Consider the following 57,671-nt stretch of genomic DNA (forward strand, 5'->3'; position numbering starts at 1 on the left):
CTGGGCATGGTGAAGATGGGCAGGGTGGCGTTGGACGGCACGAAGCTTGAGGCCAATGCCTCAAAGCACAAGGCGATGAGCTACGCCCGCTTGGTCGACAAGGAGCAGCACGTCGAGGCGGAGATTGCAGAACTCGAAGCCGCTGCGGCCGCGCTGCTGGCCGACGCGGCCGCCGTCGACGCCGCCGAGGATGAGAAGTTCGGCCGCGGTGGCAAGGACACCGATCTGCCCGGCGAGCTGGACCGGCGGGAGAAGCGCCTGGCGAAGATGCAGGCCGCTCGCGCGCAGATCGAGGCCGAGGCCGCCGAGCGGGCTCGGCGCCACGCCGAGGACAAGGAACGCCGACGCCAGGGGCGGACCGGTGCCGGCGACAATCCCGACGCCGTGCAGGCCGCCGGAGACAAGGCCGCCGAGGTTGCGCGGCCGATGGATAAGGCGCAGGCCAACTTCACCGACCCGGACTCCCGGATCATGAAGAACAGCGACGGGGCCTACATCCAGGCCTACAACGCCCAGGCCGTCGTGGACGGCGCGCACCAGATCATCACCGCCGCCGATGCGACGACGAACCCCTCGGACGTGCTGAACTACACGATGATTCTCGACCAGTCCGCCGCGAACACCGGTATCCATCCCAAGCAGGCGCTGGTCGACGCAGGGTACTGCTCCGAGGCGAACCTCGCGGCCGCGGCCGACCGCAAGGAAGAGCACGGCACCGACACGTTCATGGCCACCGGTCGTCTGACCCACGACGAGCAGGTCAGCGCCGCACCGCGCGGACGCATCCCACAGGACGCCACGGCCCGTGAGCGCATGGCCCGCAAGCTGCGGACCAAACCCGGCCGCGCCGCCTACAGCCGCCGCAAGGCCATCGTCGAACCCGTATTCGGCCAGATTATGACCTGCCAGGATGGCCGTGAACTGCTGCTGCGCGGTGAGAACGGGGCCCGTGGCGAATGGCGACTGCTGGCGGCCTGCCACAACCTCCGCAAGATCTTCCGGCACGCCGGAACCGCCGGGCTGGCCGCCGCCAGAGCCTGACGGCCCGGCCGGAGCCCCCTGAACAACGGCCCACCGAGCCCACCACTGCGGCACCAGGCCCGAACAAACGGCCGCGACCGGCCATCAGCCGATCCACAACCGCTCGTCGGCTGGGCCATTACCGACCCACGCTCCTAGCCGACGGACCGGGGCCGCCGTGGGAGGTCATTGTCAGACCCATGGGGGATGCTGGTGGGTCCGACACCTCTGACCGGGAGATGCTGAGATGCGCAATGACGAACTCGCCGCGGCCCAGGCGTATGTCCGACTGCTGGAGGCCACTCGGGCGGCGCTCACGGAGCCTGACGAAGTTCCCGTGTATGTGCCCTTGCTCGCCTCGCCGATCGCGGAGGCGGATGTCGCACTTGAGCGTGCGGGGCTCTGCGGCAATGAGTCCCGGTTCTTCGATCTCGTGCGCTCGCTCCAGCCGAGCATGTCCGGCAGCGGTCGCTGACCGGAACTGCTGAACGGCACCGTATGGTCGCGGTGCACTTCATCGCCGGGCGGACCGATCCGGGCAGGTCCGCTCGGCCGTCGATCAGTCGACCGTCGATCCGCGAGCGACGATTCGCGAGCCGGCGCATCTGCGGGCTTGCCGTCGTCGTGCGGGCGCTCTTCACCTCGTCGCTCGGATGCGCCACCATGCTCGGAACGAGTCGGCGGACCAGGCGCTCCCGGGCCCGCCCCGAGCACGCGTGATGCCCGTCGGCCCGCACCGCATCGCCCGTCCCACGGCCACACCTCCTCTCGCCCTCTCGGGCGTACTCGCACCCAGCATGGTGAATTGATTCAAGCAGTCGAGAGAACACAGCCAGTCGCTTGACTAGTAGCTTCTGACAAACCTAGCGTACGGTCGGATGAAACGATTCATAACCGTCCCGACGACCACCGGTCGCTGGATGACTCCGCTTGTGAGGTGTTCATGTCTGACGTGTCGGCCGTCAAGGCAACTCTGAAGTCCCAGGTGATCGAGACACCGTCGTGGGGGTACGGGAACTCGGGAACTCGGTTCAGGGTGTTCGCGCAGCCGGGGGTGCCGCGCGACCCGTTCGAGAAGCTGGAGGACGCGGCACAGGTGAACGCGTTCACGGGTGTGGCACCGAAGGTGTCCTTGCACATCCCGTGGGACAAGGTCGAGGACTGCTCCGCGCTCACCCGGCATGCCGCGGATCTCGGGCTGCGGATCGGCGCGATCAACTCCAATGTCTTCCAGGACGACGACTTCAAACTCGGTTCGGTCACCCACTCCGACCCGAAGGTGCGCCGCAAGGCAACCGACCATCTGCTGGAGTGCGTCGGCATCATGGATGAGACCGGGTCCCCCGATCTCAAGCTCTGGTTCTCCGACGGCACGAACTATCCCGGGCAGGACGACATCGTGGCGCGTCAGGACCGACTCGCCGAGGCACTGGCGGAGGTGTACGGGCGCCTGGGTGACGACCAGCGGATGCTGCTGGAGTACAAGCTGTTCGAGCCCGCCTTCTACACGACGGATGTGCCGGACTGGGGCACGGCGTACGCACACTGCCTCAACCTCGGTCCGAAGGCCCAGGTGGTCGTGGACACCGGGCACCACGCGCCGGGCACCAACATCGAGTTCATCGTGGCGTTCCTGCTGCGGTCCGGGAAGCTCGGCGCGTTCGACTTCAACTCCCGGTTCTACGCGGACGACGATCTGATGGTCGGGGCCGCCGACCCGTTCCAGCTGTTCCGGATCATGCACGAGGTGGTCAAGAACGGCGGTCTGAAGCCCGAGACGAACGTCAACTTCATGCTCGACCAGTGCCACAACATCGAGGCGAAGATCCCTGCGGTGATCCGGTCGGTCGCCAATGTGCAGGAAGCGACCGCCAAGGCGTTGCTGATCGACATGGACGCGCTGGGCACCGCGCAGCGGTCCGGCGATGTGCTCGCCGCGAACGGTGTCCTGATGGACGCGTACAACACCGATGTCCGTCCACTGCTCGCCGAGGTGCGTGAGGAACTCGGCCTGGCCGGGGATCCGTTCGCCGCATATCTGGCCTCGGGCAATCAGGAGCGGATCGCCGCCGCCCGGGTCGGCGGCGAGCAGGCCGGCTGGGGCGCCTGAGCCCCGGACTCCCTCCCCCGTACACCCGTCCCACCGTTTCAGCCCGATTCCACCCCCTGCCCCGACCCGACCCCGAAGGAATCTCATGACGTCCGCGACGCACGCCGAAGTCGCCGCCCTCCTGGAGCGCGCCCACCGGATCGGCTCCGACGCCCGCAACACCAACTACGCAGGTGGCAACACATCGGTGAAGGCCACCGGCACCGACCCGGTCACCGGCGGCGAGACCGAGCTGCTGTGGGTCAAGGGTTCCGGCGGTGATCTCGGCACCCTGACCGAGGCCGGCCTCGCCGTGCTGCGCCTGGACCGGGTGCGCGCGCTGAAGAACGTGTACCCGGGGGTGGAGCGCGAAGACGAGATGGTGCCGGCGTTCGACTACTGCCTGCACGGCAAGGGGGGCGCTGCCCCGTCCATCGACACGGCGATGCACGCACTGGTCGAGGCCGCGCACGTCGACCATCTGCACCCGGACTCGGGAATCGCGCTGGCGTGCTCCGCCGACGGGGAGAAGCTCACGGCGGAGTGTTTCGGGGACAAGGTGGCGTGGGTGGGCTGGCGCAGGCCCGGTTTCCAGCTCGGTCTGGACATCGCCGCGGTCAAGGAGGCCAACCCGCAGGCCGTCGGTGTGATCCTCGGCGGCCATGGCATCACGGCGTGGGGCGAGACGTCCGAGGAGTGCGAGCACAACGCCCTCTGGATGATCCGTACGGCCGGGACGTTCCTTCAGGAGCGGGGGAAGGCGGAGCCGTTCGGCCCCGTGTGGGCGGGCCGCGAGGCCCTCGCCGAGGAGCAGCGCCTGGAGCGCGCCGCCGCGCTCGCCCCGCTGATCCGCGGTCTGGCTTCCACCGACCGTCCGCAGGTGGGCCACTTCACCGGCACGGAGCCCGTGCTGGACTTCCTCTCCCGCGCCGAACACCCGCGGCTCGCTTCGCTCGGCACCTCGTGCCCGGACCACTTCCTTCGTACGAAGGTCAGCCCGCTGGTCCTCGACCTGCCCGCGGACGCCCCGCTGGACGAGGTCCTGGCGCGCCTGAAGCAGCTGCACGGGGAGTACCGGGAGGCGTATCGCGCGTACTACGAGCGTCACGCCGCCCCCGACTCCCCCGCGATGCGTGGCGCGGATCCGGCGATCGTGCTGGTGCCCGGGGTCGGCATGTTCTCCTTCGGCAAGGACAAGCAGACCGCCCGGGTCGCCGGGGAGTTCTACCTCAATGCCATCAATGTGATGCGTGGCGCCGAGGCCGTCTCCTCGTACGCGCCCATCGAGGAGTCCGAGAAGTTCCGGATCGAGTACTGGGAGCTGGAGGAGGCAAAGCTGCGCCGGATGCCGAAGCCCAGGCCGCTGGCCACCCGGGTGGCGCTGGTCACGGGTGCCGGGTCCGGTATCGGCAAAGCCATCGCGCACCGGCTGGTCGCGGAGGGGGCGTCTGTCGTCGTCGCGGACCTCGACGCGGAGAGCGCCGCCTCGGTGGCGCAGGATCTGGGCGGGCCCGACAAGGCTGTCGCGGTGACGGTCGATGTGACCAGTGAGGAGCAGATCGCCGAGGCGTTCAAGGCCGCCGTGCTGGCTTTCGGCGGTGTGGATCTCGTCGTGAACAATGCCGGGATCTCGATCTCGAAGCCGTTGCTCGAAACCACCGCCCGGGACTGGGATCTCCAGCACGACATCATGGCGCGCGGCTCGTTCCTGGTGTCGCGCGAGGCCGCACGGGTGATGAGGGCGCAGAACCTCGGCGGTGACATCGTCTACATCGTGTCGAAGAACGCGGTGTTCGCCGGCCCGAACAACATCGCCTACTCGGCGACCAAGGCCGATCAGGCTCACCAGGTGCGGCTGTTGGCGGCCGAATTGGGCGAGCACGGAATCCGGGTCAACGGCATCAATCCCGACGGGGTGGTGCGTGGTTCGGGGATCTTCGCGGCCGGCTGGGGTGCTCAGCGTGCGGCGACGTACGGCATCGAGGAGGAGGAGCTCGGCAAGTTCTACGCGCAGCGGACCCTGCTCAAGCGCGAGGTGCTTCCGGAACATGTCGCGAACGCCGTCTTCGCGCTGACGGGCGGGGAGCTGACGCACACGACCGGTGTTCACATTCCCGTGGACGCCGGTGTGGCCGCGGCGTTCCTTCGATGACCGGCGTCCCTGAGATGAGCCGCGTCCCTATGATGAGCCGCATCCCCGCGATGGCCCTCGTTGTCCCGATGGCTCTCGTTCCAGCGATGAACCGCGTGCCCGCGACGAACCGGATGAGATGTCCATGTCTGTGACGTCACGAAGCGAGGCGGTCTTCGCGGCCGTGGACCTCGGTGCCACCAGCGGTCGGGTGATCACCGGCCGGGCCGGGCCGGGGAAGCTGGTGCTTGCCGAGGCGTACCGCTTCCCCAATACCCCGGTCCGGCTGCCGGACGGATTGCGGTGGGACCTACTCGCCCTGTACCAGGGGATGCTGGACGGGCTGCGGACGGCCGCGCGCAACGGCCCGATCGCCTCGATCGGCATCGACACGTGGGCGGTCGACTACGGCCTTCTCGATGCCGACGGCGCGCTGCTCGGGCTGCCGTTCCACTACCGCGACGGTCGCAACGGACAGGCGGCCGAGGAGGTGCTGGCTGAATGCGGGGCGCAGGAGCTGTACGCGGTCGGCGGGTTGCAGCATCTGCCGTTCAATACGGTGTTCCAGCTCGCCGCACATCGTGCGAGTGCCCAGTGGGGCGCGGCACGAACGATGCTGTTGATCCCCGATCTGCTGGTGCACTGGCTGACCGGCACGGTGGGTGCGGAGATCACCAACGCTTCGACGACCGGTCTCTTCGACGCGTCTGCCGGTACCTGGTCCGATGCGCTGATCGGCCGGCTGGATCTGGAGCGTTCCTGGTTCCCGCCGTTGCGGGAGCCGGGCGACCCGGCGGGGACGCTGTTGCCGCATGTCGCCGAGTACACCGGTCTTCCGGCCGGTACTCCCGTGACGACCGTCGCCTCGCACGACACGGCGTCGGCGGTCGCCGCGGTTCCCGCGACCGAGCCCGGATTCGCGTATGTGTCCTGCGGTACCTGGTCGTTGGCAGGTCTGGAACTGGCGGCTCCGGTACTGACGGAGGAGTCCCGGGCGGCGAACTTCACCAATGAACGCGGGGTGGACGGGACCGTCCGCTATCTGCGCAACATCATGGGCATGTGGCTGCTGGAGGAGTGCCGCCGTGCCTGGGACCGGGAGGGTACGGCACCGGGTCTCGCGGAACTGCTCGCCGAGGCGGCCCGGGCCCGGCCGTTCGCCGCGGTGATCGACCCCGACGACGAGACGTTCCTCGCACCGGGTGACATGCCGTCGCACATCGACGCCCACCTCGTACGGACCGGACAGGCACCGCCCGGGAGTCCCGGCGGGTACGTGCGGTGTGTGCTGGAGAGTCTGGCGCTGGCGCATCGCAGAACGCTGCGGCAGGCCGCCGGGCTGGCGGGGCGGGAGCCGGCCCGGATCCATCTCGTCGGCGGCGGTTCGCGCAACGAGCTGTTGTGCCAGTGGACCGCCGATGCCACCGGGCTGCCCGTGACGGCCGGTCCCGCCGAGGCGACCGCGCTCGGCAACATCCTGTTGCAGGCACGCTCCCATGGCCTCGTGGGCGATCTCATGGACATGCGGCGACTCGTCGCGCAGACCCAGGAGTTGCGCCACTACACCCCGCAGGGAGATCGGCGTGCCTGGGACCGGGCTGCCGCGAGGCTGCGGCCGGCCTGAGTCCCGGGCACTTCGACACGCAGGCCGGGCCCCGTCCGGCGGATGCCCGGGCCCCGATGGATGACGAAGGAAGGAAGCTCATGACTGATGTCTCTCCCGTCGTGCTCGACGGCGCGCTCGCCCGCACTGCACGTCACCGTACCCGCGTCGGTCTGGTCTCCGGTGGACTCGGTGCGTACTGGCCGCAGTTCCCCGGTCTCCTCGACCAGCTGCGGGAATCGGCGCGTCACGTGACCGGGCGGTTCGAGGAGATGGGCTGCGAGGTCGTCGACGCCGGCTTCATCTCCGACCCGCAGGAGGCCGCCGAGGCGGCGGAACAGCTGCGCAGGGCCGACTGCGACATCGTCGTGACGTTCCTGACGACGTACCTCACGGCCTCGATGGTCCTGCCGATCGCCCAGCGCACCCACACCCCGGTGCTGGTCATCGACCTCCAGCCGACCGAGGCGATGGACCACCCGAACACCGACACGGGCCAGTGGCTGGCGTACTGCGGACAGTGCCCACTGCCGGAGGTCGCCAATGTGTTCCGGCGCAGCGGCATCCCCTTCCGCTCCGTCTCCGGCCATCTGCACGACGGGAACGCCTGGAACCGGATCCGCAGATGGATCTCCGCCGCGCGGGTGCGGGGTGCAATGCGGCACGGCCGGCACGGGTTGATGGGCCACCTCTATCCCGGCATGCTCGACGTCTCCACCGACATGACGCTGGTCTCCACCCAGTTCGGCGGACATGTCGAAGTCCTCGAATTCGACGACCTGCGGGTCCGGGTCGCCGCCGTGACGGACGAGGAGGCCGCCGAACGCGTCGCGCTCACGCGCAGGGTCTTCACCCTCGACGATTCCGTCGACGAGGGCGATCTTGCCTGGGCCGCCCGGGTGTCGGTCGGACTGGACCGGCTCGTCGAGGACTTCGAGCTCGACAGCCTCGCCTACTACCACCGCGGTCTGGAGGGTGAGATCCATGAGCGGCTCGGCGCAGGCATGATCCTCGGCGCTTCGCTGCTGACCGCCCGGGGCATCCCGATGGCCGGGGAGTACGAGCTGCGCACCAGCCTCGCGATGCTGATCGCCGACACCATCGGCGCCGGCGGCTCCTTCACCGAGCTCCAGGCCCTCAACTTCCGCGACCGGGTCGTCGAGATGGGGCACGACGGTCCCGCCCACCTCGCGATCAGCGCCAAGGATCCGCTGTTGCGCGGGCTGGGTGTGTACCACGGCAAACGCGGCTGGGGCGTCAGCATCGAATTCGACGTCAGGCACGGTCCGGTCACCACGTTCGGCGTCGGCCAGGAGGCGGACGGGACATTCACGTTCATCGCCTCCGAGGGCGAAGTCGTCCCGGGACCTCTGCTGGAGATCGGCAACACCACCTCCCGCGTCGACTTCGGCTTCGACCCCGGTGAGTGGACCGACGCCTGGTCCGCGACCGGCATCGGCCACCACTGGACTCTCTGCACCGGCCACCGCGCCAAGGACTTCAAGGCCGCAGCCGATCTTCTCGGCATCCCGTTCCGCACCGTGACCGGCCCCAATGACCTCTGAGAGGCCCCCGGCCTCGATCTGCCCAATTCCGCCCCGTATGCACCAGTCCGCCGTTATGCCTTAGTCCGTCGTTCGGAACGCGGGAACCAGGCCGAGCTCGCGGTCGCCCAGCGGCGCGAAGAAAAGCGCCACGTCGGCCTCGGTGACCTCGGCCAGGTCCGCCGGGTTCCACCGCGGGTTGCGGTCCTTGTCGATGATCTGGGCACGCACGCCTTCCACCAGGTCGGGCCTGGTGAAGGCGGTGGACGAAGTCCTGTACTCCTGGTCGAGCACCTCCTCCAGGCTGCCGAGCCCGCGGGCCCTGCGCAGCGCGGCGAGGGTCACCTTGAGCGCGGTGGGCGACTTGGCCAGGATGGTTTCGGCGGCCTGCTTGGCGGCGGGGACACCGCTGCTTCCGAGCCGGTCGAGGATCTCCTCGACGGAGTCGGGCCGGTAGCAGAAATCGATCCACTCGCGGTGCTCCGCCAGTGCACCGCCCGGCGCGGGTGAGGCGTGCCGCCGTACGGTCCCCTCGACCTCGGCTGCCGTACCGCAGGCAGCCAGGGCCGTGGTGAGTCCGGGAAGGCGGTGGGACGGTACGAAGTGGTCGGCGAGCCCGCACAGCAGTGCGTCAGCTGCGCCGACCGCGTCCGCGGTGAGTGCCAGATGGGTGCCGAGCTCACCGGGTGCGGCGCTGAGCAGGTGCGTACCGCCCACATCGGGGACGAAGCCGATTCCCGTCTCGGGCATGGCGACACGCGAGCGTTCGGTGACAATACGGACGTCACCGTGGGCCGAGACACCGACGCCGCCGCCCATGACGATGCCGTCCATGACCGCGACGTACGGCTTGGGGAACCGGGCGATACGGGCGTTGAGCCGGTACTCGTCACGCCAGAAGTCCATCGATGTGCCGCCGCCCGAGCGGGCGTCCTCATGGATCGAACGGATGTCGCCGCCCGCGCAGAGACCGCGCTCCCCCGCGCCGGTGATCAGGACCGCGGTGATGGCGTCATCGAGCTCGGCTTCGCCGAGTGCTTCGTCCATGCGCAGCACCATGGCGTGATTCAACGCGTTGAGGGCACGCGGGCGGTTGAGCGTGATGTGCCGGATGCGTCCCTCGGTGTGCAGCAGAACGGGATCGTCGTGATTCATCTATGCGCTCCGGTCAGCCCCTGTGCCGTATCGCCCGCCGATCGCGGACGATCTTCCGCTGCCATTCTGCGGGGCGGGTCCTGGGCTGGGGCAGCAGGGGTCCGGGGGCGAGATCGGGCATTCCACGCCTCCCGCATCCGCTCCGACGCCGACCACGGAGCAGTCGTGACGCGAGCGCAGAAGGGCGAGAGCGCAGAAGGGCGTGGCTCCCCGCGAGCGGGGAGCCACCTCGACCAATGACCCCGGCACACTCCCGTGCCGGGGTCATTGGTCTACGTCAGTGCTGTGCGGTGCGACGCTTGCGCACGGACCACATGATGCCGCCACCGGCCAGCAGGACGGCCACAGCCGCTCCACCGATGATCGGGGTGGCGGACGAGGAACCCGTCTCGGCCAGGTCCGACGAGCTGGGGCTCGGGAAGGCCGCTGCCGGGGCGGACTCCGACGGTGCCTCGCTGGGGGTGGCGCTCTCGACGGGCGCCTCCGAGGAGGGCGCCTGCGACGGCGTGGTCTCGGACGGTGCGGGTGACGGGGTGGTGCCCTCGCACACGGGCGCCTGCTTGGTCTCGTCGCGCGAGAAGTTGTCACCGTCGCCGGCCTTGACGACGAGATGAACCGTCAGTTCCTTGTCGTGCTCGGGCAGCTCTAGCTTCTTGTGGAACTCCTTGCCGAAGGTCTGGACGGGCAGGAGGTCCTTGCCGTCGACAGTGACAGTCACTTTGTTGGTGACGTTGCTGTTGTAGGCGGTCAGGTCAAGGCTCACGTCAGTACAGGTCACGGCCCAGGTGGGAGTGTGAGCTGCGGCCGGGCCGGCGGTGAGGACCGTGCCGGTGAGGCCGACCACCGCGGCAGCCGCGAGTGTCCCCGCAGCACGCAACGATCTCCTGGGTACGGTCATGAATTCTTCCCCCCGCATATGTTTCATCGCCCAATTGGCGGTGGGGCGCACCGTACTGCCCGTGACAACTACGTGCACAACCGCCCCAGGAAGCACCTGAAGTCACAACTGACCCCACATCTCCACTGGTTGGGACATGACGGACACGGCACAAAGACAGCGGAGCGATTCCTTGGCCGAATTCCCTTCCGAAACGCAGCCCGTCGAGGCGGTCAGGTCGGATACTCGGCCGATTTCCAGAGACGGCAGATGCGTCAGAGACGGCAGTACATGATGTGCAGTCCGACGAAGCCCTGTTTCGGATGGTTGAACCCCTCGGGCAGCGTTCCGAGGACTTCGAAACCGAGCGAGCGGTAGAGCCGGACAGCGTGGATGTTCGTCTCCACCACGGCGTTGAACTGCATGGCCCGGAACCCCGATGCGCGAGCCCAGTCCAGTGTGTACGCACACAGGGCCCGGCCCACACCCTGCCCGGAACGCTCGGGGTCGACCATGTAGCTGGCGCCGGCGATGTGTGCGCCGTTGCCCATGTGGTTGTTGGTCATCTTCGCCGTGCCGAGGACCGCCCCGTCCTCGTCGACCGCGACGACCGTGCGGTTCGGCGACTTGAGAAGCCACCAGGAGCGGGCCTCGTGCTCATCGAGGTCGAGCGGATAGGTGAACGTCTCGCCCGCGGCGACGATTTCGTGGAAGAACGGCCAGATGTCGGCCCAGTCCCCGGCTGTGGCTTCCCTGATCAGCATGCGGGCCAGGATGCCGGTGCCGCTCTCCCCGCGCCAGGAGTTTTCAGCAAGGACGCCGGGATGGGCGCCGCCGCAGCCCGAGCCGGGCGAGCAGCCCGAGTGGGGCTTCCGGCACTGCTGACGGCGGAGGTCCAGGATCGGGAGCCGGATCACGTACCTGAGCGCAATCGCGTACAGGAACAACCGAGGGTACGGGCTCGGGCGCCGGCGCGAGTTCGGAGACCGAACCGGCCGAAGAGGGTTCGGAGACCGAAGCGGCTTCTCCCTCAGTAACGAGCCCTTCCTGAACTCGGAGTCCTGGCTCAACACGGAGTTCAGGCTCAACACGGAGTTCAGGCTCAACACCGGGTTCACGCTCACCACGGAGTTCGGGCCCGGCACCGCATTCGGCCCCAGTGCCGGGATCGGCTTCCGGTCCGTGCTCCCTCTCGATCTCAGGTACGGGATCGCGCCCGGGGCCGGGACGAGGGCGCCACTCGTCGCCCGGACGCGGAGCCGGACGGGCCTCCTGCGCATTGTCCAGCTCCATGATCAGGCCGACGCGCCGCCACAACATCTCGTCCGGTTCGTCGGCCTGCATCAGGCGCGCCATGGTCTCCCGCGCGGCGGGCGACGCCGTTGACCCGTAGACCGGTTCGGAGCCGATCCTGGCGAGGTAGGCACGCTCGTACGGATCGTCGACCACCTCCGCCAACTGCACCGGGTCCAGTGCGCCCGCGAGCACGGCCGCGCGGGCCCAGGGGTCCTCCGTGCGGCTCAGCAGCCGTTCGATCCGGAGTGAGCGCCACTCACGCGCGCGGTGGTCGGCGCCTCCGTCAAGTCGGCTACGCACCCAGGCCGGGCTCTTCCCCACCAGGAGGTGAGGTTCCCGGGCGGCGAACCCTGCGAGCTCCTCGGCGAGATAGAGCCAGACCACCGCCCGGTACCGGTTGAGGTAGAACGTGATCGGCGGGAGGCAACCCGCGCGGGCCAGCTTGGTGAAACGGTCGGGGCTGATCCCGAGCAGTCGCGCCCCTTCCGCCGTCCCAACCGTACGCACCCGCTCCCGCAGCGCCTCCGGGAACCCGTCCTGCGCCCGCAGCCGGTCGACCTCCTCCCTGCGGACCCTCGCCCTTCCACCACCACCACCTTGCCGCACCAGCACCCGGACCAGACCCACATGCGCGGCAATCGCGAACTCGCCACGCTTCAGCTGGAGTTCCTGGGCTGCCGTGCCCACGGCCATCGTGCTCTCGGTATCCGTACACAGAGATTCGGTGACAGTCATGATGCTCTCCCCCGCGAGACTCAATTACTCTCTGTGAGCACGCTAACCCGGGAGAGACACCGTTCGTCCGGCCTGTGGATAACTCCGGCGAGCGGTCAGGGCTGGTTGGCGCCGTCACTCCCCGCCTGCCGCGCGGCGACACCGAGGTGCTCCCCGACCCTGTTCACGAGCAACGTCATCTCGTACGCGACCTGGCCGACGTCGGCCTCGGCCTCACTCAGCACACACAGACAACTGCCCTCACCCGCGGCCGTCACGAAGAGCAGCGCCTCGTCGAATTCCACCATGGTCTGCCGGGCCTTGCCGGCCCGGAAGTGGCGTCCCGATCCACGGGCGAGGCTGTGCAGCCCGGACGAGACCGCGGCGAGATGCTCCGCGTCCTCGCGCGCCAACCCCGTACTCGCTCCGGTCACCAGCCCGTCGTTCGACAGCACCAACGCGTGCCGTATGTGCTCGACCCTGCCCGTGAGATCGTCAAGGAGCCAGTCAAGTCCCCTGTCCAGCGCCATATCCCCGCTCCTCCCCGCTCATACGTTCCCCGTGCCCCACGTTTCGCGTAAGCCTTGCGTACGGGAAACGTACGGGCAAGCGGTCCTCCGTCATGTGGCTGGGTCCTGGCCCTGTGCCGCGCGAGGAAAGAGTGCCAGGAGAGTCAGCTCACCGAGTCGAGGAGCCGGGCCGCGTGCATCCGCCCGGCGTACTCGACCATGCGGATCAGGACTTCCTTGCCGGAGTCCCGGTCGCGCGCATCGCACGGGACGACGGGTGTACCGGGGTCGAGATCGAGGGCCCGGGACACTTCGCGTTCGCCGTATGCGCGGGCGCCCGCGAAGCAGTTGACCGCGACGACGAAGGGGATGCGTCGATGCTCGAAGTAGTCGACGGCCGGGAAGCAGTCCTCCAGACGACGGGTGTCGGCGAGGACCACGGCCCCGAGGGCTCCCTGGGACAGTTCGTCCCACAGGAACCAGAAACGGTCCTGCCCTGGTGTGCCGAACAAGTAGAGCGAGAGGCCGGACCGGATGGTGATGCGTCCGAAGTCCATGGCGACGGTGGTCGTGGTTTTCTGATCGACCCCGTCGGTGTCGTCGACCGACTGTCCCGCCTCGCTGAGGAGTTCCTCGGTCCGCAGTGGCCGGATTTCGCTGACCGCGCCGACCAGCGTCGTCTTCCCGACTCCGAAGCCTCCGGCGACCAATATCTTGAGTGCGAGAGCCTCGGTCTCCACGGCCTCCCCGGCCGTCGCCCCGTGAGTGTTGTCAGCGTGCTCGGAAAGCATCGATCACTTCTCTCACCAGTGAGTCCCAAGACGCCGAATGCGCAGGTCAGAGCTGTCTTGAAGGGCTCGGATTCCGTGAACCGTCAGCATGATTACGTCGACAGTGACTACGGCGACAGCATGGCAAACGAGCACCTGCCCCGGGGGACGGGATCGCTTTTTTAGCCATGTGATCGTTTCCCGCTCACTCCGTGACCGGATGAGTCCACAACCGGATGAGTCCAGCCACCGATGCGTCTCTCCGAGCGCGCCTGTGGTTCCCGCGTTCCCGGTCGTGAGTGCGCGGGCCCGCGCACAAGGGCCGCGCGTTCCCGGAGGTATGGGCCCGCGACCCCCAACCGCCCGGCGCCTACACTGGGCACTTCGGGTGCGGGAAGCAGCCCACGCGGACAGGGAGAGCAAGAGTGTCGACAGTTACCGGCGGCGGTTTCGAGGATCCGCCCGCGGAGGTACTGGTGGAGGCGGCTGCCGCCTTCGGCTTGCTGGCGACGCCTGCGCGGCTGCACATCGTGTGGGCCCTGTCCCAGGGCGAGAGCGATGTCACCAGCCTCGCGGACCGGGTGGGCGGCACCCTTCCCTCGGTGAGCCAGCATCTGACAAAGCTGAAACTGGCCGGCCTCGTACGGTCACGGCGCGAGGGCCGCCGGCAGGTGTACCTGGTCGACGACCCCGATGTGGTGACGGTGGTACGGCTGATGGTCGGCCAGCTCGCCGAACGCGGCGGACACACGCCCGAGCAGCCCGCACGCCTCCGTGGGCTCGGTGCCTGAGAGCAGTGCCGCCGCAGGTCCCGGCAGCACCGAGTCCGATCGCTCGTCCGCCGTCGTCGTGCCGATAGCGGGCGCGGCGGCCGCCCGGAGCGCCTCCGCCGATGTCGCGCCACCCACGTCGCCGAGCGCCGCACCGACCTCCTTGCAGGTGCTCCGTTCGCTGGACAGCGGGCCACGGGGGCTGCTGGAGGGGCAGGCGGAGGAACGGCTGGCGCGGTTCGGCGAGAACATCCTGCCGTCCTGGCGTCCGGTCTCCTGGCCCCGCCGTTTCCTTGGCAGCCTGCGGGATCCGTTCACCTCGGTGCTCCTCTGTCTGGGCCTGGTCTCGGCAGCGGTGGCCTCGTGGGGCACCGCGTCGGTGACGCTGGTGCTCGTGGTCGTCAGCTGTCTGCTGCGTTCCGCGGAGGAGCATCGGGCCGACCGTTCGACGGCTGCCCTGCGGGAGCTGGTGGCGACCACCGCGACTGTGCTGCGCCGGACCGGCCCGGATGACGCGCCACAGACACGTGAGCTGCCGGTCGGGGAGCTGGTGCCGGGCGACGTGATCAGGCTCGGCCCGGGGGATCTCGTACCCGCCGATGTGCGGCTGCTGCGCGCGAGCGGCCTGACCGTGCATCAGTCGGCCCTCACCGGTGAGTCGGCGCCGGTCTCCAAACAACCCGTCGATACGCCGGACCGATACCTCACGGCCGGCGCCGGGCCCGCCCACGGGTCCGGGCTGTTCGGGCGACCCGAGCTGTGTTTCCAGGGCAGCAGCGTGGCCGCCGGCAGCGGTACGGCGGTGGTGACGGCCACGGGTGCCGACACCCGGTTCGCCGCCGCGTACGACGGTTCCGCTCGCCGCCGCGGCACGAGCGCCTTCGACCGTTCGGTGCAGGGGATCTCCTGGACGCTGATCCGGTTCATGCTGCTCACCCCGCCGCTGGTGCTGATGGCCAACGCGGCACTGCGTGGCCGCGGTCTGGAGACACTGCCGTTCGCCGTCGCGGTGGCCGTCGGTCTGACTCCGGAGATGCTGCCGGTGATCGTCACGACGGCGCTGGCCAGGGGCGCCTCGCTGCTCGCCCGGAACCGTGGGGTGATCGTCAAGCGGCTGCCCGCACTGCACGATCTCGGGGCGATCGATGTGCTGTGTCTGGACAAGACCGGAACCCTCACCCAGGACCGGCCGGTCGTCGAACGGTCACTGAACGGAGCGGACCGGTCCGATCCCGAGGTGCTGCACTGGGCCGGGGTCAACGCCCTGTGGACGCTGCAGCTCGCTGATCTGCCCGCCCCCGACGCACTCGACGAGGCGGTTCTGGACGCGGCCGAGGACCAGGAGGAGGCACTGTCCGCGTACGACGGCGTGGCCGCGCTGCCCTTCGATCCGGTGCGGCGCCTCGCCACCGCGGTCGTCCGCAGTCCCGGCAGGCTCGGTACGCACACCCTCGTGACGAAGGGGGCGGTGGAAGCGGTGCTCGACCGGTGCGCCCTGGACGATGCCGCACGGGACCGGCTGAAGGCCCTGGCCGCGCGTGAGGCCGGGAAGGGTCTGCGGCTGCTCGCGGTGGCTCGTACCGAGCGGCCCGCCCGGCTCGGTCCGTACACGACGGCCGACGAACAGGGGCTGGCCTTCCTCGGCTTCGTCACTCTGCGGGACGCACTCACCCCGAGCGCCGCAGAAGCGCTGGACGTGCTGGGGCACCGGGGCATCGCCGTGAAGGTCCTCAGCGGCGACGATCCGGGGACCGTCGCCCGCGCCTGCCGGGATCTGGGCCTCGACCCGGGCGAGGTCGTCTCCGCGGAACGGGTCGATGCGCTGTCGGACGGCCAGCTCGCGCAGGCCGCCGACCGGGCCACGGTCTTCGCCCGCTGCACGCCCGAGCACAAGGCCCGGATCGTCTCCGCGCTGCGCGGCTTCGGGCACACCACCGGATTCCTCGGCGACGGCGTCAACGATCTGCCCGCGATGCACGCGGCCGATGTCGGCATCTGCCCGCGCAACGCGGTCGATGTGGCGCGGGAGACCGCCGATGTGGTGCTCGCCGAAAAGGATCTCGTGGCCATCGACCACGCGATCACGGCGGGCCGGCGCTGCAGCGGGAACATCGCCACCTATCTGCGCATCACGCTCTCCTCGAACCTCGGCAACGTCATCGCGATGCTCGCCGCAGGGCTGATGCTGCCGTTCCTGCCGATGCTTCCGGCACAGGTCCTGGTGCAGAACCTGTGCTTCGACGTGGCACAGCTCGCCTTCGCGTTCGACCGGCCCGCACCCTCGGTACTGCGGCGGCCCACGGTGCTGCGTCCGCGCGACTTCCTCCGCTTCATCACAGGTTTCGGTCTGCTGAACGCCACCGCCGACCTGGCGACGTTCGCCGTGCTGGCCTTCGCGTTGCACGGCTCGGCGACATCGGGCGGGCAGGAGGCCTTCCACTCCGGATGGTTCACCGAGAACCTGCTCACCCAGGCTCTGGTGATGCTGCTGCTGCGTACCGGCCGTCGCACCGCCGAGGATCGCAGTGGTGGTCCGCTGCGCGCGGCCGCGTCGGGTCTTGCCGTGGTCGGACTGCTGCTGCCGCTCACCCCGCTCGGCCCGTTGCTCGGCATGAGCGCACTGCCGCCGCTCTATTACCTGTTGCTCGCAACGGTCCTGGCCCTGTACGCATACGGGCTGTGGGCCGCCCGTGCCCGCTACGAACGGAAGTGGAGGTACTCATGACCCCTCACGCGTCGACCACCCGGCCTCCGGCTCCGGTCCGGGCATCGACGGCGGGCACATGGTGCGTGCTCGCCGCGCCACGCTCGACGACGTGCCCGCGCTGGTGCGGTTGAGGGGGCTGATGCTGGCCGACATGGAGATGGGGACGGGCGGTTCGGAGCGGCCTCGGCGCAGTGGTTCACCGAGCGGCTGCATCATCCCGCCACGTTCGCCGCGTTCCTGGTCGACGATCCCGAGCTCGCCACCGTCGCCAGTGCGGTCGGGACGTGCGATGCGCACGTCCCCGGTCCGGCGAATCCGAGCAGACTGCACGGACATGTCTCCAACGTCAGCACCGATCCCCGCCGGCGCCCCGCCGGGAGGGGAAGGCGCACCCCGCCACCCACGATTGCACAGTTGCGCAATGCCACAATCATAGTTGTGCGAGTGGGCCGTCGGAGCTGCCCTCAGCCGGTCTGAAGCACGACCCGTGGACGCGGCGCGAGAAAACCGGCCAAAACCCCGAAAAGGAGGGCGGGACGCACATGTTGCGCAACGGCCTCGAACCCTGGCACCTGTTGATCGTGGCGATCATGGTGATCGTGCCGTTCGACTCGAAAAGGCTGCCGGACACGGCCCGCGCCCTGGGTAGATCCACGCGGAACCTGAAGAGTGAGACGAAGGCCATGAAGGAGACCGATGCGAGTCCCGGGACCGACTCGTACACATGAGACCCCGGCTCGCCGACGCAGAACACCCTTCGCAGTTTGTTACTTCAGGGATTGCGCAAGCAAGGGAACCACGGGCGCGACCCCGTCGTTGACCGGGGTGACGGCCGAAGAAGCGCTGATCACCGCATCATCGAATCGCTGGACCACTGGATCAATGGAGGAAGTTCATGGGTGTGACCCTGGCCAAGGGTGGCAACGTCTCCTTGTCGAAGGAAGCGCCCGGCCTGACCGCAGTGACGGTCGGCCTGGGCTGGGACGTACGGACGACGACGGGCGCGGATCACGACCTGGACGCGAGTGCGCTGCTGTGCTCGGACGCCGGCAAGGTCCTCTCCGACCTGCACTTCGTCTTCTACAACAACCTGACGAGCCCGGACGGTTCGGTCCAGCACACCGGTGACAACCTGACCGGTGAGGGCGAGGGCGACGACGAGTCCATCAACGTCGATCTGGCGGCTGTCCCGGCGGATGTCGCCAAGATAGTTTTTCCGGTCTCCATCCATGACGCGCAGAGCCGTGGGCAGAGCTTCGGCCAGGTCCGCAACGCGTTCATCCGCGTGGTGAACCGGGCGAACGGCGTCGAGCTGGCCCGCTACGACCTCAGCGAGGACGCCTCGACCGAGACCGCCATGGTCTTCGGCGAGCTGTACCGGCACGGCGCGGAGTGGAAGTTCCGTGCGGTCGGCCAGGGTTACGCCTCGGGCCTGGCCGGTATCGCGTCCGACTACGGCGTCAATGTCTGACCCGGAGGAACCGTACGGACGTTGAGCGCGGTCCCGCTCTCCCTCCCGCTGCCGGGGTGAGGAGAGCGGACCGTGTGCTCCGTGTGCCGAGGGACCGGTCGCATCACAGTCGTGCCCCTACAGGGCCCGCAGGCCGTTGATCACCTCGCGGAGGAGGTGTTCGTCCGGCAGCTGCGCGGGCGGTGCGGGGCGGCTGACCCGCACATAGCCGGCTTCGAGCAGATCGCCGAGGAGTACGCGTACGACTCCGACCGGAAGGTCGGCGTCGGCGGAGAGTTCCGCGACGGACTGGGTTTCCGACCGGCAGAGCGTGAGCATGGCCCGGTGTTCCGGGCCGAGCAGGGATTCCTCGGAGCCGTCCGGCGCGTTGTCGTCGAGGGTGACGAGTGCGATCAGATCGAACCGCACGCCGGCGGGGCCCGGTTCGGTCCGGCCGCCCGTCACTGCGTACGGGCGGACCAGCGGGCCGGCTTCGGCGTCGTACCACTGGCTGCCGGTGCGCGCGTGCGGGCCCCGGGTCAGCGGGGTGCCTCCAGGAACCCCGTCGGTCATGGACACGGCCGTCTCCGCCCGCTCAGCCGACGGTCGGCGAAGGCGCGGCGAACCGCGGCGGGGTGCGCAGATGCTCTCCGACGCGTTTGACGAGCCGGGCCATCTCGTAGGCGACCAGTCCGATGTCGGCGAAGGCCGTGCTGAGTACCGCGAGACAGGATCCGTCGCCCGCCGCGACGACGAACAGGAAGCCCTCATCCATCTCGACCATGGTCTGGCGTACGTTCCCGACGCGGAAATGGCGCCCCGCGCCCTTGGCCAGGCTGTGAAATCCGGAGGCCACGGCGGCGAGATGCTCGGCGTCCTCGCGGCTGAGGGCGCTGGAGGCGCCCACCGCGAGGCCGTCGCCGGAGAGCACGACGGCGTGGCGCACCTCGCCGACCCGTGCCACCAGATCGTCCAGCAGCCAGTCGAGTTCACCCGAGGTGTCGCGTCCCCCGGTCCTCTCGTTCGCAATCATGCGTGGTCTCCTTCGCTGCGTGGACGGGGGCCGGTGGTGCCGGGGGTAGTGGAGCCCGGGCGGGGCTCGGAAGTGCCGGGGATGGTGCCGCCGCCACGCACCCAGCCGTTGCGGTAGGCGGTCATGCGGTCCCGGGCCTGCTCGGGGGTGCGCTCCGGGGGGCCGCCGTTGTCGTTCGGGGCGCCGCGTGGCGGTTCGTCGGGGCGAGGCTCCTCGCGGAGTTGCGGGACGAGGTTGGTCTGGCGCACCCGGCGCGGCAGTGAGCCGTCGTCGGACTGCGCTTCCGTCCGGGCCCCGGTCCCGTGCTCGTCCTCGCTGCCCGGACGCCCGCGCAGCGAGGTGACCGCGGCAGCCGGCTCCGTACGGGATTCGATGGCGGGTACGGGTACCGGCGCGGGAAAGGCGGTGGTCCGCGGGCGCACCGCGCGAGGACCGGATCCGGGTCCGGGTCCGAAGGGCGGGCGGTCCCCGTCGTCCCGGCGCTCGACCGGGGCGTTCTGCGGCGCGGCCGGCTCCTCGGCCGCCGGGAGTGCGCTCTGCAGCAGTGACGTGGGGAGCAGAACCACGGCGGTCGTTCCGCCGTACGCGGAGGTGCGCAGCCGGACCTTGATGTGGTGCCGTACGGCGAGCCGGCTGACGACGAAGAGGCCGAGCCGGTCGCTGTCGAAGAGGTCGAGCGCCTCCGCCTGCTCGATACGCCGGTTCGCCTCGCCGAGGAGTTCGTTGCCCATGCCCAGGCCGCGGTCCTCGATCTCCAGGGCGTAGCCGTTGCCCACGGGCTCGCCGCTGACGCGCACCTTGGTGTGAGGCGGTGAGAACTGTGCGGCGTTCTCGATGAGTTCGGCGAGCAGGTGGGTGAGGTCGGCGACGGCGGTGCCCTTCACCGCGGCGTCGGGCAGGTGCCGTACCTCCACCCTGGCATAGTCCTCGATCTCGGAGACGGCGGCGCGTACGACGTTCGTCAGCGGTACGGGCATCCGCCAGGCCCGTCCCGGCGCCGCACCGGACAGGATGATGAGGCTCTCGGCGTGCCGTCGCATCCGGGTGGTGAGGTGGTCGAGCCGGAAGAGGTCGCTCAGCTCGTCCGGGTCGTCGGCCCGGCGCTCCATGCTGTCGAGGAGGTTGAGCTGACGGTGGACCAGTACCTGGCTGCGGCGGGCGAGGTTGACGAAGACTCCGGAGATGCCGTCGGCGAGTTCGGCCCGTTCAACGGCGGCGCTGAGGGCTGCCCGGTGCACAGTGCCGAGTGCCTCGCCGACCTGGCCGATCTCGTCGTGGCTGGCCGGGCCCTGCGGGGCCTCGGCCGCGATGTCGAGTTCCTCGCCCGCCCGTAGCCGTCGCATGGCGCGGGGCAGTTTGCGTCGGGCGATCTCCAGGGCGCTGTTGCGGAGGCTGACGAGTTCGACGACGAGCGCGCGGCCGATGCGTACGGAGATCACCAGGGACGCGGCGACGGCGGCGCAGCCGAAGAGAACTGCGGCTCCGGACGGGCTGAGCAGTCCGCGGGCCAGCGGGTTCGCCCGGTCGGCGGCGCGTTGTCCGGCGGTGGTGTCGATGGTGCGCAGCTCACTCCGTACACGGGCCGCCGCTCGTTCCCAGTCGGTCACGGGCACCGCCTGCGCCGCCTGGCGTCCGGCGGGTGCGGCAAGCACCTTGTCCTCGGCGGCCTGGAGCTGCCGGTACGCGTCCCCGGTGGTGAACCTCTGCCAGCTGGCCCCCTCGGTGGCGGGGAGATCCGCGCCCGCGGTCTCGGCGAGGGCCCTCCGGGTAGCCACCGCTCCGGTGAACAGGCGCACTTGGCCGCCCTTGAACGTTCCGGTGCGGGCGGCCGTGGCGAGCAGGGTGTCCTCGCGGGCCAGCATCTCGTCGGCGCGGGCGAGTTCGAGCAGGACGCGGGCGTCGGAGCCGAGTGCGTCGTCCTGGATTCCGGTGAGGGTGCCGGAGACGCCGAAGGCCGCGGAGACGGCCGCGGTGTACTGCTCGTACACGGTGCGCTCATCGCCCGCCCCGCTCTTTTCGGTGCGCAGTCGGTGGGTGAGGGCGAGGAACCGGTCGAGTCGGTCGGCGACTGCGGGCGGGAGGTTGCCGGTGTCGGCGATGGTGTGGTCGCTGTCCAGGCGCAGTGCGGCCAGCGCGGTGTCGGTGCGCCTGGCCTGCCGCTCCAGTGCGGCGGCCTGGGCGCTGCTGGGAGCAGCGGTCTGCAGCACGGCCGCCCGGCGCTCGCTCTGGAGTGCCGCGACGGCGGTGGATATCGGGGCCCGGACCTCGCCGTCGACCCGCTGCAACTGGCGTAGGCGCGCCACCTCCTGGGCGGTGGTGACCGTGGCGAAACCCCACAGGACGAGAAGCGAGACGACCGGCACCATCAGCAGCGAGATGATCTTGGCACGCACGGTCCTGGGACGCAGCGTCCACCGCCCGCGCGGCGCGGATGGGTCGTGTGTCAGCAGCAGCTGTGCGTCGTGCTCGGCACTCTCGTCGGCAGGCGGCCCCGCGTGTGCGCGGCGTCCACGCGTCGGCGGGGCGGTGGGCCGGGCGGTGACCGTCGCACCGGTTTCCGGGGTCGTGCGGGGTGGGCGCATGGCCTCCTCGTTCCGGGTGTGGAGCTGGGTGTGTCGCAGGCGCCGGGGGCCGGTGCCGGTCGGCCGGGTGCACAGGCGCCGGCGCGTGGTGGTGTCAGGGCGTAGTGGCGGGCGATGTGTCGCGGTCGCTCGGACCATCGCGTCGTGGCCGGAAGACGGGACCCCGCCCGGTGAATCCGTGTGGTGCGGTCTCGGTGGAGTCCGCTTCTGCCGGTCCTGCGGTGCGTTCGGCGTAGACGTAGGCGGCGCGTTCCCGGGCCGTCGGGGAGAGCGCGACGAACGCCGAGGTCAGGAAGAGGTACGAGCCGAGACCGACGGCCAGGGGGAAGATGAACTGCATGGTCGTGGCCCCGGCAAGGTCCCTGCCCGAGGGGGTGACCTGCACGGAGACCGCCAGCATTCCGGTGTAGTGCATGCTGCTGACCGCCGCGCCCATGACGAGCGAGGCCAGTGCGACGGCCCGGGTGGACTTGATGTTGAGCGCCGCCCAGAGCGCCGCCGTCGCGGCCACGACAGCGATGGCGACGGAGAGCGCGACGCGCAGCGGGTCGTAGTGGATCGTGCCGTGCAGGCGGAGCGCCCCCATTCCCAGGTAGTGCATGCTGGCGACGCCGAGTCCGGTGGCGAACCCGCCGAGCAGCAGTGCCCTGGTCCGGTCGCGGCTGTAGCCGACGGCGAAGACTCCGCCGCCGACCACCACCATGGCGCCGAGCAGGCTGAGGAAGGTCAGCGCCACGTTGTAGCGGATGTCGGTGCCGGTCACGCCGAAACCGAGCATCGCGACGAAGTGCATCGTCCAGATGCCCGAGCCGATGGCGGATGCGGCCGTGATCAGCCAGTTGCGGCGCGAACGGCCGGTGGTGTCGAGTGCCCGCACGGTGCAGCTCAGTCCGAGTGCGGCGCCGATGCATGCCATCGCGTACGACAGCGCAGGTGTCAGCCAGCCGAAGGTGGCGTGGTCCAGGTGTCCCATGGATCGGGGACGCTAGTCGCGATGGCGGCGCGCGCCCGGGGCGCATTTCGAAAGCTGCTGAAATATGACAGAGAGATGTTCCCGAACGATCACAGGGTGCTCGAACATGCACCCCGTTTCCCGATGTTTCGCTCTGTTCCGCCCCATCGGCAACTGCGCGATCATGTCCGTATGGCCGATGACCACACACACGTCCAAGAGTTCTTCACGGCGCGCGCGGCGGACTGGGACACCCGGTTTCCCGACGACGGGCCTGCCTACGCCTCCGCCGTCGGTACAGTCGGGCTGGGCCCCGGTGACGCGGTGCTCGACGCCGGCTGCGGTACGGGCCGGGCACTGCCCGCTCTGCGCGCGGCTGTGGGACCGCGGGGCACGGTCCTGGGCGTGGACCTCACGGCGGCGATGCTGGAGGCGGCGGTACGGGCGGGGCGGGACCGGAGCGGAGCTCTGCTCCTCGCAGATGTCGCCCGCCTTCCCCTGCGGTCGCGGTCGCTCGACGCGGTGTTCGGGGCCGGGCTGATCTCCCATCTGTCCCACCCCGGACCGGACCTGGCGGAATTGGCGCGGGTGGTCCGGCCGGGAGGACTACTGGCCCTCTTCCACCCCATCGGGCGGGCCGCTCTGGCAGCGCGCCACGGCCGTCGGATCACGGTCGACGATCTGCGCGCCGAGCACAACCTCCGTCCACTGCTGGCGCGTTCGGGCTGGCGGCTCGATACGTACACCGATGAGGACGACCGATTCCTCGCCCTCTCCGTACGGACGCACTGAAGGTCGACCGCTCTGCCGTCCTGCTCACTTCCTGACCGATCGGCTACCGGGTCGACTGGTCACTCGACGCCTCGCTCGACTCCTCCTTCGGCCGAGGTGTCGGGGCGCCCGTGGCGCGCAACAGGACAGCCGCGGATGCCCGGGCTGGGGAACGTACCGAGCCCGGCCACCTCGTAGCCGTGCGAGTAGCCCTTGATCTCCGGGTTCTGCCGGGCGTAGTGCGGGGTGGCACGCGGCGGCAGCAGTCGTACGGCCCGTGCCCTCAGCCGCAGAGCACCGTGGGTGACGTTACGGGTCGCGGAGCCCGGGCGTTCGTACCGGAACGCCCGCAGCAGGGAATCGTCGAGAAGCGCGAGGGCCACTTTCCGCGCGACGGGCGCGAAGGGGCGCGGATACCAGGAGCTCATCAGGTCCAGCGTGGCGTCGGAGACGCGGCGTCCCCCTTCGTCCCAGCCGAAATGCTCGGCCTCGTAACTGTCGAGGGTGCGCTCGAAATCCTCATACGTCTCCGGCAGGTCCTTGATGCCCATATGGGCGCCCAGGGTCCGGTAGTAGACGGCGCACGCCCGCAGTTCGTGGTCGGACAGCCGGCGCCAGCCGTAGCTGTCGAGCCACCGCTTCGGGGTGACGACGAAGGTGCACAGCACATAACGCATGTCGTCGTTGCTGATGTCGTAACTGCGGTGCATCTGATTGATCCGGCGGATGGCCGTGCGCCCCGGGGCACTGTCGAAGCCGTGCTCGACGACCGTGTCGAGGAGGAGTGCGGTGTCGTCGTAGCGTTTCTGCGAACGATCCGTCAGTTCGGCGGTTTCGGCAAGGAGTCGTCCGATGCTCGGGACGGCATAGGTGCGGTACAGCGCCAGTTCGAGAGCGCGGGTGATGTCCCAGGGGAATTCGTAGGTTGCCGTGATCCGATAGATCCGGAGGAAGTCCCGCTCCGGATCGAGGCGGTGAATTTCCCTCAGCCGGTCGTACCGCTTCATCGCGCTGCCCCCTTGCCCCGGTCGGAGGTCCAACTCTACGTCGGCGGGGAACACCATAGGTTGTACGAGCAAGTGCTGGACGAGCAGGTGATGTTCGACCAGACGTTGTTCGAGCACGTCATGCATTCACAGGTCCTCGGGAGGACGGTCTCCATGATCGGCATATTCGGCAGTCTCCGGAAGGTTGTGTCCCCGGACCGAAAGGGCGAGCGGCCCACAGCCCCTCTCGATCAGAACCGGCGCAAGCAGCACAACCTGTTCGAGGCGGCCGCCACGTATGTCTCGGCATCCGTGGAGGAGGATCAGGCGCGGATCGACGAGGCGAGCGGCTGGGTGTCGCCCGAGGCGCTCTCCTTCGGTATCAGCGAGCTGGCCTGCCGGGCCGTCATCGCGCTGGCCCGCGAGCGCGACGAGTCACCCCAGACAGTGGCCCGTACGCTGCTCGGCCTGCCCACCGACTGAGGAGCGCCGTCCGCCGGGCCGCGGGCCCCCACGTCGTCCCTTGTCAGGGCCTCGACGAGTGGGTTACCGACTGGCTAAGGTGCGCCGACGGACACCATGACGGGCGAGGAGGGTGCCGTGACCGGCACGAACGACGCAGTCGCGGACGACGACGCACTGTATGTGCTGACCGCGGTGCTGCTGACACCGGCACAGTTCCCGAGCGTGCTCGGTGACGACTACCCCGCCGCGTGTGCGGCGCTCGCCCTCGAACCGTACGCCGAAGGGTACGGACTGGTCCTCGGCCAGGACGGCGGTGGTGCGCGGTGGACCGTCGTCGTCGAGGACGTGTCGCTGGTCGCGGTCGCCATCGCGGCCTGGGACTGCGGAATGGAGTACGACCTCTCCCCAGACGACCGTTCGGTGGTCTGCGCTCTGCCCGGCTGGCCGCTCGCGGTGAGGGTCGCCGCTCCGGGGGTGGCCGCCCCGCACGATCCGTTGCCGGACCCGGATGCCGGCGGCGCCGATCCGGCGCCGCTGGCACCTCCCGACACGGAGTCCTGGGGTCCGGCCCAGCGGCGCATGGGCGCGGACGAGATAGCGCACCAGTGGGCGGCCTGGCGCGAGCAGCTCGACGACGAGACGGCCTTCGCCGCTCCGGGCGGCGGCACGGACACGGCCGGGGGCCGGGCCGACGACCGCACCGGCACGTCCGCCGCGCTTGCCGAGAGGGGTGATACCGACACCGACACCGGAAATGAAAGCGACGGCGAGCTCGGGACCGACGCCGACGCCGGGAGTGAAGCCGCGGGCGGGACCGGGGCCGAGGTGGAGTCCGAGGACGGAGTTGTCGGCGAGAGCAACGCCGTAGACGAAGCCGGAGCCGGGCCCGAGATCGAGGCCGGGGTCGAGAACCGACCCCGGCGCGACGGGCCCGGCTCCACCGCCCAGAACCCTGCAGAGGACACGCCTTCCAGGGCGCATCCCGGTGTACGCCGGGCCCTCGCGGAGGCCCATGCCTATGTGGACACCCCGCCGCCCCCGGGCCGCGTCCGGTCCTCCTTCGCCACGGACGACGCCCGGATGCTGCGCGCCGACGGCCCCGGCTGGTCGCTGGTCGCCAGGACCGACGACATCGCGTTCATCCTGCTGGACGAGGAACCGGGCGAGGTGCTTCCGGTCGGGCGCGGCACGGAACTGCCCGGCCTGTTGAAGGCCCTGGACGCCATCGCGGTACGGCCGGCCTGAGCGAGCCCCCGGCGCTCGGCGTGAAGCGGCAGCCGACCGCCGACAGCCGCCCTCCAGCTTGTGCGCCCCGGCCCCACCGCCGCGCGTCGCGCGCTCTCCGGCTACACGCGCTCCAGCGCCCGATGCGGCCCGACGGGCAGCTCGGCCTCGATCGGGTCCCCGGGCCGGACCACACCACCGGCCGTGACGACGCCCATGATCCCGGCCTTGCGCACGATGCGGCCCGCAGCGTCCCGGCCGACGACCTGCTTGAGGAGCCCGTCGCGGAAGTTGTCGATCTGCAGGCACGGATTGCGCAGGCCGGTGACCTCGACGACTGCCTCGTCGCCGAGGTGCAGCAGAGTGCCGACGGGGAGGGCGAGGAGATCGACCCCGTTGGTCGTGACGTTCTCCCCGAGATCGCCGGGAGCGACCTCGAAACCCGCTGCCCGCAATTCACCGAACAGCTCCGCGTGGATGAGATGGACCTGGCGCAGATTCGGGTGGGTGGGATCCTGCGCGACCCGGGACCGGTGCTTGACCGTGACTCCCGCGTGCACGTCTCCCTCCACGCCGAGCCCGGCCAGCAGGGTGATGCTCTTCCGGTTCGGCTTGGTGAACGAATATGCCTCGTTCCTGCTCACCGCGGTCACGGTCCCGCCCACAGCGGACTCCCCCTTGTTGTCGGGCTGTTGTCAGCGGCTTGTCTTCGGCTGGTTGTTCAGCGGCCTATTTCCTTGCGGGTGATCCTGCGGAGCCTGCGTCGCTGACTCGGGTCCAGCAGCAGATAGGCGACCGCCGGAACTCCGATCAGGACCAGCAGCGACAGCCAGAATCCGATGAACGGCATCAGGATGACCGCCGCGACGACTCCCCCGATGGCAATCTTCGCACTGTTCGACATCGTCCACGCCTCCTTCGCGGCCCGGAAGCCGCTCCTGCTGTGAGAACGCCTGTGCGCCCCCATCGGTTCCTGCCGGCCGCGGCGTCCTCACCTCAGGGGTTCGCCGACCTCGTGCATGTGCTGGAGTGCCTGCCGGTAGGACTCGATCAGTCCGGTCTCCGTGTACGGCATGCCGATCGCCTCGCAGTGGGCGCGCACCATGGGCTGTGCCAGGCGCAGATGCGGGCGGGGCATGCTCGGGAAGAGGTGGTGCTCGATCTGGTAGTTGAGCCCGCCGAGGAACCAGTCCGTGAGGATGCCGCCGCGTACGTTGCGCGAGGTGAGGACCTGACGCTGGAGGTGACCCCAGCGGTCGCCGTCGGGGTCGGGCATCTCCATGCCCTTGTGGTTCGGCGCGAACGCCATGCCCAGGTGGAGCCCGAACAACGCGTGGTGCACGAGCGCGAAGACGACGGCCTTCCCCGGGGACAGGACGGTGAGCAGCAGTGCCGCGTACAGACCGAGATGGGCGACCAGGAGCAGTGCCGAGAGGACCCGTTCGCGGGCGGGCTGCTGTCGCAGGTACTGGAAGCCGGAGATCTTGAGCGCGATGCCTTCGAGGAGCAGCATCGGGAAGAACAGCCGCGCCTGGTTACGGGTGAGCCAGCGGGCGAAGCCTTCTCGCTGGGCCGCCTGCTTCTGGGTCCAGACCAGGGCGCCGACGCCGACGTCCGGGTCCTTGTCGATGTGGTTGGGGTTGGCGTGGTGGCGTACGTGCTTGTCGTTCCACCATGCCTCGTTCATGCCGAGCAGCAGATTCGCGTGCACGAGACCGATGGCCCGGCTCGCCTTGCGGTCGCCGGATATCTGCGCGTGTCCGGCGTCGTGTCCGACGAACGCGGTGCGGGACCAGAAGATCGCCAATGGCAGTGCGAGCAGCAGGGTCCACCACGTGTTGCCGAGGAGGAACATGCCGGTGAGCACGGCACCCAGTGCGACCAGGTTGGTGATGATGCCCGCCGCGTACCACCCGGTGCGCCGCTCCAGGAGCCCCTGTCCCTTTACCGCCCGCAGGAGGGGAGCGAAATCGCTCCCCTGGCTCGGGGCGGTTCCGGTACGGCCGGCATTTACATCACGTACAGCACTTCCCGTGTCGTCACGGGTGCCTTCCACGACGGTGGCTACGGCCTGGGGCATGAGGTCTCCGGTCTCTGGAAAGCTGCGCTGACCTGTAGAAACGTACGGTTACGAGGGGTGCGTCAGCCATGGCGCCATCCCCCCGGACTTCCGGGGGCAAGCCCCCTCCCCCGATGGGGGTGCTGGCTACACCCTGAAGCGCGGCAGGCGGTCGGGCAGGGCTGCCGAGTCATCTGAAAGTGGGCTGGATCACGGCGATTCCGCTCACGGGGGCACGCGGTGGTGGAGTACCCTCGGCGCTTCGAACCCCAACTAGTCAAATTTGAGGAATTCGGCATCGCTGTGCACAGGCTTCCTGCGACAACGCTCTCGGAGATCTCCGCACTCTCCGGCTGCTCCGTGGTCTTCCTGCCCGCGGATCCCTTCCGTACCGGCCGTATGGCTTTCTGGTATCCGGACAGTAGCAGTCCCCCCGATACTCCCGGTTCCGTCGAGGAGTTGACCGTCGTCGGCGCCGACGCGCGGGTGTACGTCGTACCGGCGCTGCTGCTCCCGGTCCGCGACGCGCTGCCCGTGCTCACGCGCGCACGGACCTCGGAGCATGCTTCCGGCGCAGCCGCTTTCTGGGGCGCCGCCGCTCTGCTCGCTCTGCAACTCGCAGCCCGGGGTTTGCTGTTGCCCGGGCTGACGGTCACCGATCACGACGCCTGGCGGGCCGGTCCGCTGACTGCCGACGATCAGTCGCGGATCCGGACGCTCGCCGCCTCGATGCCGCCTCTGGCCCATGCGGTACCGCTGGACGGGACCGCGCAGCCGGTGCTGCTGCCCGAACCCGAGCGGCTGCTGCGCGCGTTCCTCAACGCGGTGGCGGACGGGCTGCCGCGCACCCCCGCGGCGGCCTTCGCCACCGGCGGCCCGGCGTTCGCCGTCGACGCGCCGCAGCATCTTCCCGGTCAACGGGCCTGGGCCACCGATGTCGCAGCCGGACACGACGCGGGCGTCCGGCTCTCGCTGCGGGTCGAGGCGTCGGGGCTGGCGGCGCCGGACCAGGACGCGGACCAGGAGCGGACCGCCGGACCGTCCTTCCGCGCCGTCCTGCAGATCCACAGCGTCAGCGATCCGGCGCTGGTCGCCGATGCCGCCGAGGTCTGGGCCGGCTCCGCGCCGGCCGCGGCCGCCTTCGGCCCGCGGGTCCGGATGCACGCCTTGTTGGCGCTGCGCCGGGCCGCCCGTGCCTGGCCTCCGCTGGCTCCGCTGTTGTCGGCCGCGGTGCCCGACTCCGTCGACCCCGCCGACGAAGAGCTCGCCGAACTCCTCGGCCCCGCCGGGCGGGCACTCGCCGCGACCGGGGTGCAGGTGCACTGGCCCAGGGAACTGGCGCGCAAGCTCACCGCACGCGCGGTCATCGGCCCTCAGGACGACGGAGCGGACCAGGAGCACGAGGGATTCGCCCGGACCGGCTCGGACACCCCGCCGCTGCTGTCCGCCGACGCGCTGCTGACGTTCAACTGGTGCTTCGCCCTGGGCGACCAGCAGCTCAGCCGCGCCGAGCTCGACCGTCTCGCCGAGGCCAACAGGCCGGTGGTGCGGCTGCGCGATCAGTGGGTGCTGATCGATCCCGAAGAGGCACAGCGCGCCCGCGAGACCCAGGACCGCAAGGTCACTCCGATCGATGCGCTCGGAGCCGTGCTGACCGGTTCCACCGAGGTCGACGGCCGCCGGGTCGAGGTCCGGGCCACCGGCTGGCTGGAGCAGCTGCGCCGCCGGGTGGCCGACCCGGAGTCCGGCGGGCAACAGGACGGCCGGCGGACGGTCGGTCAGCCCGCGGCCCTTGCCGCCACACTGCGCGACTACCAGCTGCGCGGTCTGAACTGGCTGCACACCATGACGTCGCTCGGCCTCGGCGGCTGTCTCGCCGACGACATGGGGCTCGGCAAGACCATCACACTGATCGCTCTGCATCTGCACCGCCAGAGCATCGAATCGGCCGCCGGTCCGACGCTGGTGGTCTGCCCGACCTCGCTCATGGGGAACTGGCAGCGGGAGATCGAGAAGTTCGCGCCCGTTACGCCGGTGCGCCGCTTCCACGGCGGGTCGCGCAACCTCGCGGAGCTGGCGGACGGCGAGTTCGTCCTCACCACGTACGGCACGATGCGGCTCGACGCGGCGAAGCTCGCCGACGTCCGCTGGGGCATGGTGGTGGCCGACGAGGCGCAGCACGTCAAGAACCCGTACTCGGCAACGGCCAAGCAGCTGCGGACGATCGGCGCACAGGCACGAGTGGCGCTCACCGGCACGCCCGTGGAGAACAACCTGTCCGAGCTGTGGGCGATCCTCGACTGGACGACGCCAGGTCTGCTGGGCAGGCTCGGCACGTTCCGTACCCGCTACGCGCGGACCGCCGAGGGTGGCGACCCGGCGGCGGCCGAGCGGCTCGCCGCGCTGGTGCGGCCGTTCCTGCTGCGACGGCGCAAGTCGGATCCCGGCATCGCGCCCGAGCTGCCGCCGAAGACCGAGACCGACCGGACGGTGTCGCTGACAGCGGAACAGACGGGGCTGTACGAAGCGGTGGTACGCGAGACGCTGGCCGCGATCTCCGGCGCCGACGGCTTTGCCCGCCGCGGCCTCGTCGTGAAGCTGTTGACGGCCCTGAAGCAGATCTGCAACCACCCCGCGCAGTACCTCAAGGAGAAGGAGCCCCGGATCGAGGACCGTTCGGGCAAGGTGGAGCTGCTGGACGAGCTGCTCGACACGATCCTGGCGGAGGACGCGAGTGTCCTCGTCTTCACCCAGTACGTGCAGATGGCCCGACTCCTCGAACGGCATCTGGCGGCACGCGGGGTGCGCACGCAGTTCCTGCACGGCGGTACGCCGGTCGCCGAGCGGGAGGCGATGGTGAACCGCTTCCAGGCGGGCGACGCCCCGGTCTTCCTGCTGTCCCTGAAAGCGGCCGGCACCGGACTCAACCTCACCCGGGCAGGCCATGTCGTGCACTTCGACCGGTGGTGGAACCCGGCGGTGGAGGCGCAGGCCACCGACCGCGCGTACCGGATCGGGCAGACCCAGCCGGTGCAGGTGCACCGGCTGATCGCCGAGGGCACCATCGAGGACCGGATCGCCGCCATGCTGGCCCGCAAGCAGGGACTGGCGGACGCGGTGCTCGGCTCCGGCGAGGCGGCGCTGACCGAACTGACGGATGCGGAACTGGCCGATCTGGTGGAGCTGCGAGGGGGCACGCGATGAACGACGCATACGACAGTGACGGGTACGCATCCGCGACCGCCGACGGCGGTGACGTTCCGGCTCCGGTGCAGGAACGTACCTTCGCCGCGCGGCCGCCCGCGGGAGCTCCGGTGCAGGAACGTACCTTCGCCGCGCGGCCGCCCGCGGGCGGCCGCGGCTTCGCCGAGACCTGGTGGGGTCGGGCATGGCTGAAGGCCCTGGAGGACACCGCTCTGGACGGCGGACAGCTCAAGAAGGGGCGCAGGTTCGCCCGCGAGGGCCGGGTCGGAGCGGTTACCGTGCGGCCCGGCCGGATCACCGCGGTCGTCCGGGACCGTGACTCGTCCACGTACCGCAGTGATGTGCTCCTCCCGGAGCTGAGCGAGGCGGACTGGGAACGGTTCCTGGACATGGCCGCCGCCCGGGCCGAGTACATTGCGGCGCTCCTCGACCGCGAGATGCCGCCGCACCTGGTGGAGGACGCGTCGGCGGCCGGTATGGAACTGCTCCCGGGGATCGGCGGGCTGGACCCGGAGTGCACCTGCGAGACCTGGGACCACTGCCCGCACACCGCTGCCCTCTGTTATCAGGTGGCGCGGCTGCTGGACCAGGATCCGTTCGTCCTGTTGCTCATGCGGGGGCGCGGCGAGCGGTGGCTCCTGGACGAGCTCCAGGAGCGCATCGCGGCCCGCGCCGAGGGGCGGACGCCGGCCGGGCCGGCCGTCTCCTCCAACGGGTCCGGTGCCTCGGCCGCGAAGGCGAAGGACCGGGGTGTACGGGCGGACGAGGCTTTCGCCGCGCGGGACATCCTGCCCCCGCTGCCCGCTCCCCCGCCGCTGCCCGCGGAACCGGGCCCCGCACCGTCGCTGGACACGGAGACGGAACCGGAACCCGGAGTCGATCCCGCGGTCCTGGAGTTGCTGGCGAGGGACGGTGCGGCACGCGCCCACCGGATGCTGGCGGACGCCCTCTCCCCCGGCCATGAACTGCAGCCGCCGCCGCCCGGGTTGACGCCGCAGCAGGACGCCGTACGGCTGGTCGCGGACGCCCGGCCCGAGCCCTGGATCGCGACGCGGCTGGCCGCCGGATCGGGGCGGTCGCGGGCCGGACTCGACGCGGCGGTGCGTGCCTGGCAGTACGGCGGGGCGGCCGCGCTCACCGTGCTCGACGAGGAGTGGACGCCGGATCCGGAATCGCTGGCCAGGGCCCGGGCCCGGCTCGCCGCGGCGTGGGAGGAGGGCGAGCAGCCACGGCTCCGGTCCGCGGGCAATCGCTGGACCGCCGTGGAAGCCGGTGTGCAGCTCAGGTACGGGCGGGACGGGCGCTGGTGGCCCTACCGCAAGGAGAACGGGCACTGGGTTCCGGCAGGCCCGGCGGACGACGATCCGGCCGCTGCGCTGGGAGGTTCGAGCGGGTCGGACGACTGAGGTCGCCACGCGACCGGGGTCATCCTTGGACAGGGCCGCTCGACGACCGACGGGCGGGGGCGGTCAGGACGTCCTGGCCCCCGCCCGTCGTCGCGTTCCGCCCCGGTGTTCAACTCGATGTCACCGCGCGTTGAGGATGAGGGCGGAACCTGACGGGCATCCGAGCTGATCGTGCCTCAGGAGGCCTCATGTCCACGCGTGTTGTCCGTCGTTCTCTTGCCGTCGGGCTGCCGATCGCCCTGCTCGGAACGGTATGTGCCGCCGGAACGGCGACGGGCGCGCAGGACCTGCACGAGCGTCCGGAGCGGACCGCGCGGGTCACCGGGAGCGCCGTGCTCGGTGACGTTCCGCTGGCCGGGTTCAGCAACGGGCTGCTCCCGGGGACGGTGGCCGACGACCGCGGAGTGCTGCTCGGCGGTATCGGCAGCGACATCTACCCGGCCGGGCGCAAGGGCGAGTTCTGGACGGTGACGGACCGCGGCCCCAACGGCCAGATCAAGATCGGCGGGAAGAAGCGGCGTACCTTCCCGGTCCCCGGTTTCGACCCGGCGATCGTGAAGGTGCGAGTCAGCGGCAAGCACGTCCAGGTGCTGCGGGCCATTCCCCTGACCACCCGCTCCGGCGCCGCCGTCACCGGTCTGCCGAACCAGCCGGGCCGCGACGAGGCCCCGTACACGTACGACGCGAAGACGCCGCTCGGGTACGACCCGAACGGCCTGGACACCGAAGGTATCGTCCGTGCCGCCGACGGCACGTTCTGGCTCGTGGACGAGTACGGCCCCTCGCTGGTTCATGTCTCCGCCCGGGGCCGGGTGCTGACCCGCTACGTCCCGCAGGGGCTCGGGCTGACGGGCGCCGGCTATCCGGTGGTGGAGGCGCTGCCCGGCGTACTGCTGCACCGCAAGGCCAACCGGGGTTTCGAGGGGCTCGCGCAGTTGCCGGGCGGCGATCTGGTGCTGGCGGTGCAGAGCCCGCTGTCCCTGCCCGACCAGGACGCGGGCGAGTCCTCGCGCAATGTGCGGCTGCTGCGCTTCTCGACGAAGAAGCACGCGGTCACGGCGGAGTACGCCTACCGGTTCGACGCGGTGGACGTCGTGGACCCGGGCGAGGACGACACCTCCGAGCTGAAGATCTCCTCGGTCGTCGCGATCGGCCGGGATCGCCTCCTGGTCGAGGAGCGCACGGACAAGGCGGCCCGGCTGCACCGGGTGACGCTCCCGCACGGCCCCGGCATCCTGGGTTCCGTCTGGGACGACCCGGCGGCGTCGCCCTCGTACGAGGAGCTCACCGACCCCGCGGCGGCGGGCGCGCCGGTGCTCCGCAAGAGTCTGGTCGTCGACCTGGGCAAGGTCGCGGGCGTCCCCGGGAAGATCGAGGGCGTGGCGGTGACGGGCCGGGACACGCTCGCTCTCATCAACGACAACGACTTCGGGATGACCGACGGCGCCGAGGCGTTCGACGCGAACGGCCGGCTGGTCGACAGCGGCATCAAGACGTCGGTGACGCTGCTGAAGCTGCCGCGCCCGCTGCGTGGCTGACCCCCAGTAGCCGCACTCCTGCCGCAGCCCGGTCCCTGCGACGGGGCTGTCCGCGTCCGTGATCCGCCGCGCTCCCCGCCCCACGCACCCGTTTTCGGTTCCTGCCGTCTTCCTCCGTCCGCGCGACGCCCGTACGGTGGGGCGCGCGAGACGCTCGGCCGTACATCGGACAACGCCTTCCGGTTGTCGGACAGAGGGAGCCACGAGGTGTCGGGGGATTCGGGCAGCGGACTGTTACGTGATGCCATCGGGCTGCGCGAGGTCCTCTTCCAGAGCATCACGGCGATGGCGCCCGCCGCCGCCATCGCCGCGTCCATTCCGTCCGGAGCCGCGTTCGCGGGTGGCAGTCTTCCGCTGTCCGTGGTGGTGGCGCTGGTCGCCTGTCTGTTCACCGCGTCGTGCGTCGCGGAGCTGGCCCGTCATCTGCCGGCCGCCGGTTCGGTCGCCACCTACTCCGCGCAGGGCCTGCATCCGGCCATCGGCTTTCTCGTCGGGTGGGGCTATGTCTTCGTGGAGGCGCTGGTCCCCGCGCTGCTGCTGCTCCAGCTCGGTTTCACGACGGCGGGCACCCTGCACCAGGAGTGGTCGTCCTACCCGGCGGATCTGTGGTGGCCGTGGTCGCTGCTGGGCGCGGTGATCATCGCGCTCGCCGGGTATTTCGGGGTACGGGCCTCCGCCCGGTTCGGAACCGTGCTCGGCATTTTCGAAGTGCTCGTCTTCGTCGGCTTCGCCGTGCTGCTCATCGGGCAGGCGGGCTCCGACAACACCCTTTCGGTGTTCGGTACTTCACACACCGCGGAGGGCTTCGACGGGATCAGCGGGATCTTCGCCGGCTCGGTGTACACCGTGCTGGCGTTCGCCGGCTTCGAGGCCGCGGCGCCGCTCGCCGAGGAGACGAAGAACCCGCGGCGCACGATGCGGCGTGCGGTGCTCGGCGCGGCGCTCTCCATCGGCCTGGTGTACGTCCTCACCACCTATGCGATGTCCGTGTACTTCGGGCCCGACCGGTTCGCCGGATTCGGCTCCGCGGGGGCGGCGTCGTGGGAGGGCGTGGCCCGTGCCTCGTTCGGGCTGTTCTGGGTGGTGCTCTTCCTCGCCGTGGTCAACTCGACGGTGGCCAACGCCAATGCGTGCGCCAACGTGTCGACCCGGACGGCGTTCGCCCTCGGCCGCATCGGGGTGTTCCCGCAGGCGTTCGCACGCCTCCATCCGCGCCGCCGCTCCCCCGTCACCGGAGTGGCCGTGCAGTTCGTGTTCGCGGTCGGCGTGGCGCTCGGACTGGGTTTCGCCTACGACCCGGTGACCGCGTTCGTGCTGCTGGCCACCGTGATCGTCACCGTCGTCATCGGTGTGTACATCGTCGTGAATCTGGCCTGCGCCGGGTACTTCCTGCGACGCCGGCGCGAGGCCTTCAATCCCGTACTCCATCTTCTCTTCCCGGTCCTGGGCATCGCGGCGTTCGTGCCCGCGCTGCTGACGGCCGCCGGGATCCCGGTCTTCGACTTCGTCTCGAAGCTCAGTGCGCCGGTCTCGTACGCGGGTCCGGTCGTCGGTGTCTGGATGCTGATCGGGATCGTTGTGCTGGTGGTGCTGTTGCACAGGCATCCGGAGCGGGTGGCACAGACCGGACGGATCCATCTCGACGAAGCCCCGGAGCAGGCCGGGGAGCCCAGGACAGGAGCAGTGCAGCGATGAACGACCCCCGTATTCTCACCGTCCGCCCCAAAAAGGGCGAGTACGCCTGGACCTTCGGTGGAGCGGCGCCGGTGGCCCGTATCGAGCCGGGCACGTTCCTCGACCTGTATACGGAGGACTGCTTCGCAGGCCGGGTGCGCTCGGAGAGCGATCTGGTCTCCGAGGTCTGCGAGTTCCCCTTCCTCAACCCGCAGACCGGCCCCTTCCATGTGGTGGGCGCGGAGCCAGGCGACACCGTGGCGGTGCATTTCGTCTCCATCGAACCGGCCAGGGACTGGGCCGCCTCCACGACCGTGCCGCTCTTCGGCGCGCTCACCTCCACGCACAGCACCGCGTCACTGCAGGCTCCACTGCCCGAGGTGGTATGGATGTGGCAGCTCGACCGGGCGCGCCGCACCTGTCTGTTCAGCGCCCGGGACAGTGACTTCCGGGTGGAGCTGCCGATGGATCCGATGCACGGCACGGTCGGGGTGGCGCCGGCCAATCTGGAGGTACGGTCCGCACTGGTGCCCGACGCGCATGGCGGGAACATGGACACGCCAGAGATGCGGGCGGGTGTCACCTGCTATCTGGGCGTCAATGTCGAGGGTGCGCTGCTGAGCCTCGGGGACGGGCACGCCCGTCAGGGCGAGGGCGAGACCTGCGGAGTAGCCGTGGAGTGTGCGATGAACACGGTGGTGCTGGTCGAGCTGCTGAAGGGTGTCACGACACCGTGGCCGCGCATGGAGTCCGACACACATCTGATGTCGACCGGTTCCGCCCGTCCGCTCGAAGACGCCTTCCGCATCTCGCAGTTGGACCTGGTGCAGTGGCTGGCGCGTGACTACGGTCTGTCCGAACTCGACGCCTATCAGCTGGTCGGCCAGGCCGGCGAGGCGCCGTTGGCCAATGTGTGCGACACCAACTACACCTGTGTGGCCAAGATCCGCAAGGAGTGGCTGCCCGCAGGCGATACCCATCGCGGACTCCACCGCCATCTGCGGGAGACCGCGACGTTGCTGTCCAGTCCCTGACCCCCACACCCACCCCCACCCCCACCCCCACCCCCACCCCCACAGGAGTGTTCATGCACCGCAGAAGGATTCTTCAGGGCGCCGCCGTGACGGCGGCCGCCGCGCTGCTCCCCGCCTCGGCCCGCGCCGCGGCTTCCGCGGCGGCGGGGGAGACGGACTATCCGCTCGCCCACTGGAAGCCCGCCTCCACGTCCAACTACACGGCGTCGACCCGCCCTTCGGCCTATCCGATCCAGTACGTGATCATCCATGTCACCCAGGAGACGTTCTCGAACACGATCGGAATCTTCCAGAATCCGGCGAAGCGGGTCTCCGCGCACTACGTGGTGCGCTCGGCGGACGGCTACGTCGACCAGTGCGTCCGGGAGCAGAACATCGCCTGGCACGCGGGCAACTGGGACTACAACACGCGCAGTGTCGGCATCGAGCACGAGGGCTGGGTGGACCAGCCGTCCTACTTCACCCACACCATGTACGAGAAGTCGGCGCTCCTGACCGCGTCGGTCTGTGACCGTTACGGCATCCCCAAGGACCGTGCGCACATCCTCGGCCATGCGCAGGTCCCCGGTACCGACCACACCGATCCCGGCCCGAACTGGGACTGGGTGCGCTACATCCGTCTCGTCAACCTCTACTCGGCCGGCTGACGCACCCGCACCACCACGTCCGGTCACTCTCCGCAGCATAGTTGTCACAGACGTCTGCTGCGGCCACGATGGGGTGTGCACGACGCCCCTGGACGGGAGGGTGAGTTGACGGACCCCTGGGTGGCCCTCACAGCCGATGCGGACCCCGGTGAACGGCTCGGCCAACTCCGGCATGCGCACGAGGTGTTCACCACCGCCGGACGGCTGGAGCGGCCGGTGCGTCCGGTGGTCGGCGAGTCGTGGCGGCGCTCGGCACGGGCCCGGGTCAGCCCGGACGGTGCCGCCCTGGTCGAGCTCGGCGCGGACGACCTCGGACCATACCGGGACGGGCACCCCCTGGCCGCCGCCATGCCGGTGATCCGCGAGCTGATGAGCGCGTACGCGACGGACGGCGAACACCTTCTCGCGGTGTGCGACGGGCTCGGCAGGCTGCTGTGGGTCGAAGGACACGCGACGACCCGGCGTGCCGCGGGCCGGATGAATTTCGTGGAGGGCGCCCGCTGGGCCGAGTCCGTGGCCGGCACGAACGCGCCGGGTACGGCCATCGCCGTGGACCGGCCGGTGCAGGTCTTCGCCGCGGAGCACTTTCTGCGGCCGGTCCAGCAGTGGACCTGCGCGGCGGCGCCGCTCCACGACCCGCACACGGGACGGGTTCTGGGCGCCGTGGACATCACCGGCGGGAACCGGCTCGCGCATCCGCACAGCCTGGCGTTCGTGCAGGCGGTGGCACGCGCCGCCGAGTCACAGTTGGCGCTCCTCGCGCCCGCGCGCGCCGGAGAGACCGTACGGCTCAGTGCGCTGGGCCGGAACGAAGCGCTGCTCGTCGCCGGCGGCCGCAAGATCCGGCTCAGCAGGCGGCACAGCGAGCTCCTGGTGAGCCTGGCCCGCCATCCCGAGGGCCTCTGCGGCGACGAGCTCCTCGTCGAGCTGTACGAGGACGAGTCGGTGACCCCGGTGACGCTGCGGGCCGAACTCTCCCGGCTGCGACGACTGCTCGGCCCCGAACTGCTCCTCTCCCGCCCCTACCGTCTCTCGGCGCCGGTCGACGCCGACTTCGACACGGTGGCGCGCAGACTGGCGTCCGGCGCGGTGGCGGCTGCGCTCAGCGCCTACGCAGGTCCGCTGCTGCCCGGCTCGCAGGCGCCGTCCGTCATCCGGCTGCGGCGCAGGCTCGACGAGCAGCTGCGGGCCGCCCTGATCGCGCGCGGTGACCCGGGCCTGCTGGCCGACTGGGCGTACAGCCCCTGGGGCGAGGACGACCTCCCGGTCTGGCGGGCGCTCGCGGCGGCCGTCCCCGCGGGTCGGCGCCCGGCACTGCTCGCCAGGGTCCGGACGCTGGAGACCGAGCAGGGATAGCGGTGTTCCCCGTGCAACGGGGTTGCAACGTGCCGCCGCCTACCCTCCTTCCGAGGGCCGTCCAACGGCGGGCGGCACCGGATCCGGGAGGCCACAGAGATGACCCGTTACGCTGCGCCGGGCAACGAGGGCGCCATCGTCACGTACGAGTCCCGCTACGACCACTGGATCGGCGGCGCGTACGTCCCGCCCGCCCGTGGCCAGTACTTCGAGAACCCCAGTCCCGTCAACGGCCGCCCCTTCACCGAGATCGCCCGCGGCAGTGCCGAGGACGTCGAACGGGCCCTGGACGCGGCACACGCCGCGGCCCCATCGTGGGGAGCGACCGCGGCCGGCGAGCGCGCCTCGGCCCTCAACCGGATCGCCGACCGGATGGAGGCTCATCTGGAGGAGCTGGCGGTCGCCGAGAGCTGGGACAACGGCAAGCCGGTACGGGAGACCCTGGCCGCTGACATCCCCCTGGCCATTGACCACTTCCGCTACTTCGCCGGTGCGCTGCGCGCCCAGGAGGGGTCGCTCAGCGAGATCGACGACGACACGGTCGCGTACCACTTCCACGAGCCGCTGGGCGTCGTCGCGCAGATCATCCCATGGAACTTCCCGATCCTGATGGCGACGTGGAAGCTGGCCCCGGCGCTCGCTGCGGGCAACGCGGTGGTCCTCAAACCGGCCGAACAGACGCCCGCCTCCATCCACGTATGGCTGAAGCTGGTGGCCGACCTCCTGCCGCCCGGCGTCATCAACATCGTCAACGGCTTCGGCGCGGAGGCCGGCAAGCCCCTCGCCTCCAGCCCGCGCGTCGCGAAGATCGCCTTCACCGGTGAGACCACGACGGGGCGGCTGATCATGCAGTACGCCTCTGAGAACATCAAGCCGGTGACGCTGGAACTGGGCGGCAAGTCGCCGAACATCTTCTTCGACGACGTGTGGAACGCGGACGACGACTTCCGCGACAAGGCCCTTGAGGGGTTCACCATGTTCGCCCTCAATCAGGGCGAGGTCTGCACCTGCCCCTCGCGCGCGCTGATCCAGCGCGGACACTACAGCGAATTCCTTGAGGCGGGCATCGCGCGCACGGAGAAGATCGTGCCGGGGCACCCGCTGGACACGGACACGATGATCGGCGCCCAGGCCTCCAACGACCAGCTTCAGAAGATCCTTTCGTACCTGGACATCGGCCAGCAGGAGGGCGCGAAGGTCCTCACGGGTGGTCAGCGGATCGAGTACGACGGGGAGCTGGCGGGCGGCTACTACGTCCAGCCGACCATCTTCGAGGGCGACAACCGGATGCGGGTCTTCCAGGAGGAGATCTTCGGCCCGGTCGTGGCGGTCACGTCCTTCTCCGATTTCGACGACGCGATCGCCACGGCGAACGACACTCTGTACGGCCTCGGTGCGGGCGTGTGGACCCGCGACATCAACACCGCGTACCGGGCGGGCCGCGCCATCCAGGCCGGTCGGGTCTGGACGAACTGCTACCACGCGTACCCCGCCCATGCCGCTTTCGGCGGGTACAAGCAGTCGGGGATCGGCCGCGAGAACCACAAGATGATGCTGGAGCACTACCAGCAGACGAAGAATCTTCTGGTGTCGTACTCGCCGAAGAAGCTGGGCTTCTTCTAGACGCACGAGAAAAGGCGCCTGACCTGGGCTTTCACCCGTCAGGCGCCTTTCACTCAGCCCGCTCTCGATCGAGCCCGGCTTGCGTGCTAACTCCCATTTCCTCCCACTGCTGTACCCCTCCCGACCAGTGCTTCCGGACCAGTCACGGACCAAACCTCCAGTTCAGCCCTCGGGTGCGTCACCTTGGTTGACGCGCTGCCACTCGTTCACGGACTGCTCGATGAGGCGGTTCGCCTGCTCTCGACGGCCGTCGAGGAACTTGGCGTAGTGGCGAAAGAGAACCTCGATGCTCTGACCGGCGCGGCGGGCGCATTCGGCCGGGTCCACTCCGGAGTAGAGCCAGAACGAGATCCCGGCGTGCCGGAGATCGTAAGGTCGCTTGGCCAGGCGAGAAGTCCGCTCGGTACGAGTCAGGGCGTGCTCCCGGGCCCGCGCCCACGTGATGCCGTAGGCGGCAGCGTCCACGTAGTTGCCAGCCTGGTTCCGGAAGAGTCGACCGTCGGGTGCCACATCGAACCGTTTCACATGGGCACGCAGCATGCGTACGAATTGCGGCGGGATGGGAATAGGTCGCGTCGCGCTTGCCGCGCGACGCTTGAGCGAGTGCACCTCGTGCACCTCTCCGTTGTCGGTCCACTCCTTGCCAGACGTGACAACCCCGCCCGAGAGGTTGAGCATCCCCCATCCAGTCTTCGGCAAGTGGCATTGATCGATCCGAAGATGGATGACCTCAGCTGGCCGCATAGCCGCGAAGTACATGCAGCCGAAGAACGCCTCAAGATGAGGACCCCGCCCCCGCTGGCGAGCAACGGACTCGAGCAGGCGAAGCACCTGGGCCGGATTGGGAACGGCGGCCGGATCCACCTCTTCATTGACTGCTGGCGCTTTCCACCGTAGACCGTTGAGGGGGTTTTCCGCGAAGTACCCCTTCTCCACCGCAGTGTTGAGAGCTTCGTTGAACGCAGCCCTCTTGCGTCGGGCTGTCTTGGCCGCAGCCGCCTTGCCGTCCAGTTTGCGGCACATCGCGTCGAGGGCCCGCCTCAGAACGTCGGCCTCCGCGAGGGCACTGACCGGCAGCGAGTTCCGCTTCATCCAGTCCAGCGCGTGGAGCCACTCCTCGGTGGGCTCGCACTGCCAGGCTTTCTTGTTGAATGCCCACGAGTACAGGGAACGCCGTAGTACCCGCGGATCGGAAAACGTTGCGCCGGGGCGCACGAGGGCGGGCGTGACCGTGGCGAAGGCATCAGCCAGGGCGCGGCGGGTGTTCCCTGGCGTGCGCTCCCATCTTTGCTCGATGTATTCGTGCGCCAGGTCATACCACGTAGTTCGCTGCTTGATGGCCCGCAACTCGGATGCCGGCAGACCGGTGTGCTCATCAAACGGCTCACCCTCGCGCGCAGCTGTCATCAGCTTCGCGCGTCGGCTATCAGCAAGCGCGAACGTGATGAAGGACTCGGACTTCTCTCGCCCGTTAACCGTCCACCGAATCTGGAAAGGCTTGCGCCGGTCTGGGCGCTCGCGTATCTCCCAGAAGCGGACGTTATAACTCATCGCCATCCGGGCGTATCCCTTTCACACGCCTCCCACCACGCATCCAGATCGACGCGGCGGCAGCGCAGTTCACCGTTGGGCAGCTTGATAATTCGGGGTGCCTGACCGCGAGCGCGTAGGCAGTAGAAGGCCGACGGGCTCATCCGGATTTCCGCTAGGACCTCGGCGAGCTTGAGCGCAGGTGGGCGAGCCATTGATGTTTCCTCGGGTATTCCGAATTCGTCGGCCGCCCAGGCGGCAGCGCGCGGCTTGCACCCACTCCGCCACAGATGATGGGCAGGCGCTGTCAGTTACGGGGACTGCTGGGCGCCGAAATGAAGGGCCATAGTGTCCGAACGGCTCCACCGCCAAGCACAGCCGCTGCGAACACCCTCAATGGTCGTCACGATCGCCGGTTTGGCTAACCGGCGATCGTGGTCTACGTTGCGCGCCGTATTAGATGAATCCGACAGCTCCTCGGGCCGGCCGCAGTCAGGACGCCAGCCGGTATGAGCACAGGGTGGGGTCGCACCGTCCACGACAAGCACTAGTGTCCTGCGCCGGAGATCCGTTGGCAGAAACGGGCGAGGGAGTCGAGGATCTCCTCGGCCGTCTTGGTCCAGATGAACGGCGTTGGGTTTTCGTTCCACTCCTTGCCCCAGGCTCGGATGTCGGCTTCCAGGGAACGCACGCTTTTGTGGGAGCCGCGGCGGATCTTCTGGTCGGCGAGGAAGCCGAACCACCTCTCCACCTGGTTGATCCAGGACGAACCGGTGGGGGTGAAGTGCAGGTGGAATCGGGGGTGTCTGGCCAGCCATGCTCTGATGGCGGGTGTCTTGTGGGTGCCGTAGATGTCGCATACGAGAGGCAGCCGCCACTATGGAGGACTCGCGAGCGCGGCGCGAACCAAGCCCACGCCGAGGCCCCCCAAGGCTGAAGGCGTCACCATAGTTTCCGCGGGGCCACAAGGGCAACACGGTGCCATTGCGCAGTCAGCGGGCACAGGCGACGCCCCCGGCAGATGCCAGCCCCCAGTCCTGCTGTGGCAGATGACCGGTCGGGCAGGAGTCCGACCGCCACGGAGGTGGCGGTGACCTGTACGAGACGCCACACGCCACCTGGCCGCCGTGGCTATACGAGGCCAGGGCCGACACGGGTGTGCCCGATCGGTGAGCTTGCGCCGTTGACCGTGGAGTTGCCGGCGTGGACGACCCGGGACTTCGCCCCGGTGACCCTGTCCGTCGCCGCAGAGGTCGACGACACCGGGGACTTGCCGGCCTTGGACGCGGTCACCGTCACCGACAGCCGATGGCCGGCATCCCCCGACGTGATCGTGCGCGCCACTGCGGTGGCGCCGGTGATGGGCCGGCCGTCACGCAGCCACTGGTAGGCGTACGCCAGTCCGGTCGTGTTCCACGTCCCGGGGGTTGCCGTCACGGTGGACCCGATCACCGCCGGACCGGTGACCTTCGGAGGCGTCACGACCTCGATGACTTCGACATCCTGGGTGTTGATGACCAGGGTCGCCATCGGCTCGGGGTTGCCGGCGACGTCGGTCGAGAAGTAGTCGACCGTGTGGCTGCCGAAGCCCTTGACGACGGGCTTCTCGTCACTGAGAACCTTCCAGTCCTCGCCGTCGACCCGATAGCTCGTCGTCGCGACACCGCTCAGCGCGTCGTCGGCGGTCAACGTCACCGCGACCTGGTCGGCCGAGTCGGCACCCGGCACACGACTCATCGAGATGTGCGTCGAGGGGGCGGTCGAGTCGATCCAGACATCGACGGTCTGCTCGCCGGTCGAGTTTCCGGCAGCGTCCCTGGCCCGGTACGACAGCGAGTGCTTGCCCTGGCCGGTCACCGCGACCGGACCGCTGTAGGCCTGCCAGCCGTCCGCGCCACCGACCTGGACGGTCGGCTTGGCGTCACGCTGGTCCGACGCGTGGATGGTCACGGCCGCATTCCCGCGGAACCAGCCGTTGTCGCCGGCAGGTGCCGCGGAGTCGACCGTGGCACCGGCGAACGGCGCCACGTCGTCGGCGCTGACCGCGAGAACCCACAGATCGGCGATCGAGGGATCGAAGGTGCGCTCGGGACCGCTCGGGAACTCGTACCTGACCCGCACCGTGCCGTCGTTGGCGAGGACCTCGGGATCGTCGACCAGGAGGTCGTACGTCTCCGTGCCCATGCCCGCGGCCTCGTGCTCGACGACCTGGGTCCTGATCAGGTGACCGTCGACGTACACGGGGTACTTCTTGGTCCTGGCCTGGTCGAACGTCTCGATGTTGCGCAGGATGAACGGCTTGCCGGGCTCGACGGCGACCTCCGCGGAGAACCAACTGCCGGGATAGCCCTGGTTGGCGTAGCGTCGGGTCAGCCCGGCCTCGACGTTGGTCCCGCTGTTCGGAGCGGCCTGGAGCGCGTGGGCGGTCTCGGATTCCGGTACGCCGAAGTCGACGTGGTCCAGCGCGGCCCCTGTCGGCGGGGTGGACAGCGTGACCGGGATCTGCGCGGGCTTCTGGTCCAGCGTCGTGCCCTCGCGCTCGAATCGCACAGTGACCGCGCCGGCGCCGGCCACGACATCCTGCGGGATGACGACGGGAGCCGTGACGCTCGCCGACGACCCGGCCTCGATCGTGACGGGGTCCGACGGCACGGGCGCGGCCCAGCCCTCCGGTGCGTCGACGACGAGTTGGCCGCGAACCGCGGTGCGTCCGTCGTTGGACACCTCGGCGTGGACGACGGCGTGGTCGGCCGGGTCACCGTCGACCGTCGTGACGCCGACGGAATCGATGACGATCCCAGAGGCGACCTCGACCCACCAGGTGGACTCGGTCATCGTGAACGTGCCCGCATCGGTCGTGAAGGTGATGGTCGCCGCGGCGTCGACGCCTCCTGGCGTCCGGCGCTTCGGGACGGTCGTGGTGAATGGCAGCGCGACGGTCTCCCCCGCCCCCAACGACTGGGTCGACGGCAACGCCGTCTTGACGTCCCACCCGTCGACGGACACCTCCGCGGCGACGCCGGTGAGCTCATGATCGCCGCTGTTGGTCAGCTGCACCGTGCCAGCGAGGTCCTGGCCCGGCACGGCTGTTGAGGTGAGCGGAGGGATGGTGACCCGCACGCCGAGGCTCAGCGACACGGCGCGGCCCAGGAGCTGCTCGAGCCTCACCAACCGGGTGTCGAGCTCGCCGAGGACGGGCTCGTCGATCCCCGCTCCGTCCAGCTCGGCGTGGAGGTACTGGGCGGTGGTCAGTGCGTCGATGAGCTTCTGCGGCTCGGTCGAGACGTCGCTGCCGTCAGGGGTGGCGGCCTCGACATCGGCCAGCGCCGCGGCCATCGCGTCATGCACTCGGGCACGCCGCGCGGCCGGGAGGTCACCGACATCCGTCAGTTCGCCGGCTCGGGCGTCCAGGCCCTGCACCGCGTCGACGATCGTGTCGAAGAGCTCGGGAGCCGGTGTGGTCGCGACCGGCAGCGCGTCGAAGGCCAGCTGCCCGACTCCGCGGGACGTGCGGATCATGGGGCCCGCTCCGTTGTGCGCGACGTACGCGAGGCTCGTGATGTCCAGCGCCGGGGCGGACAGCTTCAGTTCGAGCCTGCCCCGCGAGAGGTACTGGACATCCGTCACCTTCGCGGAAGATCCGCGCAGCCGGAAGTCGGCGCCTACGCCGGGGTCCACTGTCAGCGGGTCGGTCTTGGACGCGAGCTGGACCCTGATCGTGTCGGCCTTGCGGGACGTGAACGACGCGGACACCGGATTGGGCGCGGCGACGCCGTCGGAAGGTCCGTCGTACAGATCACGCATCAGGGTCGCCGCCACCTGCTCCCCGAACAGCTTGTAGCCGTTCGACCAGCCGAAGTGGCAGCCGTCGTGGTTGCTCAGCCCGGTCGGCGACAGCACCGTGACGTCGAGCGTCTCCGGCATCCGACGCTGGGCGTCGCGCAGGGCGACCGCCTCGGAGTTGAGGCACGGGGACGTCCGGACCTGGGTCACGTACACCCGCGGCTCCTGGGCGCCGCGCGCGCCGCCGAAGTCGTCACGCCAGTCGACCAGCAGGTTGGTGAACCCGGTGACGTGCTGGGCGGCGTTGTCCGCCTCGGACTCCCCTTGATAGAACAGGACGCCGGAGATCTTGTCGATCGTTCCGGACTTCACGAGCCGCTGCCGCAGTCGGCCGTAGTTGGTCGAGATGTCGTCCGGATCGCTGTCGTTGCGCTGCAGGAAGCCGATCGGGGCCCCGCCATGTGCGCCGTTGATCACTGCGACGGGCACCTTGTTCTGCTCCGACAGCACCCGTGCCATGCGGATACCCCACTGCCCGACCGCTCCCTGGTTGTAGAACGGCTCCCCCGCGGCGAACTTCCACTCACGGTCGGCGCCCGAGACGTCGGGCTGGAAGTCATTCGTGCCGTACGTCCGCAGGAACGGCGACATCTCGCCACGGGATCCCGGCTCGACCCAGGCGGTCGCCTGCGCGTTCGACTGACCCTCGATCACGAACACGTCTCCCGAGACGACATCGGTCCAGTGACCCACGGTGCGTGCCCGGCCGCCGGACACCGTCTCGAGGGTGAAGTCGTACGTGTGCAGGCCCGCCGTGAGGTGCCGGTCGAAGGAGAACGAGTCACCGGCCCGCTGCTCCTCGACCTCGTCCTTGCCCTCGGACGTGGTCGTCAGGCGCACCGTGTCGACTTCCGGCGACGTCACGGCGCCGGCGATCCTGACGTCGGCGCCATTGTCGGCGCCGCGCGGATAGAGCTGACGATCCTGCGGTGTCGAGGTCAGCTTCACGGTCGACGGCCGGGCGAACACCGTCAGCGTACGGGTGTCGAAGGAGCCCGCGTTGGCTGCGAACGTCCAGTCCGGTTCGCCGGCCGGCTGGTTGCCCATACCGATGTCCATCGGCCCGCCACCCGTGAAGTGGTTCACCGCGAAGGCCGTGCTCGGAGCGACCGCCGAGTCTGGATCCGCGCCGACGCTGTGCACCTGGAAGCTGCCGTAGAAGCCCGGCGAGGGCACGTCATCGGCGTCATACGCCGCGGAGGAGGCGCCGGCGATCTGGTCGCTGACGGTCTTCTCGTACGAGTTGGGCCACATCTCTAGGTACCCGGGCATCCCGGTGCCGGTCCTGACGCCGGGGACGTTGGAGGCGACGTCGAGGTCGTCGACCCGCTGGCGCGTGATCTGCCCCGGCCGGGTGGGCAGTCCCAGACGTCCGGGATCGTCCGTGAACGCCTCCATGTCGGCCCACACCCATTGGGTGCCCGAGCCCGAAGTCGTCTCCAGGCAGTACCCGACGCGGTCGAAACCGCCGGACACCGAAGCGGTGTCGTCGAATGAGTACGGCACGTCCTGGTTGCTCCAGTCGGCGCCCGTCGGAACGTCGAGTTGGAGCACGGGTTGGAAGCCCGCCGAGCCGGCGTTGTCCCCACAGGACGTCGGCTCGGCGGACGCGGCTTGCGCCACTTGCGTCACGCCGGGAAGCACCGCCACGACGAAGGCCGCTGCCAGAGTGAAGGTGACAAGCCGGGCGCGCAGGGCGATCTTCACGGGGACTCCTCGGCTCGGCTGGCGGTTGGCGGTTGGCGGTGGATCGGGCGGGGCTCGTGGATCAGAGCACGCGAACGTGCACCTGGGAGGAGGATCCCTCGACCGACGCGTCGCCGGCGTAGACCACCTTCAGGGTGCGCAGGCCCCGTTGATTCATCGTCAGCGCAGTCGAGGCCGTGCCGCCGGCCGAGAGTGTGAGGGTCTTGACCCGGTGCCCGTTCTCGTAGACCAGCACGCTCCCGCCCGGTGTGCCCGCCGTGGTCGAGACCGTGACCGTGAGCGTCACCGACTGCTTCTTCTTCACCGCCGTCGCGGAGAGGCCGACGACGACCTGAGACTTCGCCGCGGTCACCCTGGCGGTCTCGGCCGAGGTCGACGACGCCGGAGCCTTTCCGGCCTTGGACGCGGTCACCGTCACCGACAGCCGATGCCCCATGTCGGCCCGGACCAGCCGGTAGGTCGAGGCGTTCGCGGCGCCGATCGGATGCCCGTCGCGGCGCCACTGGTAGGCGAACGACAGGCCCTTGGTGTTCCACGAACCCGTGGTCGCGGTCAGCACCGAGCCGTACTTCGGTGTCCCGGCGATCTGGGGAGCGACCAGGGCGTTGATGGTGTCCACGTCCGCCAGGTCGACGGCCACCGAGTGCACCGGCTCCGGGTTTCCGGCCACGTCGGTGGAGAAGAAGTCGACCGTGTGCCGGCCGAAGCCCTCGACCGCGGGAGTCTCGCCGGCCAGCACCTTCCAGGCGCTCCCGTCGATCCGGTAGGTCGTCGTCGCGACGCCGCTGAGCGTGTCCTGGGCGGTGAAGCCGACCGTGGCCCGGTCTGCCTCCGCCGTCCCGGGCCCGCGGGTGACCGCGAGCTGGGTGACGGGAGCGGTCCCGTCGATCCATATTTGCGCGGTCCGCTGACCGGTGGAGTTGCCGGCCGTGTCCTTCGCCCGGTAGTAGACCGAGTGCTTGCCGTCACCGCTGACCATGACCGGAGCGACGTACGCCTGCCAGCCGGCGGACTGGCCGACCTCGACCGAGGGAGCGGTGTCCCGGTTGTCGACGGCGGTGACGGCCACGGAGGCGTCACCCCGGTACCAGCCGTTGTCGCCAGGCGCGGCGGCACTGGTCACCGTCGCGGAGGCCAGCGGAGCCAGGCTGTCGTCGGACACCGGCAGCACCCAGCTGTCAGCGATCGACGGGTCGAAGTAGCCCGAGGCATCGAGCGGGAACTCGTACTTGATCCGTACGGTGCCGTCGTTGTCGATCGCGGCAGGATCATCGATGACCGTCTGATAGGTCTTCGTGCCCATACCGGTCTCGGTGCGCTTCAGCATGTACGTCTTCACCAGGGTGTCGTCGACGTAGATGTTGTACTTCTTCGTCCTGGCGCCGTCGAACGTCTCCCGGTTGCGGAGCATGAAAGGCTTACCCGGCGTCACATGCACCACGGCCGAGTACCACGAGCCCGGGTTGGCCGAGTTCGCATAGCGTCGGTCGAGGCCGGCTTCGATGTTCGTCCCGCTGGCCGGTGCGGCCATGATTGCGTGGGCATTCTCCGAAGCCGCGTTGCCGAAGTCGACGTAGTCGAGGACATCCTGCGTCGGCGGTACCGCGAGGTTGACCCTGATCGTCGCGTTCTTGCTGGCGAGCATCGCACCCTCATCGACGAAGTCGACCTCGGCGTCCTGGTCACCCGCGACGGTCTCGAGTCCGGGGAACAGCGGGAGTACGACGGCCTTGGTCGCCCCGGGCTCGATCGTGACCCGGTCGGAGGCGGGCGGGGTCTTCCACCCTACCGGCAGGACCGCCGTGACCTGGCCCGACACGGCGGAGCGGCTGTTGTTCTTGACAGTCGCGGTCAGAGTGGCCTTCTCGTCGGAGCCGTCGACCGGGTTGGCCGACGTCACGGTGGTGATGTCAACGCCCGACGTCACCGAGACCCACGGCGTCGAGTCGTTCAGGGTGAACGTCCCGTACTGGCTGGTGAAGGTCAGCTTGACCGAGGCGTCATACGTGCCGGGCTTCTGGTGTTTCGGCACACTGACCGTGAACGGCAGTTGTGCGCTGTCGCCCGCTCCGACCGTGTCCTTGGTCGAGCTGGTCGGGTCGACATTCCAGTCGTCGACCGTCACGACGGCCTTCAGATCGCTGATCGCGACATCACCGGCATTCGCGATCCCGATCGTTCCGGGGACGCTCGCTCCGGGCAGCCCCGGCTCGGCGACGGGCGGGACAACCACCGAGATTCCGAGACTCGCGGCGACCGCCTTGCCGAACAGCGCCTCGATCGACTCCAGACGGGTCGTCAGGTCGTTCTTGACCGGTCCGTCGACCGACGAGTCGGCCAGCCAGGTCTTGAGGGTACGGATTGTCGCCACGCCGTCGCTCAGCCGCTGCGATGCCTGACCCGAATCGCCTGCGACGTCCGCCGCGAGGGCATCCTCGACCTTGCCGCTCGCGGTGTCGAGTGCCCCACCGATGTGGGTGCGGCTCGCCGCACCGAGGTCACCCGCTGTTGCCAGGTCGCCGGCATGGTCGTCGGTCTTGTGGATTTCAGAGACGATGTCGCCGAACAGGGCGCGCTTGGTGTCGGAGTGGATCGAGTACGAACCCGAGCCGACGGTGAACGTCACGACGCCCTTGCCGACCGATACATCGCTGACACCATCGGCCTTCGTGATCGGCGTGCCGCCCTCGGTCACGGCCTCGATGTTTCGGGCCGGGATGCTGACTCTCGAGGTCGTGTTGACCGGGACCGTGATGTCCAGGGACATTCCCTGATCGGTCTTCTTCCAGTTCGAGCCGATCGTCCCGTACACGGATTCGTAGGTTCCATGGCCGCTGGTCAGGTCGCCGCCCATGGCCGGGGCGATCTTCGACTCCTTGTAGCCGGCCTTGATCGCCGAGATGCCGCCGATGTTCTGATACATCCAGTCACCGACCGCGCCATAGGCGTAGTGGTTGAAGGAGTTCATGCTGACATCGCCGAAACTGCCATCGGGGTTGATCGAGTTCCAGCGTTCCCACATCGTTGTGGCACCGTGCTCGATCTCGTAGCCCCACGACGGGTAGTCCTTCTTGAGGATCATCGTGTAGGCCAGGTCGGACCGCCCGATGCTGCTGAGCGCCGGCAGAAGCCACGGTGTTCCGAGGAACCCGGTCGTGAGGTGGTAGTCGCTGGTCTTGAGCTTGGCGACGAACTTCTCGCCGACCTTCTCGCGCAGCGCCGGATCGGTCACAAGGTTCATGCCGAGCGCCATGGCGTATGCCGTCTGGCTCCCGCCTTGGACCGTGCCGTCGGCCGCCACGAGCTTCGACGTGAAGGCATCGCGCACATCGGCTGAGAGCTTCGCATAGGTCGCCGAGTCGGCGTCCTCACCGATCGCCTTCGCCATCTCCGAAAGCATGCGCGCGTCTTCGGCGTAGTACGCGGTGCCGAGGACATCGGTGCCGGTGTTGTCGTCGAGGTTGAGCCAGTCGTTCCAGTTGCCACGCGCCGAGTCGATGAGGTCGTCGCCCGCGCCGTTCTTCACGAAGCCGAGGAACTTCTTCATCGACGCGTAGTTGGCCCGCACGATGGCGTTGTCACCCTGCGCGTGCCACACCGCGTACGGCACCGTGACCGCCGAGTCGGACCAACCGAGGCCACTGCCCATGTCGATCGTCGGCACCGATGGCGCGATGCCCGGGTAGTTGCCATTGCTATAGGCGGAGTCACGCAGGTCGGTCGTCCACTTGCCGAGGAACGCGCGGGTGTCGCGCAGGTAACTCGCGGTCGGTGAGAAGACGTTGATGTCGCCGGTCCAGCCGAGGCGCTCGTCACGGGCCGGGGTGTCGGTCGGGATCGACAGGAAGTTGCCGCGCTGTCCCCACGAGATGTTGCCCTGGAGCTGGTTGAGCATCGCGTTGGAGGTCGTCAGCGTTCCGGTCGCCTTGAGATCGGAACCCCAGACGACGCCGGTGACATCGCCGAGTTCGGGTGCGCTCGTGACATTCGAGATCTCGAGGTAGCGGTAGCCGTGCTGCGTGAACTTCGGTTCGTAGACGACCGTGCCGCTCGTGCTGAACGTGTAGTAGTCGGTGACCTTGGCCGCGCGGAGGTTGGCGGTGTAGAGGCTCCCGTCCTTGTTGAGGACCTCGCCGTAGCGGATCTTGACGGTCTGTCCCGTGACGCCCTGCAGGCGCATCCGGGCGACGCCGACCATGTTCTGGCCGAGGTCGTAGACGTAAGTGTCGGCGGAAGGACTGGTCCTCGTGAGTGCCGGAAGCTCGCCGGTCGCGCGCACGGGCTCATCGGGCTGCGGCACCAGCTTGGCGGTGTCGGAGGCGCCGACCGTGGCAGGGTTCCACGCCGCGTCGTCGTAGGCGGGGCGGTCCCAGCCGGGCTGTTCGGCCCCTGCGTCATACGTCTCACCGTCGATGTTGTCGGCAGCCACGTATGGACCCGAGTGGCTCTTCCACGTGCCGTCGGTCTTGATGACCTGATGGGTGCCGTCGGTGTAGTCGATGCGCACCTGCGCGATCAGGCCGACCGAGTTGCCGAACATGCCGGGGCCCCACATGCCGACCTTGCCGGCCCACCAGCCGTCACCGAGCTCCGCGCCGATCGCGTTCCGGCCGTTGGCAAGCTGATCGGTGACGTCATAGGTCTGGTACTGGATGCGCTTCCTGTAGTCGGTGTCGCCAGGGGCCAGGAACTGGTCGCCGACCTTCTTGCCGTTGAGCTCCAGCTCGTAGGTGCCGTGCGCGGAGGCATACACCCTGGCCCGGGCGACCGTCTTGTCGGGGTCGGTGGTGAACTCCTTGCGCAGAAGCGGCAGATTGCTGTCGCTGGTCCGGAGGATCGCGTCGAGCTTCTTCTCCACGAGCAGGCCGTCCGGCGTCAGGGTGCCGCCGGTGAACGGGTCGGTGGGCCCGGAGAAGTCGGTCCGGAACAGCACGTCGCCGGCCTTCGAGGTGACCTTGACCGCGTGGATGTGCGCTGTCTCGGGTCCCTCGTTGGCGAGGTCCTGGCGGAAACCGATGAAGCCCTTGGCGAACGTGGCATCGGTGCGGCTGTCGATCTCGGCGCCATCGAGCCTCGTGGTGATCGTGGGGCCGTCGACGGTGATCGACAGGCGGTGTGTGCCGGTGAGCAGTTGGGCGGATGTCAGGGTCGTGATCGGGATGTTCCCGAGCAGGGAGTAGCCGCCGTTGACCTTCTTGTGCGGCCGGAACTTCGGGACTGCGGTCCCGTCGGCGGTGCTGACCTGCCACATGTACGCGTTCCCGGTGTCCGACGCGCGCAGGTAGACGCCCAACGCCAGGTTGTCGAGGGTGAAGTCGACGTCTGTGGTGTAGTCGGTCCACTTGTCCATCTCGCCGCCGGCGGACTTGCCGATCCAGTCGCCGGTCCACTCGGCGGCGTCCAGGATGCCGGTCTCGAACCAGCTCGGAGCGCTCCAGTCGCCGGCCTGGTCATCGCCGTCCCAGACCCTGGCCTGCCAGTAGTAGCGGGTCTGCGAGGCCAAGTCCGGCCCGGCGTACCGCACGTCGAGCTGGTCGCTCGACTCGACCTTCCCCGAGGACCACACGTCGTCGGCGGCTGCGCTCGTGCCGACCCGGACCTCGTACGCGCTCTGCACCACGCCACGGGCGCCCGACGTCGACTTCCAACTGAACGTCGGGGCGTTGCCCGCGATGCCGAGCGGGTCGGTCCGGGCGTTCGTCTGGAGAGCGCCGACCGCGAGGCCGTTCCCCTTCGTTGCACCGGCCGCCGGGTCCGCGACCAGGAAGGCGACGGTCACCATGACGAGGGCCGCAAGCAGCGCGAAGAACCGGCGCCCCACTGGGGCGGCGGGTGGGACAGGGAGTGCGGCAACTGGTCTGGCAGGCGTCATGCCGACGGGCCTTTCGTGGCAAGAGGGGGCCCTCGCGGTTCCCGCTGCGAGGTGAAACGTTCCAAAAATGATGTGGCAGCCGTCACACGTCAAGGGTTTGGACAACATCGGCCACCGCACTTGACCGCGCCCAGGTGCGCAACCACGCCACCGAGCCCACGCTTACCGTTGATTGAAACGACACATTGTCGAGCCGTGGCGGCGGCGATCTCAGCTGAGCTCACCGCGAACCGCCCAGACGACCGCCTCGATCGGCGTCCCACGTCGAGGAGGTCGCACAGGGCCCGCAACCTGCGGCGCAGGGCCCGCTCGCTGGTGTCGAGTTCGCGTGCCGGCGCCTCGGGCGCGCGCCCAGCCGCGCGCCGGACGACGCGGGTCGAAGTTGATCCCCAGGGCGGCGAAACGGGCGGCGGCTCGGCGTACATGGCCCTGCGGTCGATCCGCCGGCCGGAGCCAAGGATCCGGCGACCGCGCCCCCGGCGGCCTCGGACCCGGCGGTGGGCCCGAAGTCCACGTCCTCGCCGCCGAGCCGCAGGCGCACCGCCTTTCAGACACTGCTGTCCGAGCCCAGGTGCGGCACGTCTGCGGGTCGGGTCAACGCCGTGGTCGGGAGCGACCATGCGGTCTGTCCGGCCGCCTCGCCGAGAACTGACACGCTCCGTCCGACTACAGCCGGCAGAAAGCCAGGGCAGGCCACAGAAAAATCAGCGCCGCCTCCTGGTCTTGGCGTTTCCGTTGGTCTACTCAACCGCTACAGGCCATAAGCAAACGCCAAGTGGGTTGGGTGTGGCTCTTCCGCAGGGACTCTGATCAAGCCCTGAGCTGGGATGTTGTTGGTTGGGCTGCGGTGGGTCGTAGTTGTCTCCTACGGTGCCGGGCGAGGTGATGGCGATGGGATCGGTGTTGCGACGACCGATTGAGTCTGGGCTGCAATCCGCGATCCGCGTGGAAGATCACTCCGGTGACGTTGCCGCCGCGGGCCGTGACCGCGGCCTGGAGCGCGTCGATGACCAGCTCGGCCCGCATGTGCGGGGCCATCGACCAGCCGAGCACTCGGCGCGACCGGATGTCCACGACGCAGGCGAGGTAGAGCCACGATGCTCCGACCTGCACGTATGTGATGTCGCCGCACCATTTCGCGTCCAGGTCGGCGGCGGTGAAGTCCCGCCTCACGAGGTCCGGTGCCGGTGGCGCGAGGCGGTCCGGGATCATGGTGCGCTTCTTCTTCCGCAGGTGACGGCCGACGATGTCGTGCTTGCGCATCAGCCGGGCAACCCGCTTGCGGTTGACCGTGTGGCCGAAGCCCCGCAGCTCGGCGTGCACCCTCAACGCGCCGTAGTTCCCGCGGTGTTCGGCATGGATCTCGCGGATCTCATCGACCAGGGCGTCCTCGTCGGCCTGCCGGGCAGCCCGCGCCTCGGCGCCGGCGATCCACCGGTAATAGCCGGAGCGGGAGACTTCCAGCACCCGGCATATCCGCTTGATGCCGAACCTCTCGGCGTGGGCGGAGATGAAGTCCCAAGCGGCGGTCTTCACTTCATCGCCGAGTAGCCGAGGGGAATTTCACCCCTCGGCCCTCACAGAACCGTGCGTAACAGTCTCCCGTTACACGGCTCTTGTCGTCCTGATCATCAGACCAGCATGGCGCTCACTGTTGGGGCAAGGCGCCAGTGCGCGAACATGCGAGAATATCGCCGGGCGATCTCCTGCAACTTCGCAAGCGCCCTCCGTTTGGACGCGAGCCGTTTGTACTTCTTGCGGATCCAGCGCACCAGGTAGGCGTTGATGCGCGTCATGAAAGGGATCAGTTCCCAGGGCCTGAAACGGCCGTAGTAATTGATCCAGCCTGCCACCTTGAGGTTGACCCATCGGGCGAGCTCTTGAAAGGTCAGATCCGTACGGGTGTGCAGGTGCCAGCCCCGCACCTCCCGACCGATCCTTGTCAGGGCGTCCTTGCTGATCGCCGGGTCGACCGCCAGGAACAGATTTCCCTGTCGGCTCCGGTTCTTCCTGGCACGGAATGTGTACCCGAGAAACGTGAACGCCGTGTGCTCGTAGGAGCTTTGGCGATTCCCGTCCTTGCAGTAGACGATCCGGGTCTTGGCCGGATGCAGACGCAACCCGACCTCGGCCATCCTGTCCGCGAGCGCAGCCAGCACCTGACGGGCCTGGCGCTCGGTGACGCAGTGCAACACCGCGTCGTCCGCATAGCGTTCAAACCAGATGGACGGCAACTCCCGCGCCATCCAGGCATCGAACGCGTAGTGCAGGAACAGGTTCGCCAGGACGGGAGACACCGGGGCCCCTTGTGGGGTCCCGCGCTCCCGCTCCAGCAGGGCTCCGTCGGGCATCGCGAGCGGCGCTTCGAGCCACCGCCGCACATACAGGTTCACCCAAACGGCGTCGGTGTGCGCTTCCACCGCCTGGACCAGCAGGTCCCAGGGCACACTGTCGAAGAATTGGGCGATGTCGAACTCCACCACCCAATTCCGCTTCCAGCAGCGCTCCCGGCACCGTTCCACTGCGTCCAAGGCGGACCGTCCCGGCCGGTATCCATAGCTGTCCGGATGGAAAATGGGATCCACCCTTCGCAGCAGATGCCGAGCCACCACGGTCTGGGCCACGCGGTCGGCAACAGCGGGAATGCCGAGCATTCTCGTGCCGCCGCCATGCGGCTTGGGAATGGCCACCGCACGCACCGGAAGCGGGAAGTACGAGCCCGACGACATCCGGTTCCAGACCTTGTAGAGGTTGCCCTTCAGGTCCTTCTCGAACTCGTCGATGCTCTGCCCGTCCACCCCTGGCGCGCCTCTATTTGCCCTGACTTCCTCCCAGGCTTCCTTGATCTCCCACTTCGAAATCTCAAACGGCTTGGTCGATGACTTCAACTGGCCCATCCCACTCCTCCCGGACATAGTCCGGTTGATGTGATCAACACAGTCACGAACGACCCGACCCCTTCGCTCCACCCCCATTACAGGGGCTTCATCACTACTACGAGCCGGTCCGCCAGCGGGTCCCGCATCGGTACTCGACCCCTCGCAGTTGCTGCTGCTTGGGGCACTCCCTGTTGCCGCCGCATCGCGGCGGGCGGTATCGAGACACGCCTTCTCCTGTTCCGTGCGGAAGCCGCAGACCGGGCTCACGTCGCCTGCATGCCGGACACCACCTGGCCAATAGACGGGCACCCGCCAGGCTCATCCCGGGATTTCGGGAACACCCCGGTTTCGATGTCGTCTGATTTCGTTTCGACACGTCAGCAGCGATTCACTTGCGTTCGCCTTCCAGGTCCCCACCTGACGCCTCTTACGGCGCCTTTTCCTCATCGCTCACCACGACGGTCTTCAACCAACGCGGCATGAGGCGGTTTGAAGCCTCCCCCCGCAGGGCGGCTTCGAAGGGCCACAAAACCTTCATCTTCCGCACAGCACCACTCTCGGAAGCTGTCCTACTGTCAACTCCCCTTCGTGTTCAGGACACAATCCCGAGCGAAATAGGCGGCCGCCCGGCGCAGGATCTCGCGTTCCAAC

At 69.2% G+C, this 57,671-nt stretch carries 41 protein-coding genes and 2 pseudogenes (1 of these 43 running past the window's edge); 21 read left to right on the top strand and 22 right to left on the bottom strand.

Annotated elements, in window-relative coordinates:
* The 6 genes from ACFVV1_RS32010 to ACFVV1_RS32035 form a co-directional block, all read left to right on the top strand.
* Positions 1 to 1,041: the 3' portion of an IS1182 family transposase gene (locus ACFVV1_RS32010; RefSeq protein ID WP_389996474.1), read on the top strand. The gene continues 465 nt to the left of window position 1, outside the view; 1,041 of the gene's 1,506 nt are visible here — the last part of the coding sequence; the start codon falls outside the window, past its left edge; the stop codon is at positions 1,039 to 1,041.
* 226 nt (positions 1,042 to 1,267) lie between these two features.
* Positions 1,268 to 1,495: a hypothetical protein gene (locus tag ACFVV1_RS32015; RefSeq protein WP_389996477.1), complete on the top strand. Its 228-nt coding sequence runs from the start codon at positions 1,268 to 1,270 to the stop codon at positions 1,493 to 1,495.
* A 468-nt stretch (positions 1,496 to 1,963) separates the two neighbouring features.
* The gene (rhaI, locus tag ACFVV1_RS32020) at positions 1,964 to 3,130 is read left to right on the top strand and encodes an L-rhamnose isomerase (RefSeq protein WP_389996480.1); all 1,167 of its coding nucleotides are present in this window, start codon (positions 1,964 to 1,966) and stop codon (positions 3,128 to 3,130) included.
* A gap of 85 nt (positions 3,131 to 3,215) precedes the next feature.
* Positions 3,216 to 5,261: a bifunctional aldolase/short-chain dehydrogenase gene (locus tag ACFVV1_RS32025; protein WP_389996483.1), complete on the top strand. Its 2,046-nt coding sequence runs from the start codon at positions 3,216 to 3,218 to the stop codon at positions 5,259 to 5,261.
* Between the two features lie 124 nt (positions 5,262 to 5,385).
* Complete coding sequence (locus ACFVV1_RS32030) at positions 5,386 to 6,864, top strand: rhamnulokinase family protein (protein ID WP_389996486.1); 1,479 nt, start codon at positions 5,386 to 5,388, stop codon at positions 6,862 to 6,864.
* An 80-nt stretch (positions 6,865 to 6,944) separates the two neighbouring features.
* Entirely contained in the window at positions 6,945 to 8,408 is a 1,464-nt protein-coding gene (locus ACFVV1_RS32035; protein WP_389996489.1) for an arabinose isomerase, read from the top strand.
* Between the two features lie 60 nt (positions 8,409 to 8,468).
* Here the strand turns inward: ACFVV1_RS32035 and ACFVV1_RS32040 are convergent, their stop codons facing one another.
* The 6 genes from ACFVV1_RS32040 to ACFVV1_RS32065 all read right to left on the bottom strand — a co-directional run bounded on the left by ACFVV1_RS32040 (position 8,469) and on the right by ACFVV1_RS32065 (position 13,729).
* A complete protein-coding gene (locus ACFVV1_RS32040; protein ID WP_389996492.1) occupies positions 8,469 to 9,542 on the bottom strand; it encodes an enoyl-CoA hydratase/isomerase family protein in 1,074 nt (357 codons plus the stop codon).
* Positions 9,543 to 9,819: 277 nt separating this feature from the next.
* Positions 9,820 to 10,440 (bottom strand): LAETG motif-containing sortase-dependent surface protein, encoded by a 621-nt coding sequence (locus ACFVV1_RS32045; RefSeq protein WP_389996495.1) that lies wholly within the window; start codon positions 10,438 to 10,440, stop codon positions 9,820 to 9,822.
* Between the two features lie 254 nt (positions 10,441 to 10,694).
* On the bottom strand, positions 10,695 to 11,183 hold the full coding sequence (locus tag ACFVV1_RS32050) for a GNAT family N-acetyltransferase (protein ID WP_389996498.1): 489 nt from the start codon (positions 11,181 to 11,183) through the stop codon (positions 10,695 to 10,697).
* Positions 11,184 to 11,226: 43 nt separating this feature from the next.
* Positions 11,227 to 12,450, bottom strand: coding sequence for a DUF6397 family protein (locus tag ACFVV1_RS32055; protein WP_389996502.1), 1,224 nt, complete (start codon positions 12,448 to 12,450; stop codon positions 11,227 to 11,229).
* 95 nt (positions 12,451 to 12,545) lie between these two features.
* Positions 12,546 to 12,959: a roadblock/LC7 domain-containing protein gene (locus ACFVV1_RS32060; RefSeq protein WP_389996504.1), complete on the bottom strand. Its 414-nt coding sequence runs from the start codon at positions 12,957 to 12,959 to the stop codon at positions 12,546 to 12,548.
* Positions 12,960 to 13,102: 143 nt separating this feature from the next.
* Positions 13,103 to 13,729 (bottom strand): ATP/GTP-binding protein, encoded by a 627-nt coding sequence (locus tag ACFVV1_RS32065; protein WP_389996507.1) that lies wholly within the window; start codon positions 13,727 to 13,729, stop codon positions 13,103 to 13,105.
* 404 nt (positions 13,730 to 14,133) lie between these two features.
* Here ACFVV1_RS32065 and ACFVV1_RS32070 point away from each other — a divergent pair, with 404 nt between their 5' ends.
* Positions 14,134 to 14,499 (top strand): ArsR/SmtB family transcription factor, encoded by a 366-nt coding sequence (locus ACFVV1_RS32070; protein ID WP_389996510.1) that lies wholly within the window; start codon positions 14,134 to 14,136, stop codon positions 14,497 to 14,499.
* Positions 14,500 to 14,563: 64 nt separating this feature from the next.
* The gene (mgtA, locus tag ACFVV1_RS32075; protein WP_389996616.1) at positions 14,564 to 17,203 is read left to right on the top strand and encodes a magnesium-translocating P-type ATPase; all 2,640 of its coding nucleotides are present in this window, start codon (positions 14,564 to 14,566) and stop codon (positions 17,201 to 17,203) included.
* Here mgtA and ACFVV1_RS32080 read toward each other — a convergent pair.
* Positions 17,198 to 17,482 (bottom strand): hypothetical protein, encoded by a 285-nt coding sequence (locus ACFVV1_RS32080; RefSeq protein ID WP_389996513.1) that lies wholly within the window; start codon positions 17,480 to 17,482, stop codon positions 17,198 to 17,200. The genes mgtA and ACFVV1_RS32080 overlap by 6 nt on opposite strands.
* 245 nt (positions 17,483 to 17,727) lie before the next feature.
* Between ACFVV1_RS32080 and ACFVV1_RS32085 the strand changes: the two genes are divergently transcribed.
* Both ACFVV1_RS32085 and ACFVV1_RS32090 read left to right on the top strand, forming a co-directional pair.
* Positions 17,728 to 17,913 carry a twin-arginine translocase TatA/TatE family subunit gene (locus tag ACFVV1_RS32085; RefSeq protein ID WP_389996516.1) on the top strand — a complete coding sequence of 62 codons (186 nt, stop codon included), beginning with the start codon at positions 17,728 to 17,730 and terminating at the stop codon, positions 17,911 to 17,913.
* A 167-nt stretch (positions 17,914 to 18,080) separates the two neighbouring features.
* Positions 18,081 to 18,656, top strand: a complete 576-nt coding sequence (locus ACFVV1_RS32090; protein WP_189280859.1) for a TerD family protein — start codon at positions 18,081 to 18,083, stop codon at positions 18,654 to 18,656.
* 117 nt (positions 18,657 to 18,773) lie between these two features.
* Here the strand turns inward: ACFVV1_RS32090 and ACFVV1_RS32095 are convergent, their stop codons facing one another.
* The 4 genes from ACFVV1_RS32095 to ACFVV1_RS32110 all read right to left on the bottom strand — a co-directional run bounded on the left by ACFVV1_RS32095 (position 18,774) and on the right by ACFVV1_RS32110 (position 23,223).
* Complete coding sequence (locus ACFVV1_RS32095; RefSeq protein ID WP_389996618.1) at positions 18,774 to 19,208, bottom strand: DUF742 domain-containing protein; 435 nt, start codon at positions 19,206 to 19,208, stop codon at positions 18,774 to 18,776.
* 22 nt (positions 19,209 to 19,230) lie between these two features.
* Entirely contained in the window at positions 19,231 to 19,668 is a 438-nt protein-coding gene (locus ACFVV1_RS32100) for a roadblock/LC7 domain-containing protein (RefSeq protein ID WP_389996519.1), read from the bottom strand.
* Positions 19,665 to 22,250 carry a nitrate- and nitrite sensing domain-containing protein gene (locus ACFVV1_RS32105; RefSeq protein WP_389996522.1) on the bottom strand — a complete coding sequence of 862 codons (2,586 nt, stop codon included), beginning with the start codon at positions 22,248 to 22,250 and terminating at the stop codon, positions 19,665 to 19,667. The genes ACFVV1_RS32100 and ACFVV1_RS32105 overlap by 4 nt, the downstream gene beginning before the upstream one ends.
* Positions 22,251 to 22,344: 94 nt before the next feature.
* Positions 22,345 to 23,223: an MHYT domain-containing protein gene (locus ACFVV1_RS32110; RefSeq protein WP_389996525.1), complete on the bottom strand. Its 879-nt coding sequence runs from the start codon at positions 23,221 to 23,223 to the stop codon at positions 22,345 to 22,347.
* Positions 23,224 to 23,394: 171 nt separating this feature from the next.
* Here ACFVV1_RS32110 and ACFVV1_RS32115 point away from each other — a divergent pair, with 171 nt between their 5' ends.
* Positions 23,395 to 23,994 (top strand): class I SAM-dependent methyltransferase, encoded by a 600-nt coding sequence (locus ACFVV1_RS32115; protein WP_389996528.1) that lies wholly within the window; start codon positions 23,395 to 23,397, stop codon positions 23,992 to 23,994.
* A 59-nt stretch (positions 23,995 to 24,053) separates the two neighbouring features.
* Here ACFVV1_RS32115 and ACFVV1_RS32120 read toward each other — a convergent pair whose 3' ends face one another.
* Positions 24,054 to 24,980, bottom strand: a complete 927-nt coding sequence (locus ACFVV1_RS32120; protein ID WP_389996530.1) for an oxygenase MpaB family protein — start codon at positions 24,978 to 24,980, stop codon at positions 24,054 to 24,056.
* Positions 24,981 to 25,133: 153 nt separating this feature from the next.
* Here ACFVV1_RS32120 and ACFVV1_RS32125 point away from each other — a divergent pair, with 153 nt between their 5' ends.
* On the top strand, positions 25,134 to 25,442 hold the full coding sequence (locus ACFVV1_RS32125) for a hypothetical protein (RefSeq protein ID WP_389996621.1): 309 nt from the start codon (positions 25,134 to 25,136) through the stop codon (positions 25,440 to 25,442).
* A gap of 117 nt (positions 25,443 to 25,559) precedes the next feature.
* Positions 25,560 to 26,669 carry a hypothetical protein gene (locus ACFVV1_RS32130; RefSeq protein WP_389996533.1) on the top strand — a complete coding sequence of 370 codons (1,110 nt, stop codon included), beginning with the start codon at positions 25,560 to 25,562 and terminating at the stop codon, positions 26,667 to 26,669.
* Between the two features lie 101 nt (positions 26,670 to 26,770).
* On the opposite strand, the gene ACFVV1_RS32135 is transcribed toward ACFVV1_RS32130, so the two are convergent.
* The 3 genes from ACFVV1_RS32135 to ACFVV1_RS32145 all read right to left on the bottom strand — a co-directional run bounded on the left by ACFVV1_RS32135 (position 26,771) and on the right by ACFVV1_RS32145 (position 28,728).
* The gene (locus tag ACFVV1_RS32135) at positions 26,771 to 27,301 is read right to left on the bottom strand and encodes an MOSC domain-containing protein (RefSeq protein ID WP_389996624.1); all 531 of its coding nucleotides are present in this window, start codon (positions 27,299 to 27,301) and stop codon (positions 26,771 to 26,773) included.
* A gap of 68 nt (positions 27,302 to 27,369) precedes the next feature.
* Complete coding sequence (locus ACFVV1_RS32140) at positions 27,370 to 27,552, bottom strand: hypothetical protein (RefSeq protein ID WP_114248565.1); 183 nt, start codon at positions 27,550 to 27,552, stop codon at positions 27,370 to 27,372.
* 87 nt (positions 27,553 to 27,639) lie between these two features.
* Complete coding sequence (locus ACFVV1_RS32145) at positions 27,640 to 28,728, bottom strand: fatty acid desaturase family protein (protein ID WP_389996536.1); 1,089 nt, start codon at positions 28,726 to 28,728, stop codon at positions 27,640 to 27,642.
* 282 nt (positions 28,729 to 29,010) lie between these two features.
* Between ACFVV1_RS32145 and ACFVV1_RS32150 the strand changes: the two genes are divergently transcribed.
* The 8 genes from ACFVV1_RS32150 (at position 29,011) to ACFVV1_RS32185 (ending at position 41,189) form a co-directional block, all read left to right on the top strand.
* Entirely contained in the window at positions 29,011 to 31,911 is a 2,901-nt protein-coding gene (locus ACFVV1_RS32150; RefSeq protein ID WP_389996539.1) for a DEAD/DEAH box helicase, read from the top strand.
* Complete coding sequence (locus ACFVV1_RS32155; RefSeq protein ID WP_389996542.1) at positions 31,908 to 33,317, top strand: SWF or SNF family helicase; 1,410 nt, start codon at positions 31,908 to 31,910, stop codon at positions 33,315 to 33,317. The genes ACFVV1_RS32150 and ACFVV1_RS32155 overlap by 4 nt, the downstream gene beginning before the upstream one ends.
* 188 nt (positions 33,318 to 33,505) lie before the next feature.
* Positions 33,506 to 34,855, top strand: a complete 1,350-nt coding sequence (locus ACFVV1_RS32160) for an esterase-like activity of phytase family protein (protein WP_389996544.1) — start codon at positions 33,506 to 33,508, stop codon at positions 34,853 to 34,855.
* A 207-nt stretch (positions 34,856 to 35,062) separates the two neighbouring features.
* The gene (locus ACFVV1_RS32165; RefSeq protein ID WP_389996547.1) at positions 35,063 to 36,550 is read left to right on the top strand and encodes an APC family permease; all 1,488 of its coding nucleotides are present in this window, start codon (positions 35,063 to 35,065) and stop codon (positions 36,548 to 36,550) included.
* Positions 36,547 to 37,563, top strand: a complete 1,017-nt coding sequence (locus ACFVV1_RS32170) for an acetamidase/formamidase family protein (protein WP_389996550.1) — start codon at positions 36,547 to 36,549, stop codon at positions 37,561 to 37,563. Before ACFVV1_RS32165 ends, ACFVV1_RS32170 begins: the two co-directional genes overlap by 4 nt.
* Before the next feature lie 53 nt (positions 37,564 to 37,616).
* A complete protein-coding gene (locus ACFVV1_RS32175) occupies positions 37,617 to 38,210 on the top strand; it encodes an N-acetylmuramoyl-L-alanine amidase (RefSeq protein WP_389996552.1) in 594 nt (197 codons plus the stop codon).
* A gap of 105 nt (positions 38,211 to 38,315) precedes the next feature.
* A complete protein-coding gene (locus ACFVV1_RS32180) occupies positions 38,316 to 39,566 on the top strand; it encodes a GAF domain-containing protein (RefSeq protein ID WP_389996555.1) in 1,251 nt (416 codons plus the stop codon).
* A 99-nt stretch (positions 39,567 to 39,665) separates the two neighbouring features.
* Positions 39,666 to 41,189: an aldehyde dehydrogenase family protein gene (locus tag ACFVV1_RS32185; protein ID WP_389996558.1), complete on the top strand. Its 1,524-nt coding sequence runs from the start codon at positions 39,666 to 39,668 to the stop codon at positions 41,187 to 41,189.
* A 162-nt stretch (positions 41,190 to 41,351) separates the two neighbouring features.
* Here ACFVV1_RS32185 and ACFVV1_RS32190 read toward each other — a convergent pair whose 3' ends face one another.
* The 7 genes and pseudogenes from ACFVV1_RS32190 to ltrA all read right to left on the bottom strand — a co-directional run bounded on the left by ACFVV1_RS32190 (position 41,352) and on the right by ltrA (position 57,038).
* Positions 41,352 to 42,746: a tyrosine-type recombinase/integrase gene (locus tag ACFVV1_RS32190; RefSeq protein ID WP_389996560.1), complete on the bottom strand. Its 1,395-nt coding sequence runs from the start codon at positions 42,744 to 42,746 to the stop codon at positions 41,352 to 41,354.
* Positions 42,737 to 42,934 (bottom strand): helix-turn-helix transcriptional regulator, encoded by a 198-nt coding sequence (locus tag ACFVV1_RS32195; RefSeq protein ID WP_389996562.1) that lies wholly within the window; start codon positions 42,932 to 42,934, stop codon positions 42,737 to 42,739. Before ACFVV1_RS32195 ends, ACFVV1_RS32190 begins: the two co-directional genes overlap by 10 nt.
* 332 nt (positions 42,935 to 43,266) lie before the next feature.
* Positions 43,267 to 43,584, bottom strand: a pseudogene (locus tag ACFVV1_RS32200) (transposase); the annotation flags it as partial.
* Between the two features lie 266 nt (positions 43,585 to 43,850).
* Positions 43,851 to 48,269 carry an OmpL47-type beta-barrel domain-containing protein gene (locus tag ACFVV1_RS32205; protein WP_389996565.1) on the bottom strand — a complete coding sequence of 1,473 codons (4,419 nt, stop codon included), beginning with the start codon at positions 48,267 to 48,269 and terminating at the stop codon, positions 43,851 to 43,853.
* 61 nt (positions 48,270 to 48,330) lie between these two features.
* On the bottom strand, positions 48,331 to 54,141 hold the full coding sequence (locus ACFVV1_RS32210) for a family 78 glycoside hydrolase catalytic domain (RefSeq protein ID WP_389996568.1): 5,811 nt from the start codon (positions 54,139 to 54,141) through the stop codon (positions 48,331 to 48,333).
* A 927-nt stretch (positions 54,142 to 55,068) separates the two neighbouring features.
* Positions 55,069 to 55,686: pseudogene (locus ACFVV1_RS32215) on the bottom strand (IS3 family transposase); the annotation flags it as partial.
* Positions 55,687 to 55,772: 86 nt separating this feature from the next.
* Positions 55,773 to 57,038: a group II intron reverse transcriptase/maturase gene (gene ltrA / locus ACFVV1_RS32220; protein WP_389996571.1), complete on the bottom strand. Its 1,266-nt coding sequence runs from the start codon at positions 57,036 to 57,038 to the stop codon at positions 55,773 to 55,775.
* Between the last annotated feature and the right edge of the window lie 633 nt (positions 57,039 to 57,671).

Source organism: Streptomyces sp. NPDC058092, assembly GCF_042884935.1.
GTDB lineage: Bacteria > Actinomycetota > Actinomycetes > Streptomycetales > Streptomycetaceae > Streptomyces.

What these genes read in the sequence shown, in the direction of transcription:
- ACFVV1_RS32015 (WP_389996477.1), top strand. Translation starts at nt 1,268, where the DNA reads ATGCGCAATGACGAACTCGCCGCGGCCCAGGCGTATGTCCGACTGCTG.
- ACFVV1_RS32140 (WP_114248565.1), bottom strand. Translation starts at nt 27,552, where the DNA reads ATGTCGAACAGTGCGAAGATTGCCATCGGGGGAGTCGTCGCGGCGGTC.
- ACFVV1_RS32095 (WP_389996618.1), bottom strand. Translation starts at nt 19,208, where the DNA reads ATGACCGACGGGGTTCCTGGAGGCACCCCGCTGACCCGGGGCCCGCAC.
- ACFVV1_RS32025 (WP_389996483.1), top strand. Translation starts at nt 3,216, where the DNA reads ATGACGTCCGCGACGCACGCCGAAGTCGCCGCCCTCCTGGAGCGCGCC.
- ACFVV1_RS32030 (WP_389996486.1), top strand. Translation starts at nt 5,386, where the DNA reads ATGTCTGTGACGTCACGAAGCGAGGCGGTCTTCGCGGCCGTGGACCTC.
- ACFVV1_RS32190 (WP_389996560.1), bottom strand. Translation starts at nt 42,746, where the DNA reads ATGGCGATGAGTTATAACGTCCGCTTCTGGGAGATACGCGAGCGCCCA.
- rhaI (WP_389996480.1), top strand. Translation starts at nt 1,964, where the DNA reads ATGTCTGACGTGTCGGCCGTCAAGGCAACTCTGAAGTCCCAGGTGATC.
- ACFVV1_RS32085 (WP_389996516.1), top strand. Translation starts at nt 17,728, where the DNA reads ATGTTGCGCAACGGCCTCGAACCCTGGCACCTGTTGATCGTGGCGATC.
- ACFVV1_RS32050 (WP_389996498.1), bottom strand. Translation starts at nt 11,183, where the DNA reads ATGCTGATCAGGGAAGCCACAGCCGGGGACTGGGCCGACATCTGGCCG.
- ACFVV1_RS32115 (WP_389996528.1), top strand. Translation starts at nt 23,395, where the DNA reads ATGGCCGATGACCACACACACGTCCAAGAGTTCTTCACGGCGCGCGCG.
- ACFVV1_RS32040 (WP_389996492.1), bottom strand. Translation starts at nt 9,542, where the DNA reads ATGAATCACGACGATCCCGTTCTGCTGCACACCGAGGGACGCATCCGG.
- ACFVV1_RS32185 (WP_389996558.1), top strand. Translation starts at nt 39,666, where the DNA reads ATGACCCGTTACGCTGCGCCGGGCAACGAGGGCGCCATCGTCACGTAC.
- ACFVV1_RS32100 (WP_389996519.1), bottom strand. Translation starts at nt 19,668, where the DNA reads ATGATTGCGAACGAGAGGACCGGGGGACGCGACACCTCGGGTGAACTC.
- ACFVV1_RS32175 (WP_389996552.1), top strand. Translation starts at nt 37,617, where the DNA reads ATGCACCGCAGAAGGATTCTTCAGGGCGCCGCCGTGACGGCGGCCGCC.
- ACFVV1_RS32090 (WP_189280859.1), top strand. Translation starts at nt 18,081, where the DNA reads ATGGGTGTGACCCTGGCCAAGGGTGGCAACGTCTCCTTGTCGAAGGAA.
- ACFVV1_RS32035 (WP_389996489.1), top strand. Translation starts at nt 6,945, where the DNA reads ATGACTGATGTCTCTCCCGTCGTGCTCGACGGCGCGCTCGCCCGCACT.
- ACFVV1_RS32060 (WP_389996504.1), bottom strand. Translation starts at nt 12,959, where the DNA reads ATGGCGCTGGACAGGGGACTTGACTGGCTCCTTGACGATCTCACGGGC.
- ACFVV1_RS32195 (WP_389996562.1), bottom strand. Translation starts at nt 42,934, where the DNA reads ATGGCTCGCCCACCTGCGCTCAAGCTCGCCGAGGTCCTAGCGGAAATC.
- ACFVV1_RS32110 (WP_389996525.1), bottom strand. Translation starts at nt 23,223, where the DNA reads ATGGGACACCTGGACCACGCCACCTTCGGCTGGCTGACACCTGCGCTG.
- ACFVV1_RS32045 (WP_389996495.1), bottom strand. Translation starts at nt 10,440, where the DNA reads ATGACCGTACCCAGGAGATCGTTGCGTGCTGCGGGGACACTCGCGGCT.
- ACFVV1_RS32125 (WP_389996621.1), top strand. Translation starts at nt 25,134, where the DNA reads ATGATCGGCATATTCGGCAGTCTCCGGAAGGTTGTGTCCCCGGACCGA.
- ACFVV1_RS32155 (WP_389996542.1), top strand. Translation starts at nt 31,908, where the DNA reads ATGAACGACGCATACGACAGTGACGGGTACGCATCCGCGACCGCCGAC.
- ACFVV1_RS32160 (WP_389996544.1), top strand. Translation starts at nt 33,506, where the DNA reads ATGTCCACGCGTGTTGTCCGTCGTTCTCTTGCCGTCGGGCTGCCGATC.
- ACFVV1_RS32105 (WP_389996522.1), bottom strand. Translation starts at nt 22,250, where the DNA reads ATGCGCCCACCCCGCACGACCCCGGAAACCGGTGCGACGGTCACCGCC.
- ACFVV1_RS32055 (WP_389996502.1), bottom strand. Translation starts at nt 12,450, where the DNA reads ATGACTGTCACCGAATCTCTGTGTACGGATACCGAGAGCACGATGGCC.
- ACFVV1_RS32145 (WP_389996536.1), bottom strand. Translation starts at nt 28,728, where the DNA reads ATGCCCCAGGCCGTAGCCACCGTCGTGGAAGGCACCCGTGACGACACG.
- ACFVV1_RS32170 (WP_389996550.1), top strand. Translation starts at nt 36,547, where the DNA reads ATGAACGACCCCCGTATTCTCACCGTCCGCCCCAAAAAGGGCGAGTAC.
- ltrA (WP_389996571.1), bottom strand. Translation starts at nt 57,038, where the DNA reads ATGGGCCAGTTGAAGTCATCGACCAAGCCGTTTGAGATTTCGAAGTGG.
- ACFVV1_RS32210 (WP_389996568.1), bottom strand. Translation starts at nt 54,141, where the DNA reads ATGACGCCTGCCAGACCAGTTGCCGCACTCCCTGTCCCACCCGCCGCC.
- ACFVV1_RS32065 (WP_389996507.1), bottom strand. Translation starts at nt 13,729, where the DNA reads ATGCTTTCCGAGCACGCTGACAACACTCACGGGGCGACGGCCGGGGAG.
- ACFVV1_RS32120 (WP_389996530.1), bottom strand. Translation starts at nt 24,980, where the DNA reads ATGAAGCGGTACGACCGGCTGAGGGAAATTCACCGCCTCGATCCGGAG.